The sequence below is a fragment of the Cellulosimicrobium sp. CpK407 genome, assembly GCF_051844275.1.
GTDB lineage: Bacteria > Actinomycetota > Actinomycetes > Actinomycetales > Cellulomonadaceae > Cellulosimicrobium > Cellulosimicrobium cellulans_G.
Genome location: NZ_JBGNYC010000005.1, coordinates 1 through 57671, shown reverse-complemented (window position 1 = coordinate 57671; position 57671 = coordinate 1). Strand labels below are relative to the sequence as shown.

Genomic DNA, 57671 nt, shown 5'->3' with positions numbered 1-57671 from the left:
TGGCCCTGATCGCCGTGGCGAACGGCGCGCTGCTGACGATGATCATGTCGAGCCGGCTCGCCTACGGCATGGCGGAACAGGGCCTGCTCCCGTCGGTCCTCGGCCGGGTGCTCCCGCACCGCCGCACCCCGTGGGTCGCGATCGTCGTGACGACGGCGGTCGCCATGGGGCTCGTCTTCACGGGCGACGTGGCCGGGCTCGCCGAGACCGTCGTGCTCCTCCTGCTGCTCGTCTTCGCCTCGACGAACGTCGCGGTCCTCGTGCTGCGGCGCGACCCGGTCGACGCGCCGCACTTCCGCGTCGCGACGGTCGTGCCGGTGCTGGGCGTGGCGTCGTGCGTCCTGCTGCTCACCCAGCAGGACGCCGTGACGTGGCTGCGCGCGGGCATCCTGCTCGCCGTCGGCGCGGTGCTGTACGTCGTCGTGCGCTGGACCCGACGGGCCGCGGACGCGCGCGCGGCATGACGATCCGCACGGAGGGGGAACCGTGGACCCGGTGTGCAGAGAACGGCACCTGGTCCGCGCCGCCTTGCTCCGTGCCGCCCGTGGACCGCTAGCCGCGGGCGCTGCGGTCGTGGTCTTCACCCCGCCGCTGGTCGCGACGTGAGGTACGACGGCGGAGAACCCCTCAGCGGTCGGCGGGCCGCGACACCGAGCCCCGCACGACGAGGTGCAGGGGCAGGACGGTGCGGGCGGGCGCCCCGGTCCGACGCTCGCCCGTCATCGACCGCTCGATCGCGTCCATCGCGGCGAGCGCGAGCGCCGCGACGGGCTGCTCGAGCGTCGTGAGCTTGGGGCGCAGCCACTGGCCGACGCGGATGCCGTCGCACCCGACGACCGAGAGGTCGTCGGGGATGGAGATGCCGTGCAGCTCGGCCGCGCCCAGCATCCCGACGGCGACGATGTCGCTGCCGACGAACACGGCCGTCGGCGCGTTCCCGGGCCGCGTGAGGTAGGGGAACGTCGAGGCGCCGAACTGCTCGGTGTACGGGCCGTGGCGCACGAGGTCCGGGTCGACGTCGAGGCCGGCGTCGTGCATCGCGTCGACGTAGCCGCGCAGGCGGTCCTGGGTCGTGGACAGCTCGGCCGGTCCGGCGACGTGCGCGATGCGCCGGTGCCCCTGCTGCACGAGATAGCTCGTGGCCTGGTAGGCACCGCCGTAGTTGTCGACGGTGATGGTCTCGACGGGCAGGTCGAGGTCGACCTCCTCGTCGATGACGACGACGGGCAGCCCGTCCGCGACGGCGCGCGCGAGCCGGTCGTCGGTGCGCGACATGCCCACGTACACGACGCCGCCGAGCGACCCGTCGCTCGCGAGGAGCTGCCCGAGGCCCGACTCCGCGTCGCCGTGCCGGGTCGACAGCGCGACGACGAGCGGGACCCGGCGGTCGCCCGCGAGGCGTGCGACCTCCTCCGCGAGCGCGGTGAAGAACGGGTTGACGAAGTCGGGCACGACGAGCGCGACGACCCCGGTGCGGCGCTCGTGCTCGCGCGCCGCCGGGCCGGGCGCGGGGACGACGTACCCCACCTCGCGCACCGCGGCGTCGATCCGCGCGGCCGTCTCCGGCTGGACGTTGAGCTGTCCGCGCAGGTAGCGCGAGGCGGTCGAGGCCGACACGCCGGCACGTTGCGCAACACGTGTGAGCGTCATGGCTCCCCTCCAACGGCTCGCGTCCCAGACTCCCTGCACCTTACCGGCACCGCGTCGGACAGGCGGTGTTGACAGGCCGACCACTCCCACCCTACGGTCTTGCGCAACGCCACACAACGTTGCGCAACGTCGTCGCCGACGCGCCGCGCGACCAGATTCGCAAGGAGGCCGGGATGAGCCGGGTTCTGCTCGCCGGGGAGTCGTGGATCAACGCGACCACCGACTACAAGGGGTACGACGCGTTCCCCCACGCCCAGCTCGAGGTCGGGTGCGCGCGCCTGCTCGAGGCGCTGGCCGCCGAGGGCCACGAGGTCACGCACCTCCCCTCGCACCTCGTCGCCGAGGACTTCCCCTCCACGCTCGACGAGCTCGACGCCTACGACGTCGTGATCCTGTCCGACATCGGCGCCAACTCGCTCCTGCTGCCGCCCGTCGTGTTCTCCCAGGGGCGCCCGTTCCCGAACCGGCTCAAGCTCCTCGCCGAGTGGGTCCGCCGCGGCGGCGGCCTCATGATGGCCGGCGGCTACCTCAGCTTCCAGGGCTTCCAGGCCAAGGCCAACTACCACGGCACCGCCGTCGAGGCCGTCCTGCCCGTCGACATCCTCCCGTACGACGACCGCGAGGAGACCCCCGAGGGCATCGGCGGCACCCTGACCGACGTCGAGCACCCCGTCACCGCGGGCCTCGACCGCGAGTGGCCGATCCTCCTCGGCTACCAGCGCCTCACCGCCAAGTCCGACGCGACCGTCCTGGCCACCATCGAGGGCCGCCCGCTCGTCGCCGTCCGCACCGAGGGCGAGGGGCGCACGCTCGCGTTCGCCTCCGACATCTCCCCGCACTGGGCCCCGCGCGAGTTCATGGACTGGGTCGGCTACGGCCCGCTGTTCGGCCAGGCCGTCACCTGGCTCGCGGGCTGATGACGCCCGAGGTGGTGGTCGTCGGCAGCCTGAACATGGACCTCAGGCTGACCGTCGACCGCCTGCCCCGCTCGGGCGAGACCATCTCCGCGACGGGCCTCGTCCGCTCCCCCGGCGGCAAGGGCGCCAACCAGGCGGTCGCCGCCGCCCGGCTCGGCCGGCGCGTCGCCATGGTCGGCGCCGTCGGCGACGACGACGACGGCCGCGCCATCCGCCGCCGCCTCGCCGTCGAGGGCCTCGTCCTCGACGGCCTCGCGACGGCGGACCGCCCCACCGGCGTCGCCGTCGTGCTGTGGGAGCAGCCCGAGTCGACGATCGTCATCGAGCCCGGCGCGAACGCCGTCGTCGACGAGGCGTTCGTCGCCGAGCGCGCCGACCTCGTCCGCGACGCGGCCGCCGTCCTGTGCCAGTGCGAGACGCCGCTCGGCGCCCTGCGCGCCGTCGCCGCCACCGCGACGGGCACCACGGTCCTCAACCCGGCGCCCGCCGTCCCGCTGCCCGCCCCCGTGCGCGCCGCGTTCCGCGTGCTCGTGCCCAACCGGTTCGAGCTCGCGACCCTCGTCGGCGCGACCACCGAGCCGGCCGGCGAGGACGAGGTGCTCGCCATGGTGCGCGCGCTCGACCACCCCGGGGACGTCGTCGTCACCCTCGGGGCCGACGGCGCGCTCGTCGTCCCCGCAGGAGGCGCACCAGTCGCCGTCCCGGCGGAGCGCGTCGACGCCGTCGACACGACCGCCGCCGGCGACTCGTTCTGCGCGGCGCTCGCGGACGGCCTCCTCCACGGCGGCGACCTCGTCGAGTCCGCCCGCTGGGCGGCGCACGTCGCCGCCTCGACCACCACCCGCCACGGCGCCGTCGACTCCCTGCCGCGCGCCGCCGACCTGGCCCCCGAGGGCACCAGGATTCCGCTCCACAGCTAAGTCCGACGTACCGTCGGAGGAAGGCACGGTCACGCAATGAAGCACACCACGCCGGCGACCACCGGTTCCCCGTCCGGCACTCAGGGAGGTGCTCTGAACTCGTCAGCCCGCCGCAGCAGGGTCAAGGACACCGCGACCGCCCTGCTCGTCGTCGCGACCGTCCTCGCGGGGGCCCTCGGCCCGATGCAGGCGGCCGTCAACGGCCAGCTCGGCAAGACGATCGGCGACGGGCACGCCGCCGCCCTCATCTCGTTCGGGACCGGCCTGGTCCTCATGTTCGTCGTCGTGTTCGCGCGCCCCGCCACCCGGCGCGAGGCGCTCGCGATCCCCGGCCTGATCCGCTCGCGCACCATCCCGTGGTGGAACTACCTCGCGGGCCTGTGCGGCGCCGTCATCGTCCTCTCCGAGGGCGTCACCGTCGGCGTCCTCGGTGTGGCCACGTTCCAGATCTCGCTCATCTCCGGCCTCGTGATCTCCGGCGTCATCTGCGACCGCCTCGGCGTCACGGCGTCGGTCAAGCAGCCGCTCACCGCGACGCGACTCCTGGGCGCCGCGCTCGCCATCGCGGCGACCGTCGTCGTCATCTCGCCGAGCTTCTCCGTGCCGCACACGATCGTCCTGGCGATCATGCCGTTCGTGGGCGGCCTGCTCGCGGGCTGGCAGCCGGCCGGGAACGCGGCCGTCGCCGACGTCACCGGGTCGATGCTCGTCTCGATCGGCTGGAACTTCCTCGTGGGCTTCACGGCCCTGCTGATCGCCTACCTGGTGCGGGCGGCCACGGGCGGCGTCGACTTCCAGCTCCCGAGCGAGTGGTGGATGTACCTGGGCGGGCCGCTCGGCCTGCTGTCCATCGCGCTCATGGCGCTCCTGGTGCGCGGCCTCGGCCTGCTGCTGCTGGGCCTCGCGTCGGTCGCGGGCCAGCTCGTCGGCTCGCTCGTCCTGGACGCCGCGATCCCGGCGCTCGGGCACACCGTCCACGTCGCGACCGTCGTCGGCACCGTCGTCGCGCTCGTGGCCGCCGGGATCGGCATGATCCCGTCGGGCAAGGCGGCCCACCCCGACGAGCCGGGCGACGGCGCGCACGAGGACGCCGTGGCCGCGGCGGTCGCGGGCGGCGAGCCGGGCGAGGCGAGCCGGCGATGAGCGTCACGCCCGCCGGCCACGTGCAGACGGTCACCGGCCGCGCCGCGGCCGCGGACCTCGGCCTCACGCTCCCCCACGAGCACCTCTTCAACGACCTGTCCGGGGTGCTCGACCCGCCGAGCTACCGCTTCTCCGCGGCGGTCGTCGAGGCCCCGGTCTCCGCGTCGGTCGCGTGGGCGCTGCGCCAGGACCCGTACTGCTGCGCGGACAACATCGCCGACAAGCCGGTCGCCGCGGTCGCCGCGGAGCTCGAGAGCTTCGCGGCGCTGGGCGGGCGCACGATCGTCGACGCGACGTCGAGCGCCGCGATCGGGCGCAACCCGGAGCGGCTCGCGGAGGTGGCCCGCCGGACGGGCCTGCACGTGGTCGCGGGCTGCGGCGCGTACCTCGAGAAGTTCGAGGGCGACCGCATCGCCGCGGCGGCCGTGGACGCGCAGGCGTCCGCGATCGTCGCGGAGCTCGCCGACGGGATCGGCGGGACCGGCGTGCGGCCCGGCATCATCGGCGAGATCGGCGTCTCGCCGTCGTTCACCGCGGGCGAGGCCGCGTCGCTGCGCGCGGCGGCCCTCGCGCAGCGCGAGCACCCGCACGTGGCGCTCCAGGTCCACCTGCCCGGCTGGCAGCGCCGCGCGCACGAGGTGCTCGACCTCGTGCTCGACGAGGTGGGCGTGCGCCCGGAGAAGGTCGTGCTGTGCCACATGGACCCGTCCGCCGACGACCCGGACTACCAGCGGTCCGTGGCCGAGCGCGGCGTCTGGCTCGAGTTCGACATGGTCGGCATGGACATCACCTTCCCGAAGGAGGGCGTGTCCCCCGACCCGCACACGACCGCGACCGCGGTGCAGCGCCTCGTCGAGGCCGGCCACGCGGGCCAGGTGCTGCTCAGCCACGACGTGTTCCTCAAGCAGATGTGGGTGCAGCACGGCGGCAACGGGTTCGCGTACGTCCCGACCGTCTTCACGGAGATGCTCGCGTCGCGCGGCGTGCCGCGCGACGTGCTCGCCCGGCTCACCCACGACAACCCGGTGGCGATGCTCACCGCGTGACGCGACGCCCTCCGCCACCCGCACGGCCGGGACCCGCACGGGTCCCGGCCGTCGGCGCGCCCGGGACCTCCGGCCCTGGTCAGGGCGTCGCGCTCTGAGAGGATCGGCGCATGAGACGACGTGCCCTCCCGACCCTCGTGGCCGCCGTGGCCGCCGTGGCCGCCACCGCCCTCGTGCTCGCCGGCTGCTCCGGCGGGTCCGGCGACTCCCCCGAACCCTCCGCGCTGGACGCGCTGCTCGACCGTCACGACCTCGCCGGGCTCAGCGGCCAGGAGGTGGTGGACCGGCTCGAAGGCCTCGAGACGGCCGACCGGCCGACCGACCTCGTCGCCTCGGTCCGCGCGGCGGAGCTCGTGCTCGCGGACGAGACGTACGAGACCACGGTCCCGCTGCCCGAGGACACGTTCTACCTCTCCGTCGCGCCCTTCGTGGACGAGACGCACGAGTGCTTCTACCACTCGCTGACGACGTGCCAGGGCGAGCTCGCGGACGAGCCCGTGTCCGTCACGGTCGTCGACGCGGCGACCGGCGAGGTCCTCGTCGAGGAGGACACGACGCTCGGCGCGAACGGGTTCGTCGGCCTCTGGCTCCCGCGCGACGTGGACGCCGAGCTGCGCGTGGAGCACGAGGGACGGGTCGGCACGACGACCGTCTCGACCGGCGCCGACGACCCCACCTGCCTCACGTCGTTGCAGCTCGTCTGACTCAGCCGACGACGGTGAAGCGCGTCGTGACGACGGGGCCGTGCTCCCCGGTCGCGGGGTCGACGACGCGCAGCCCGAGCGAGTGCTCGCCGAGCGAGAGCCCGGTCACCTGCCGGACCAGCGGCGCGTCGGCGAGCGTGTGGAGGTTGCCCGTCGGACGATCGTCGACGAAGGCCTCGACGACCAGCCCGGGGGTCCCGGCGATCTCGGCGTCGACCGCGTAGCCCGTGGGCTCCCACGGCAGGCCGGAAGGCCGTCCCGTGACCGTCGCCCCGGGGCCGGGCGAGAGCAGCACGGGCACGTCGAAGGCGAACGGCCCCAGCGGCACGGACGGCGCGGACGTGACGCCCTCGACCACCTGCACCACCCGGAGCCGGTGCTCGCCCGCGGCGCCGAGACCGTCGGCGACCGCCTCCCACGCGCCGTCGTGCCCGGCCTCTGCCGTCCCGACGACGGCGCCCGCCGCGTCCAGGACCCGGACCGTCGCGCCGGGGGCGCCGGTGCCGCGCAGCACCGGGAACACCGCGAGCGCACCGGGCGCCGGGGCCGACGCGACGACCGGGGCCGCCGGGGGCTGCGGCGCGGGCTCCTCCGTGCCCGGGTCCGTGCCGGGGTCCGGTTCCGGGGGCTCCGGCGCGGGCGGTGGGGCCGGGGTGGGAGGGATCCCGACCGCCGGGATCGACGGCCCTGTGACGGGGGGCGTCGCCCTCCCGGTGCTGGGTACCGGCCCGGGGTCGAGCGGGCCCGTCGTGGGCACGTCGGCGGGGCCCGGGGCGGCGTCCGGGGCGGCGTCGGGCGCCGTGCCGGGCTCGACGGCCGGCCCGTGCGCCTCGTCCTCGGGCGCGGCGGGGGCGGCCGGCACCTCGTCGGCCTGCACGCCCGGGGAGGCGAGCGCGCCCACGGCCTGGCCTGCTGCCGGCGTCGGTTCGCCGCCGCCCCACCACCCGGCGACGGCGCCGACGCCCACGACCGCCGCGACGACCGTCGCCGCCACGCCCCCGAGGACGAGGCCCGGGAGCGCGCCGGCAGCGCCGCCCGCGCCGGCGGAGGTCGCGACCGGGGTGGCCGCGGCGTGGGACGTGGCGGCCGGGGCGACCGGGGACGCGGCGGCCGTGGCGGCCGTGGGCGCGACCACCGTGCCCGCGGCCCCGAGGGCGGCCGGCACGCCGAGGACGAGCGGCAGCAGCACGAGGCGCAGGCGCGAGGCGACGTCGTCCACCTCCTCGGCGAGGATCGAGCACGCGAGGCACCCCGTCAGGTGGTCCTCGACGCGGTCGCGGGCGCTCGGCGAGAGCGTGCCGCGCGCATGGTCGCCCAGGCGCTCGGCCGTCCAGCGGCAATCCGGCGCGACGGCGTCGGTCTCGACGTGGGCCTGCAGCCACTCCCGGCGCAGCCCCTCGCGCGCCCGGTACGCGAGCGCGGCCGTGGCGGGCGCGGACAGGCCCAGGAGCGGCCCCGCCTCGCGCGGCTCCATCCCCTCGACCTCCGTGTACCAGAGCACGGACTGCCAGCGCTCGGGCAGACGTCGGAACGCCCGCACCGTGACCGACCGCTCAAGCACCTCGGTCGTGGCGTCCCGCGCGTCGGCGACCTCGGGGACCTCGTCGACGGGGAACGGGGCGGGCGTGCGCGACCACGACGCGGCGACCGCGCGCAGGGTCGTGTAGAGGTAGGGGCGGAACGGGCCCGTCGGGCCGGCCCCCGCCTGGAGGGCGTGCAGGATGCGCGCGAACGCTTCCTGGAGGAGGTCGTCGGGGTCGTAGGTCGCGGTGAGACGCCGCGCCGCGGCCCTCCCGGCCCCGGCGTGGCGCCCCCAGAGCTCCGCGTAGGCGTCGACGTCCCCCGCGCGCACGGCGTCGGCGAGCTCGACGTCGTCCCGCGCGGGAGCGGGCTCGACGTCGTGCTCGTCGTGCGAGACCGCGCCGGCCCGGGTGCCGACGGCTGCGGTCTGGTGGTGCGCGTGCATGGTCGCCTCTCGTCCGGGGCAGCGCGGTCGGCGCGACCCCTCTGGGGGAGAGACCGCCCCGGCGCACGATCATGACGCCGGGACGGCCTCGCGGTGACGAACGTCACCCCGCCCAGGTCCCTCAGGCCCGGGCGCGGCGCCGCGCGACGACGACCACCGCCCCGGTCGCGACGAGCAGGGCCGCGACGAGGGCCGCGACACCGAGGGTCGTGCCGGTGACCGCCAGGGCCCCGTTCGGGGCCGGCGTGCTGGGCTGCGTCCCGGGTGCCGGGGGCTCGGCGGTCTCCGCGGGGCCGCCGGGCTCGGCGGGCACGTCCGGGACGTCGGCCTCGTTCGTCAGGACGACCTCCGCCGTCGTGCCGTCGCCGGCCACGACGCGCGCCGCACCGTCCGCGAGCACCTCGACCCCCTCTCCGGAGAACGACGGCGCCCGCCACGCCACCCCGTCGAGCGCCGCGGGAGCGGCCTCGGCGAGCGTGACGACCGTGCCCGCGGGCAGGTCCGCGAGCGACGCCGTGGACCCGTCGGTGACGACCAGCTCCCCGGTCACCTCGCCCTCGGGACCCTCGTACGCGTAGGCGACGACGAACGTGGTCCCCTCGGCCACGGCGTCGGCGGCGGCCCCCGTCACGCGCTTGGTCACGGCGATCCCCCCGACGTGCGCGTCGAAGGTGTTCGTCGCGACGACGTCGATCGTCGCGGGCGAGGCCGCCGTGACCTCGATCGGGCCGGCGGGGGCGAAGGTCACGCGGTCGGCTCCGCCGTCGTCCGTCTCGGTCAGCCCGCACACGGCACCCACCGGCACGCCCGCGAACGTCGTCGTGCCCCCCGCGGAGAGCGTGGCGGCACGGGGGAACCCGGCCAGCGTCTCGCCGTCCGCGTCGGTGCAGACCAGCTCGAACCCGAACGGACCGGTCACGCCCTCCGCGGCGTCGCCGTCGAGCTGCTTGGTGAGCCGGATCGAGCGCACGCCCTCGCCCCGCCGGTCCCGCCGGCGCCCGCGTACTCCGCGGACGCCTCGACGTCGCCGACCGCGAGGCCGGTCACCGTGTTCTCGTACCGGTCGCCGTCGCGCGCGTCGTCGGGGACCGCGGTCGCGTACGTGAGCACGTAGACGTAGTCGGCTCCGTGGGCGTCGGGCACGCTGAACCGGAACTGGTTCGCGGCCGGTCCCGTCTCGACGACGTAGTCCGCAGGATCCATCCAGAAGCCCGCGTCCCAGAAGTCGCCGTCGTCCCAGCGGTCGACGGGCACCGCGAGCGCCCCGACGCTGCCCTCGACCAGGGTGAGGCGCGGGTCGAACGTGTCCGTGAGCACGACCGGGTCGCCGTCCGGGCCGGTGAGGTACTGGCCGGGCACGTACACGTCCCAGCGCACGACGTCGGCCGAGCGGTCGTACCACCCGCCCTTGACGGGGTAGGTGGGCGGCTGCCAGCCTCCGCCGCCCTCGCCCTCGCCGATGCCGCCGGGGACGTCGACGCGGATCTCGACGCCGCCGCCCGTGGTGAACACGAGCACGTCGGCGTCGGTCGTCTCGGTGACCTGGGCCCAGAAGAACAGCGTCCCCGCGACCCCCGTGTGCGTCGCGACGTAGTCGCCGAGCGTGCAGACGAACTGCGACTCGTCCACGGTGCACGATCCGACCACCGCCCCCGAGGGGTCGGCGAGGTCGAACGTGTCGGTGAACCCGACGATGCGGGGGCTCGTGGGGAGCGCGAGGCGGAACGTGTCGCCCGGGCGCGCGCCGTCGGGCACGGCCCAGGTGGCGTCGAGGCGGATCGAGTCCCACTGGTGGATCTCCCCGGTGGGTCGGGTGATCTCGACGCCGGTGATCGCGTCGAGCTCGGTGGCGCTCGCGGCCGTGGGGACGGCGGCGAGGCCCAGCAGGGCGAGCAGCAGCGCGACCGCGCCGGCGAGGGCGCGGCGCGCGGGCGAGGTGCTCGCGCGCGGGGGGCGGGCGGTGGGGGGCACGGCGGTTCTCCTTCACTTCTGGACGGTCGTCCAGGAGTGAGGACGCGACGCGAGGCGGATCATCACGCGGCGTGTCGCACGTCACACCGGCTCGACGGCGGAGCGGGGGCCCGGCCAGCCCGGCCCGGGGCGCCGTGGCCGTGCCGGGACGCACGACGGCGCCCGTCGCACGCAGGTGCGACGGGCGCCGTCGGGTGCGCGGAGCGACGCGTCAGGCCGTGCCGGCGTACGCGAGCACGATCTCCTCGGTGACGGTCTCGCCGTCGCGCTCGACGGTGGCCGTGACGGTCACCTCTCCGGCCGGGGCCTCGACGAGCCGGGTCGCGAACGCCTGGTAGGCGTTCTTCCCGGGCGCCACGTCGGCGTACTCCTTGCTGCCGTACGGCGTCGCGAGAGTGATGTCGACGGGGGCGTCGTCCTCGTTGAGCACGCGCACGGCGACGTACTGCTTGCCGCCCATGGTCCGCAGCTCGGCCTCGGCCGCGAGGTCGATCGCCGGGCCGTCGTCGACGAGCCCGGTCTGCCAGTCGACGAGGTCGTCGATCTTGGACGCGAGCAGGTCCCGGTCTCCCGCGGCCGCGGACAGGTGGTCGACGAGCGACCGCGCGCCGCCGAGCACCTGGACCGCGGTCGCGGGGTCGCCCGCCTCGGCCGCGGCGCGCGCGCTGCCGAGCAGCGAGCTGATCGCGCCCGCGATCACGCTGTCGCCCACCGCGGAGGTGTCCAGGCCGGCCACGACGCCGTCGACCTCGGGGAACGTCACGCAGTTGCCGCCGCCCTCGACGACGCCCGCGGTCCACTCGACGCCCTTGAGCACGTGCTCGCGGAAGAGGGGGTCCGTCCAGGACTCGTCGGTGTGCCCGGCGCCCTCGTACCAGGAGCGGCCGCCCTCGAAGTTCTGGCACCACGAGAGCGGGTGGTCCTCGCCCATCGCGCCGTTGCCGGGCGAGTACGTCGACTCGTCGAGCGTGACGAGCACGTGCACGTCCGCGCGAGGGTTGACCGAGTAGTTGTACCACTCGTCGAACCGCTCCCAGACGGCCGGCAGGTGCGCGGTCGAGGGGTGCGACGGGCTCTCGACGCGCATCGTCGCCGTCTGCTGCTGCGGGTGGCTGACGAACCGCGCGCCGCCGCCCGTCAGCTCGCTGTACCAGGGGACGGTGTGCATCGTGTCGGTCGCGGCGTGCAGCCCGACGAACCCGCCGCCGTCGTGGATGTAGCCCTGGAGCGCCGCGAGCTCGGTGTCGTCGAGCAGGCGCGGCGCCGCCGGGTCGAGCGAGTTGGTGTTGTCGACCGGCGAGACGAAGACCAGGGTCGCGTACTGCGACAGGTCCTCCGCGCTCGTGAACGGCGTCGAGTCGAGCGTGAGGTCGGGCTGGCCCGGCGAGCCGCTCCCCCACCAGCCCGCGGAGTCGTTCGGCGGGTCCCACACGTCGACCGTGAAACCGTTGTCCTCACCGAGCTCGATCAGCGCGCGCGTCGTGTCGTCGATGTGCGAGTGCCGGAACCCGAGCGTCTTGCCGACGACGAGGATCTTGTAGTCCTCCTCGTCGGCGGCCGCCGGCCCCGCGGCCACGAGCGTCGCCCCTCCCGCGAGGGGCAGCGCGACCGCGGCCGCCACCGCCCGCCTGACCGTCGTACCGCTGAACAAATCCATGCGTGCTTCTCCCTCGTCGTCGAGAGCGCTGGCCGGCGCCGGCCCCGGCCGACCGCCGGTCGATCTCCAGGGGACATCTCCAGGCCCGGCGGCGCGCACTCCTGCGTGCGTGGACGTCGGCTGCTGCCGATGCCGCGAGTTTTGACGGCGACCGATCAAAAGTCAAGGACTCAACGACCGTGGCGCACCGATCTCACCCGCTCCCACCCCGAGACGACCGCCCCCGTCGAGCAGGTGGTCGTGGCACGTCCGGCTGAGCGGACGCGCCACGACCACTCGCTCGACGCGCCGGGACCGCCTGGTCGGTGGTCAGCCCTTGACGCAGAGGAGCGTCGTGAGGCGGGCGACGACCTCGACGAGGTCGGACTGCGCGCGGACGACCTCGTCGAGGTCCTTGTACGCACCCGGGATCTCGTCGAGCACCCCGGCGTCCTTGCGGCACTCCACGCCGGCTGTCTGGGCGGCGAGGTCGTCGACCGTGAAGGTCTTCTTCGCCCTGGTGCGGGACATGCGACGGCCCGCGCCGTGCGACGCCGACCAGTAGGACTCCGGGTTCCCGAGCCCGCGCACGATGTACGAGCCGGTGCCCATGGACCCGGGGATGAGACCGAGGTCGCCCTTCCCGGCCCGGATCGCGCCCTTGCGGGTCACGACGAGCTCCTGCCCGTCGACGCGCTCGACCGCGACGTAGTTGTGGTGGACGTTCACGGCCTCGTCGAACGCGATCTCGCGACCGGGGAACGACGCGCGCACCGCGTCGGCCACGAGCGTCATCATGACCGCGCGCGACCGCGCCGCGTACTCCTGAGCCCACCACAGGTCGGCCAGGTACGCGTCCATCTCCGGCGTCCCGCCGAGGAACACCGCGAGCTCGCGGTCGACGAGCCCCCGGTTGTGCTCGAGGCGCTTCGCGACGGCGACGTGCTGCTCGGCGAGCGTCTTGCCGATGTTGCGCGACCCCGAGTGCAGCTGGAGCCACACAGAACCGGACTCATCCACACACAACTCAACAAAGTGGTTGCCTCCACCAAGCGTTCCGAGCTGGCGGCGCGCCCGACTCTCGATGTCCGAGACCCGTCCGTGCAGCCCGGAGAACCGCGACCAGAAGGCGTCCGCGCCGCGTGCGACCTCGGCCGGGCCACGCCCGGAGATCGAGCGCAGCCGGTGTGGGTCGACCGGCTCGTCGTGCGCGTGGAACCCGACGGGGATCGCCGCCTCGATGCGCGTACGGACCGGCCCGAGGTCGTCAGGGAGGTCCTCGGCCGTGAGCGACGTGCGGACGCCGATCATGCCGCAGCCGATGTCGACGCCGACCGCGTTGGGCGACACGGCGTCGCGCATGGCGATGACCGAGCCGACGGTCGCGCCCTTGCCCAGGTGGACGTCGGGCATGACGCGCACGCCCTCGACCCACGGCAGCGCCGCGATGTTGCGCAGCTGCTGCAGCGCGGCGGGCTCGACGGCGTGCTCGTGCGCCCACATGAGGGTGGGCGCCTTCGCACCGGAGAGCGGGACGGGGAACGCGTGGGCCTCGGTGCTCACGGTGCTGACCTCCTCGGGTCGTCCTGACGATCACGACGCCGCCCCGGAGGGGCGGCGCTGGTGCGCGCGGGAGGACTCGAACCCCCGCCGCCCGGCTCCGGAAGCCGGCGCTCTGTCCGCTGAGCTACGCGCGCTGGTGCTCCTTAACGTCGAGCAGACGGGACGCGAGGCGTCCAGGTGCCCTCGGAGGGAGTCGAACCCCCGTCTCCGCTTCCGTAGAGCGGCGTCGTGTCCGTTGGACCACGAAGGCAGTGCTCCTCTCCACAGGCGCACGACAAATGCGCACCGGCGGCGAAAAGAGCAGAATGGCAGCACGAGAAATACGCCCCGGCCGGGGCGCGTTCATGCACAAGAAAAAAGCCGTCCCGGCGATGTCCGGGACGGCCTGTCGTGCGACGCTGGGTCAGACGACAGGACCGCCGGAGTCGCCGGCGAGGAACGAGGACACGCCGAGATACACCGCGGGCAGCACGACGCGCGGCTGCTCGCAGGGCAGCACGGGACGTCGCCGGTCCTGCTGGACGGGTTCGCGCACGGCACTGCTCCTCTCGGTCATGTCGGGTGGCCCACGCACCGGAATGTCGTCGACCGAGGAAGACCGTACGCGCCTTTTCCGTTCGACACAACCTCATTTCCAGAATTCATCGGAAATGCGCTGCGAGCTCCGCCGTCCGGGGCCGGCCCGGCGGCCCCCTCCCGGGCTCGTCGGCGCTTGGCACACTTTTCCCCACCGGGACATCCGCGCCCTGACGGCCCTCCGGCGCTGTCGGCGGCACCCGGTAGGGTTCCGGACGTTCCGGACAACACCCCCCGACGCCGACGAACCACCCGGCCGGGCCGACGACAGGAGACCCGCCGCCATGATGGGCGCCCACCACGCCGCGACCGGAGCCGCCGCCTGGGTGGCGGTGACGTCCACCGCCCCGTTCGCGCTCGGTTGGCACCCCGTGTCGTCGGTCGGCGTCATGACGGGCGCCGTCGTGTGCGCCGGGGCCGCCCTCCTCCCGGACGCGGACCACCACAACGGCACGTTCGCGCACTCGCTCCCGCCCGTGAGCGAGTGGGTGTCCGACGCCGTCGAGACGGTCTCCGGCGGCCACCGGCAGGGCACGCACTCGTTCCTCGGCATCGCGGTGTTCACGGCGCTCGCGTGGCTCGTCGGGCTGGTCACGGTCGAGACGGAGAGCTTCGGCACGGTCTACGTGGGCGGCGGCCTCCTCGCGGTCCTGCTCGTCGCCCTCGCGCTCAAGGCGCTCAAGCTCACGCGGCGCGGCAAGCTCATGCCGTGGGTCACGTCGCTCACCGTCGCGGTGCTCGTCGCGCTCTTCTCCCCCGAGGAGTGGAACTGGCTCCCGGTCGCCGTCGGGATCGGCGTGACCGTGCACATCCTGGGCGACGTGCTCACGACCAACGGCGCGCCGCTGCTGTGGCCGGTGAAGATCCGCTCCCCACGCTGGGTGCGTCGGTCCCTCGTCGTCGACGACGTGTGGCGCCCCAGCGGCAGCTTCGCCCTGCCCCTGCTCGGCGACACCGGCTCCGTGCGCGAGTGGATCCTCGCGACGGCCGTCGGCCTCTACGCGACGGTCGGGTTCGTGTGGTCCGCGCTCGACCAGATGGGCTACGACACCTACGGGACGTACGAGCGCGTCGCGTCGGCGATCCAGGCGCTGACCACCGGCGCCGCGTGAGCCGTCCCGCCTGACGACCGACGACCGACGACCGACGGTAATTCGCTTGCCCCGGGCCGCGCCCGGGTGGGACGGTCACGGGACGTCGCCCGCGCCGTCGGGCACCGGAGGAAGGAGGAACGCCATGAGCTGGACGACCCACGCTCGCGTGTCCACCACCCCCGGGAGCACCGACCGCCGCTAGACGGTCCAGGGCCCGTCCCGTGAGACGGCCCGCGCCCGCCGCTCGCCCCCGAGGCGACGGCAGCGCCGTGCGCTCCCCGCCCGAAGGAGCCCACCCGTGCCCGAGCACGACCTGCTGTACCCCGACCCGTACCTCCCGCCGACGTTCGCGGGTGACCCCCGCACTCCCCCGCCCCGCCGCCTGCGGCGCCATGACGACGCCGCCGACCTCGACGACGCCGGTGCCGCCACGGGCGTCCTCGACGCCGCGCTCGGCGACGACCAGCGCTGGTCCACGTGGTCCGCCGTCGAGAAGGGGCAGCGCGGACCCGAGCCGCGCCCCGACTGGGTGGTCACCGCCGACGCGGCCGTCGACACCGAGCTGGGCGTGCTCAAGACCGGCAAGGAGGCGGACGTGTTCCTCGTCGAGCGCGCCGTCCCCGACGACGCCGCCCGGCGCTCGCTGCTCGCCGCCAAGCGCTACCGGGACCTCGACCACCGCGCGTTCCGGCGCGACACCGTCTACACCGAGGACCGCCGCGTGCGCCGCACGCGCGACCGGCGCGCGCTCGACCGCAAGTCTCGCTACGGCCGCCAGGTCGCGGCCGGGCAGTGGGCGGCGGCGGAGTTCGCCGCGCTCGGCGAGCTGTGGTCGGCCGGCGCCCCCGTGCCCTACCCGGTGCAGATCGACGGCAACGAGATCCTCATGGAGTTCGTCGGCACGTCGGACGGCGTCGCGCACGAGGCCGCGCCACGGCTCGCGCGCACGCGGCCCGACCCGGACCTCCTCGCGTCGTGGTGGGACCAGCTCCGCGACGGGATGGCGGTGCTGGCACGCCTCGGCTTCGCGCACGGCGACCTCTCCCCGTACAACGTCCTCGCGGACGGCGACCGGCTCGTCATCATCGACCTGCCGCAGGTGGTCGACCTCGTGGCCAACCCGTTCGGCACCGAGCTCCTGCTGCGCGACTGCCGCACGATGTCCGCGTGGTTCGCCGCGCGAGGTCTGGAGACCGACGCCGACGAGCTCTTCGCGCTCCTCCTCGCCGAGGCGTGGTGACCGCACCGCACCCTCCGCGCCGCGACCGCGCCGACGCCGGACGGACGCGGTAGAACGGGAGCATGGAACCCACCACCGAGTCCTTCGACGCCGACGACGTCCAGACGTTCCTCACGACCTACGGGGTCGCGCTCTCGACGGGTGACCTCGACACGATCGGCGAGAGCTACGCGTTCCCCGCGCTCGTCGTCGGAGCGACCGGGTCGGTGCTCCTCGCCGACCCGGAGTCCGTACGGGAGTCGACGGCCGAGCTCGCCCGCGGGTTCCGCGAGCGCGGGCTCGTGGGCGTCGTGGCCCACCTCGTCGGCGTCGAGGAGGTGGGCGACGCGCTCGTGTGGGCGCACGCGCGCTGGAGCTACCGCGACGAGTACGCCAACGAGCAGGAGGCGCAGGAGGTCCGCTACCTGCTGCGCCGCGCGCGCGACACGTTCGAGGTCTGCGTCACCGCGCCGGTCGCTCCGTAGCGTCGACCGGTCAGCGCGTCACGGGCCCAGGGATCCGTGGCGCGCCGACAGGTCGCCGGTCAGGACAGCCGGTTGTCGCGGTCCTCCCACGGGGTCGGGGTCGCCTCCTTGCGCGGGGAGTCGTCGGGCTGCAGCGCCCGGACCAGGAACGAGCCGGCGGCCAGCACGATGCCGCCGGTGAACACGACGTGCAGCAGCACGGAGGCGGCCTCGAGGACGCCCAGCGGCACGGGCACGCTGAACATCACGCGCGGGAGGAGGACGCTGCGGAACAGCTCGCCGACGACCGCGAGCGCCAGCCCGGTCCAGAGCATCGTGCGGGGAGTCAGACGGGGTGGCATCGCAGGGTCCTCTCGTCGGTGAGCCGGTGCGCGGGTGCCGACCCGTCGTCGCGCGCGGCGACGGGGCCTGCGTCCGGTCCGTTCCTACCACGGGACCGCGCTCCGGAGCGCAAGGACCCCGAGGTTCCGGAGCCGGGGCGTCGGACCGCACGCCCGGGCGCGGCGTCAGTGGAAGTCGCGCGACGTCGTCGCGACCTGGAGGGAGAGCGGGGCGAGGTGCTCCGCGACGAGGTTCGTGGCGCCGTCGGCCCGTTCGAGCCGCCCGCGCACGACGAGCGCCGCGGACCCGCGCGCGACCTTCCGGAACCGCTGCCACAGCCCCGGCGAGCACACGACGTTGAGGATCCCCGTCTCGTCCTCGAGCGACAGGAACGTCACGCCCCCGGCCGTCCCGGGTCGCTGACGGTGCGTGACGACGCCACCCACCGCGACGCGCGACGACGGGTGGGGGCGCGTCCCGGGCACCTCGCCCGCGGCGCGCTCCGCCTCGTCGACGCGTTCGATCTCGCGCGACACCGCGACCGCGCCCACGACGGTGAGCACCCCGGCCGCGGTGAGGCCGTCGCGCACGTACTGCGTCGGGTAGGAGTCGGCGGACACGCCCGTGGCCCACACGTCGGCGACGGCGGTCTCGACGTCGGTCATGCCGGGCAGCGCCGGCGCCTCGACGCCGACGCTCACGCCCGGCAGCGTCCCCGGACCCTCCTGCGCGAGAGCGCCGGCCGCCCACAGCGCCTCGCGCCGGGTCACGCCGAGGCAGTCCGTCGCACCGGCGGTCGCGAGCCCCTCGAGCTGGGCGGTCGTGAGGTCGACGCGCCGCACGAGGTCGCGCAGGTCGCTGAACGGCCGCCCCTCCCCCGGCGTCCCACGCGCCGCGACGACGCGCTCGGCCGCGTCCTTGCCGAGCCCGCGCACGCTCGCGAGCCCGAGCCGCACCGCGAGCGTCAGGTCGGGCTCCGGCCCGAACGCGGTGTCGACCCGCACCTCCCCGCCGAGCATGCGGCTGTCGCTCGTCCGGGCGCCAGGACGGTCGGTACCGTCGGCGGGCGCAGCCGCACGGTCGGCGGGCAGCCGCTCGACCGTCGCCTCGGCGTCGGACGCGTTGACGTCGGGGCGCAGCACGGTGACGCCGTGGCGGCGCGCGTCCGCCACGAGAGACTGCGGCGAGTAGAACCCCATGGGCTGCGCCGCGAGCAGTCCCGCGTAGAACGCGGCGGGGTGGTGCACCTTGAGCCACGAGCTCGCGTAGACGAGGAACGCGAACGAGTACGCGTGCGACTCGGGGAACCCGAAGTCGGCGAACGCCTTGAGCTTGTCGTAGATCTCCTCGCGCACGGCCGGGTCCGTGACGCCCTTCTTCCGCATCCCGTCCATGAGCCGCCCCCGCAGCTCCTCCATGCGCTCGACGGACCGCTTGGACCCCATCGCGCGCCGGAGCTGGTCGGACTCCTTCGGGGAGAAGCCCGCGACGTCGATCGCCATCTGCATGAGCTGCTCCTGGAACAGCGGCACGCCGAGCGTCTTGCCGAGCGACGGTCGCAGGAGGTCGTGCAGGAACGTCACCTCCTCCCGCCCCCGCGCGCGGTTGATGTACGGGTGCACGGACCCGCCCTGGATGGGCCCGGGGCGGATGAGCGCGACCTCGATGACGATGTCGTAGAACTTTCGGGGACGCAGCCGCGGCAGCGTCGCCATCTGCGCGCGCGACTCGACCTGGAACACGCCGACGGTGTCGGCCGCGCACAGCAGGTCGTACACCGCCGGGTCGTCCTCCGGCAGCGTGTGCAGCGCGAGGCGCGGGCCGCCCTCGTGCCGCTCGACCAGGTCGAACCCGATGCGCAGCGCCGTGAGCATCCCGAGTCCCAGGAGGTCGAACTTCACGAGCCCCGCGTCCGCGCAGTCCTCCTTGTCCCACTGCAGGACGGTGCGGCCCTCCATGCGCGCCCACTCGACGGGGCACACCTCGATGACGGGGCGGTCGCACATGACCATGCCGCCCGAGTGGATGCCCAGGTGCCGCGGGAGGCGCAGCATCCGGTCGGCGAGGTCGAGCACCGCGTCCGGGATCTCGCCCTCCTGCGCGGCCGACGGCGGCCGGTGCGCGGGCACGACGTCGTGCGTGTCGTCCGCGCGCAGGACGTCGCCCTCGTCCACCGCGAGCGGGTCGACGACGCGCGGTCGCCGCGCGCCCCGGCCGCTCAGGTCGGGCGACCAGTCGCCACGACGCCCGGTGTGCGGACGTTCGTCGCGAGAGGCGGCGGCGCGGGAGGTGCCGGTGCGCGACGACCCCGCCTCCCTCCCCGCCGAACCCACGTCGCGCGACCCCCACAGGCGAGCCTTCTCGGCGTCCTTCTCGGCGGTCTTCGTCGCGATGGCGACCTCCTTGGCCTTGCGGTCGGCCGCGGGCGACGACGGGTCGGGGCCGCGCAGCGACCCCCAGCGCTCGATGGACTTGCTCCACGCGTCGGCCTGCCCGACGTCGTACCCCAGCGCCCGGGCCGCGTCGCGCACCGCCGACTTGGGCCGGTAGGAGATGACGTTCGCGACCTGCGCGGCGTGCGTGCGGCCGAACGTCGCGTAGACGTGCTGGATGACCTCCTCGCGCCGCGCCGACTCGATGTCGATGTCGATGTCCGGCGGGCCGTCGCGCTCGGGCGCGAGGAAGCGCTCGAACAGCAGGCCGTGCTTCACCGCGTCGACGGCCGTGATGCCGAGCGCGTAGCAGACCGCGGAGTTCGCGGCCGAGCCGCGCCCCTGGGCGAGGATCCCGTTCCTGCGGCAGAACTCGACGAGGTCGTAGACCACGAGGAAGTACCCCGGGAAGTGCAGGTCCTCGATGACGCGCAGCTCGTGGTCGATCTGCGCCCACGCGCCCGTGATCTTCTCCTGGCCGCGCGGCCCGTACCGGTCCTCGCCGCCGCGCCGCACGAGCTCGCGCAGCCAGGTCGCCTCGGTGTGCCCGTCCGGCACCGGGTAGGGCGGCAGGTCGGGTGCGACGAGGTGCAGGTCGAACGCGCACTCGTCCCCCAGCGCGGCCGCGGTCGCGACGGCCTGCGGGTGCCGGGGGTGGCGCGCGAGCATCTCCGCCGCCGAGCGCAGGTGGGTCGTCGGGGCGCCGGGCAGCCACCCGTCGAGGTCGTCGAGCGACGAGCGCGCGCGCACCGCGGCGAGCGCCCCCGCGAGGTCGGCGTCGCGCGGGTGGGCGTAGTGCGCGGCGGTCGTCGCGACGAGCGGCAGCCGGGCGTCCGCGGCGAGGTCGGCGAGCGCCGCGTGCAGGTCGGCGTCGCGCGGGTCGTCGGTCGTGGTGATCTCGACGGCCACGTTGTCGGCGCCGAAGACGGCGACGAGCCGGTCGAGCTCGCGACGCGCCGCGGCACGTCCGGACGTGACGAGCGCGCGGCGCACCGAACCCTTGCGGCAGCCGGTGAGCACGAGCCACTGGCCCGCGGCCTCCTCGCCGAGCTGGTCGAGGCGGTAGTCGGCGGCCCCCTTGGTCCCGGTCGCGAGGTGCGCGGTCGCGATGGCGCGCGACAGGTTGCGGTAGCCCTGCGTGCCGCGCGCGAGCACGAGCAGGTGGGTCGAGCGCGGGTCGGGCACGCCGGTGGGCGGGTCGAGCACGGGCGCACCCGTGGCCGTGGGCGCCGGAAGGTGCAGCTCGGCCCCGAAGACCGTGGGGAGCCCGACCTTGCGCGCGGCCTCGGCGAAGCGCACGACGCCGTACAGGCCGTCGTGGTCGGTGATCGCGAGCGCCGACAGCCCGAGCCGCGCGCCCTCGGCGGCGAGCTCCTCGGGGTGGGACGCGCCGTCGAGGAAGCTGAACGCGGAGTGCGCGTGCAGCTCGGCGTAGCGGGGGCCGGTGGTCCGGTCAGTCATACAGGCCCTCCACGGTCCACCGCCCGCGCGCGCTCGCGAGGAGCAGGCCGCGGCCGTCGTCGAGCAGGACCTGCACGTGCACGCGGCGCCGGGGCGCGGGCGTCCACCAGCGCTCGGCGAGCGGCCACGGCCCGGCCCAGTCCACGACGGCGCGCGCGGACCCGGGCCCGGGCAGCGCCGTCTCGTCCCGGGGCGCCGCCGCACGGCGCGGGCCCTCCTCCGGCGCGGGGGCCGGCCACCGCACGGTCGCGGGCTCGCCGCTCATCGCGAGGCGCGCGTCGACGACGACGGGCCGCCCGGCGTCGTCGAGCACGACGACGTCCTGCGGCTCGACGGGCACGAGCGCGGGAGCGGGGCTCGGCAGCGCGCCGGGCCACGGCAGGGCCGGGTCGCGCGGGCGCACGACGTCCTCCCCGAACGGCACGAGGTGCACGCGGTCGGTCGCGTCGCGGCCGCCCTGGACCTGGACGCACAGGACCGCGTCGCCCCCGAGGATGCCCTGCACGCGCCCGAGCGCGCGGTGGGCGCGCGCGTCCTCGCCGCTCGACGCGCCCCACAGGCGCGGCTGCTCCGCCCCCGCGGGCACGACCTCCTCGGCCGTGAGGGACAGACGGGCCAGCGGCGCGACCCCCGGGACGACGTCGGCCCCGCCGGGCGAGCCGTGCTCGCCGCCTCGACGCCCGGCCCGGGCCGCGCGCCCGGCGCGGACGGACGTGGTGGTGAGCCAGCCCTCGAGCTGCCACCGGACCTTGTCCGTGAGGCGCGCCGGGCTCATCGCGCCCGGCCCGTCGAGCCGCCAGGTGCGCTCGAGGTCGTCGCCCTCGACGGTCCGCGCCGTGATGCGCAGGCGCCCGGCGACGAGCGAGCGCGCGACGAGCTGGTCGTGCAGGTCCTCGGAGAGCCGCCGCGCGGCGAAGGTCGCGACGTCGACGCGCTCGGCGGGCGGGTCGAGCTCGGCGCTCACCGCGACGTCGGGCTCGACGCGGCGCCGCGCGGGCGGGCGCAGGTCCTCGCCGCGCGCGAGCCGGTGCGCCCACGCGCCGAGGTCGCCGAAGCGCCCCTCGACGGTCGCGGGCGGCAGGGCCGCGAGCGCCCCGAGGGTGCGCACGCCGAGCCGGCCCAGGAGGTCGACGAGCTCGTCGACCGCGACGGCGGCGTCCGGCCGGGCGGTGACGTGCACGAGGTCGCGCGCGGGCCGGGGCGCGAGGAACGCGGCGGAGCGGCCGGGCGGGACGACGGCGGCGTCCCGCGCGGCGAGCACGGCGGCGAGGATGCCGTCGGCGACGCCCACCTGGCTCTCGTGCCCGGTGCGCTCGGCGACGCGCGCGACGAGCGCCTCCGCGAGCGCGGCGTCCGACCCGTGGTACCGGCTCGCCCCGGCGGCGGGCAGGAGCAGCAGGCCGGGCCGGGTGATCTCCAGCCCGGCGACGACGGTCTCGGCCGCGAGCGCCACGGGCTCGAACTCGCGGGCGTCGCGCGCGTCGTCGACGTCGAGCAGCTCGAGCTCGGGGCAGCACTCGCGGGCCCGACGGCGGCGCATGCCCCGGCGCACGCCCTGGGCGCGCGCGGTCGCGGAGACGGCGACGACGCGGCGGCCGTCGTGCGTCGCGGCGGGGACGTGCGCGGGGACGTCGCGCACCGCCATCGCCGCGAGCACCGGCCAGTCCGGCACCCACAGGGCCGCCGTGCGGGTCGGGCTCGTGGTCATCCGACGAGCCGGAGCCGGGAGGGCCGGTCGGGGTCGTCGGCCCGGACGGGGCCGGCGGCGGTCCCGTGAGCGGCCTCGTGGGCGGTCGCAGCGGTCTCGGCCACGGTGGCGCCGGCCCCGGCCGCGGGCCGGGTGCCGCGGACGTCCTCGGCGAGGAACGCGGGCCAGTCCTCGTGGACGAGCGGGAGCTCGACCTCGAGCCGCGCGGGGCGCGCGGCTCCCCCGCGGCCCGCGCGCTCGACGACGAGGGTGCGACGGCGCAGCCAGCCCGCCCCGCGGTCCGCCCCGGACCAGCCGCCGCCCGTCACGGTGAGCGCGACGTGCGCGCCCGGCCACGTCCCCGCGGCGACGAGCAGCGCCCCGCGCTCGCGCGCCCGCGCGGCCAGGCGCCGTCGGTCGGGGTCGGTGAGGGCGGCGTCGGGCCCGACGACCACGACGTCCAGGCCGTCGACGAGCGCCGAGATCGCGAGCGCCGCGTCCGGTCCAGGTCGCGGGACGAGCACGACGCGGTCGAGGTCCGCGCCGGCGTCGGCGGCCGCGAGCAGCCCGACGGCGGGGAACCCGACGGCGGCGGTCCACGCCCCGGCCCGCGACGGCCGCGCGACGAGCGCGAGCAGGAGGCTCGTCGAGCCGCGCACCGCCAGCACGGTGCCGCGCTGCAGGGCGCCGAGCGGGAGGAGCGGCGCGAGCGCGTCGTGCACCGGCCACACCCGCTCGTCCGGGATCGCGTCCCGGTTCGTGTCCCGCATCGCGACGCGGCGGCCGCGGGAGCGCGCCGGAGGGTCGGGCAGCGCGGGGGCGGGTCGCACGACCGGCGACACGGCGGCGTCCGCGAGCGGGGCGACCTCGGCGAGGAGAGCAGTCCCGGCGCGCGGGACGACGGCCGGTGCGGCGGAGGCGGTGCGCGGTCCCGGGGCTGCGGGGGCGACGACGGGACGGTGTCGGCGGACGCCCGTACGCTCCTCCGCACGGCGCAGGACGGCGCGGGCGCGCTCGGCCTTGTCGACGGCCGCAGCCGTCGGGCCTGGTGCCCCCGCCCGTTCGGCGGGGTCGGCGAGAAGGGTCATCTCGCCTCCCGGGATGCTGCTCGGACGGGACGCGCACCGCGCGTCGACTGCTGGGGGCGTCGTTCTGCACCCACCCTTCGTTCGAACAGACGTTCGAACACTTCCAGTGAACGACCGACGCTGCGGGGTGTCAACTCCGCAGGTGAGAGCCGTCGGCTTCGTCCCGGATGCCCGGCAAACCTTCGACCTCTCCTCGAAGGTTCGCCCCGACCTTCGACCTCTACCTGAACCTGATCCGGCGGGCGTGCCACGGTGCGGCCGGTTCGGCACGATGGGTCCATGGCCGACGTGAACCTCGACTCCCGACCCCAGGCCCCCGACCCCTACTCCCTCCTGCCCGCCGTGCCGTCCTTCGCGCTGACGAGCACCGACCTCTCCGACGGCGAGCCGCTCCCCCGGGCGTTCGCCGCCGAGGGCGAGAACCGGTCCCCGGCTCTCGCGTGGTCGGGCTTCCCGGAGAGCACGCGCTCGTTCGTCGTGAGCTGCTTCGACCCCGACGCCCCGACGCCCGCGGGGTTCTGGCACTGGACCGTCGCCGACGTCCCCTCGTCCGTGACGTCGCTGCCCACGGGCGCCGGGGCGGCGGACGGCTCCGGGCTGCCCACCGGCGCGTTCCACGTCCGGCACGACGGCGGCGCCCCCGGCTACACGGGCGCCGCACCGCCCGCCGGGGACCGCCCGCACCGGTACGTGTTCGCCGTGCACGCGCTCGACGTCGGCTCCCTCGCCGACGCCGCCGGTCTCGGCCCGGACGCGACGCCGACCGCCGTCGCCTTCAACGCCTTGTTCCGCACGCTGGCCCGTGCGACGCTCACGGTCACGTACCGCGCCGCGGACTGACCCGGACCACCCGCTCGCCACCCGCCCGACAGCCGAAGGACCCATGGACGCCCCGACGACCCTGCCCACGCTCGGCTCTCTCACCTGGGAGCCGGCCCTCGACCACCTCGACCTCGTCGCCCCCGTGACCGCCGACGCGCTGCGCCGGTGGGCCGACGCCGACCCGGACGTCGCGACGCTCGTCGCCGTGACGGAGATCGACCCCGACCTCGCCGACACCGCGACGCTCAACGCCGCGTTCGACCTGCCCGTCGAGGCGTCGGCGAACTGCGTCGTCGTCGGCGGCGCGCGGGCGGGCGACGAGCGCGTCGCCGCCGCCGTGGTGCGCGCGCACACGCGCGCCGACGTCAACACGCGCATCCGCAAGCTGCTCGACGTGCGCAAGGCGTCGTTCCTGCCGACCGACCGCGCGACGGCCGAGTCCGGCATGGAGTACGGCGGCATCACGCCCGTCGGGCTGCCCGCCGGGTGGCGCGTGCTCGTGGACTCGCGCGTCGTGACCGACGGGGCGCTCGCCCTGGTCGGCAGCGGCGTGCGGCGCTCGAAGCTGCTGCTCCCCGGCGACCTGCTGGGCCGCCTGCCCGGCGTCGAGGTCGTCGAGGACCTGGCCGTCCCGGTCGCCTGACCCACCCAACCCGCCGAGCACGACATGGAGGTCGCCATCGGCTCCTTGGCGACCTCCATGTCGTGTTCGGCGGGAGATCGTCAGCGATCCAGGACGACGAGCCGCTGCGTCGCGCGCGTCATCGCGACATAGCGGTCGACCGCGCCCTCGACGCCGTCGCCGAACGCCTGCGGGTCCACGAGGACGACGAGGTCGAACTCGAGGCCCTTCGCCGTCTCGGGCGTGAGCACCCGCACGCGCGACGCCCCGTCCTCGCCGAGCCGCGCCGCGACCGACTCGGTCGACGCCGCGACGGACCCCGCGCCGCCGATCACGCAGGCCGTGCCTTCGGCGTGCTCGGCGAGCCACGCGTCGAGGATCCCGTCGAGGTCCGCGACCGCCCCGTGGGCGACCGGCACGCCCGTGCTGCGCACCGACGTCGGGACGTTGGCGTCCGGGAGCGCCGCCCGGATGACGGGCTCCGCCGCCGCCATGACCTCCTGCGGCGTGCGGTAGTTGACGCTCAGCGACGCCTCCGCGACCCGGTCGAACCCGACACGCCCGAGCCGCTCGCGCCATCCCTCCGCGAACCCGTGGCGGGCCTGCGCCCGGTCCCCGACCACCGTGACGCTGCGCGACGGGCAGCGGCTGAGCACCATCTGCCACTCGGCGTCGGTGAGCTCCTGCGCCTCGTCGACGACGACGTGCGCGAACGGACCGGCGAGCCGGTCGGGCGGGGCCGTGACCATCGCCCCCTCGTCGACGAGCGCGTCGCGCAGGTCCTGACCCTTGAGCATCGTCATGACCAGGAGCTCGCTGTCGTCGGACGCGACGAGGTGGTCGACGACGTCGTCCATGCGGGCCCGCTCCGCCGCCGCGGCGGCCTCGTTGCGGCGCCGGCGGCGCGACGCCTCCGGGTCGCCCAGGCGCTGCCGCGCGGCGTCGAGCAGCGGCAGGTCCGCCGTCGTCCAGGCGTGCGCGTCCGCGCGCTGGAGCGCGCGCACCTCCTCGGGCGTGAGCGACGGCGCGCACAGCCGCAGATAGGCGGGCACCGACCACAGGTCGGCCACGAGGTCGGTGGCCTCGACGAGCGGCCACGCGCGGTCGAACGCGGCGCCGAGCCCGCGCTGGCTCCGCAGCGCGCGGCGCACGTCGTCGGCGTCGAGGTCCGGGACCTCGCCCACCGCCTTGTCGACGAGGATCTCCACGAGCGCGCCCCAGACGTCGTCGCGCGCCTCGTTGTGCGGGGTGCCGGGGTCCACGGACTCGAACGCCTCCGCCCAGTCGGCGGTGGAGAGCCAGACGTCGGCCCACGGCGTCTCGACCTCCATGCCCTCGGTGGGCGGCCGCTCGGAGAAGCGCACGGCCGGCTCGATCGCCGCGACGAGCGCGGCGGACGCCTTGAGCCGGGCCACCTCGGGGTCGGTCTCCTCGCGCGCCGTCGCGCCCTCGGGGACGAGGTCGCGCAGCGTGCACGTCTGGACGCCCTCCTCGCCGAGGCCGGGCAGCACGTCGGCGACGTAGGAGAGGTACGGGCGGCTCGGCCCGACGACGAGCACGCCCCCGTGCCCGCCGCCCACCTGGGGGTCGGCGTAGAGCAGGTAGGCGGCGCGGTGCAGCGCCACGACCGTCTTGCCCGTGCCGGGGCCACCGTCGACGACGAGCGCTCCCCGCGACCCCGCGCGCACGATCGCGTCCTGGTCGGCCTGGATCGTGCCGAGCACGTCGCGCATGCGCGGCGAGCGGCTCGCGCCGAGGCTCGCGACGAACGCCGACTGGTCGTCGAGCGCCGCGCCCGACCCCGCGCCGTCGGGCACGAGCTCCTCGTCCCAGTAGTCCGTCACGCGACCGCGGGTCCACCGGTAGCGGCGCCGCGCCGCGAGGCCGAGCGGGTGCGCGGGCGTCGCGGCGAAGTACGGCTCCGCGGCGGGCGAGCGCCAGTCCACGAGCAGCCGCTCCCCCGCCGGGTCCGTGAGGCCCACGCGCCCGACGTAGACCGGGGCGGAGCCGTCGGCGAACGTCATCCGGCCCAGGCACAGGTCGACGCCGTAGCGCTGGAGCAGCCGGAGCCGGCCGCTGAGGCGGTGGATCTCCTGGTCGCGCTCGAGCGCCTCGGTCCCGCTCCCGCCGGGCGCGCGGCGCGCCGTGTCGAGGCGCTGCGCGAGGTCTGCGACGGCGTGCTCGAGGCTCGCCGCGATCGCGGCGAAGTGCCGCTCGTCGGCGGCGACGAGCGCGGGGTCGGCCTTCGCGGCGAGCCGCTCGGGGAGATCGAAGGTCTGGGCGGCGCCCGGGTTCGGACGTGCGGTCGGGTCGGTCGTGCGGTCGGCGGTCACGGGGGCGTCGGGCAACGTCATCAGCTCCGGTCCGAGGTCGAGCGGGACGGCGCGGACCGACGACGGCCCACGCACGAACGGAGATTCTGCGCCTCCACGGGGGCCTTGCCGCAAGACCCCCGTGCGCTATACCTTGGAAAGGGAGGCCGCTGGGCCTCCTTTTCCGTTCCCCGCCGTCGACGGGCGGTGGCCCGGCCCGTGCGGCCACGACCACCGGCCGAGATGTGAGAAGTGGCCCCTCACCGCGCTCGGTGAGAGGCCACTTCTCGCGTCTCGTGGAGCGCGTCAGCTCTCGGCGCGGCCCTCGCGCCAGTAGCCCATGAACGCGACGGCGCGGCGGTCGACGCCGAGGTCGGTCACGAGGTGGCGGCGCAGGGTCTTGATCGCGCTCGCCTCGCCCGCGAGCCACGCGTACAGGACCGTGTCCTCCTCGAGCAGGCCGGGGACCTCCCAGAGGATCGACGCGTCGACGTCGACGTCCTCGAGGTCCTCGGCGGTGCGGCACTGGGCGGGCGGGTCGGTGCCGAGGACGCCCGCGCCGAGGATGCGCGCGGCGGCCTCCTGGACGGCGGGCACGAGGCGCGCGCCGTGCGCGTCGTGCGCACCGCCGGGGACGTCGTCGCGCGCGAGGAACGTCACGCGCACCCCGGGCGGCGTGACGAGGTCGCGCGCGTCGCCCCCGTGCGGCACCTCGACGTAGACCTCGCCCCACGCGTCGGCGGGCAGGTCCTCGCAGATCGCGGCGATCGCGGGCAGCGCGGTCTCGTCGCCCGCGAGCAGGAGCGCGTGGGGGCGCGTCGGCGGGCGGAACTCGATGCCGCCGGCGGGGCCGTCGAACGTCGCGTCCGGGCCGAGCAGGACGAGCGGCGTGCCGACCTCGGCGGCGAGCGCCCAGCGCGAGGCGGGACCGGCGTCGCCGTGCAGCACGACGTCGACGTCGACCTCGCGCGCCTCGGGGCGCACTGCGACGGTCGTGTAGGTGCGCAGCGGGTTGCGGCGCTCCTCGGGCTGGTCGCGCCACGCGGCGTACCAGGACTCGGCGTCGCGCACGAGGTGCTCGTAGCCGCCGTCGGGCGCGGGAAGGACGAACTTGATCCGCACGTCGAGGCCGGGATCGCCGAAGAGGTCGAGCTCCGGGCCGGTGAACGTGAACCGGCGGAAGCTGGGCGAGACCTGCTCGACGCGGGCCACCTCGACGTCGAAGAAGCGCCACGGCGCGGTCGCCCGGGCGACGGGGCGACGGGCTCGGGTGCGGGGTGCGACGACGGTCTGGCTCACACAGGTGAGGCTAACCTACGCACCCTCGCCGGGGTCAACCCGTCCGAGCCTCGGATCCCGCCCCCGCAGGGTGAGACGCGTCACGCTCCCCGGCCGCGGCTGCGCCACAGCAGGTAGACGAAGTACGGCGCGCCCAGGAGCGCCGTCCCGAGGCCCGCGGGGATCTGCTCGGGGGCGATGACGACGCGCCCGAGCGTGTCCGCGACGGACACGAGGAGGGCGCCGAGCAGCATCGCGACGGGGACGACCCGACCGTGCCGCGCACCGACCAGCGCCCGCGCGGCGTGCGGCGCGACGAGGCCCACGAACGCGAGCGCCCCGATGGCGCACACGGCGGCCGCCGTGAGCAGCGCGGCGGCCGCGAGCAGGAGCAGGCGCGTGCGGTCGAGCGCGACGCCGAGGACGCGCGGGGTGTCGTCGTCGAGCGCCAGGACGTCGAGGTCGCGGCGGTAGACCGCCGTGAGCGGCGTGAGCACGAGCAGCGCGAGCGCGACCGGGATGAGCTGCTCGAGCGTGCGCCCGTACGTCGAGCCCGAGAGCCACGTGAGCGCGAGGTTCACGTCCCACGGCGCGACGACGACCACGAGCAGCGTGATGAGCGCCATGACCCCGGCCTGGGCGCCGATGCCGATGAGCACGAGCCGGTCCGAGCTGAGCCCGCCGCGGTAGGACAGCCCGTAGACGAGGCCGAACACCGCGAACGCCCCGATCGCCGCGGCGGCGGACATGGGCCAGATCCCGACGCCGGGGACGAGGAGGATCATCGTCACGGCACCGAGCCCGGCGCCCGACGTGACGCCGAGCAGGCTCGGCTCGGCGAGCGGGTTGCGGCACACGGCCTGCACGATCGTGCCGGCGAGCGCGAGCGCCGCGCCGGCCAGGAGCGCGGCGAGGACGCGCGGGAAGCGCTGGTCGAGGACGAACGTCACGTGGCGCCCGGAGAGGCCGTTCCACCAGTTCGCCACGTCGCCCAGCAGCACCACCCGGTCCCCGAGCAGCATGCCTGCGACGGCGGCCGCGGCGACGGCGAGCGCCAGCACGGCGACGACCACGAGCACGGCCCGCCGCGAGCGCGGGCGGCTCAGCGCGCCGTGCGCACCGCGCGACGACGCCGGCCCGGAGTCGCGCAGGCGCCGCGCGAGCCAGATGAGCAGGACCGCGCCGAGGACGGTCGTGACGATGCCGGTCGGCACGGCGATGGACAGCATGCCCGGCAGCAGCAGGCGGAGCAGGACGTCGGCGCCGAGGACCACGATCACGCCGACGATCGCCGCGAACGGCAGGAGCAGCACGTGCCGGCCGAGCCCCGGCACGCGACGCGCGACGAGCCGCGCGACGACGGGCGCCGCGAGACCGACGAAGCCGACCGGCCCGGCGACGGTGACCGCGATCGAGGCGAGGAGCACCGCGACGAGGACGGACAGGACGCGTGTGCGGCGCACGTCGACGCCGAGCACGGTCGCGGCGTCGTCCCCGAGCCCGAGGAGGTCGAGACGGCGCGAGAGGAGCAGGGCGGCGAGCACGCCCACCACGACGACGGGCGTCGCCAGCGAGACCGTGCGCGTGCCCGACTGGACGATGGACCCGCTCCCCCACGCGAACAGGCCCATCGTCTCCTGCTCGAACAGCACGAGGAGGACCATCGTCAGCGAGTGCAGCGCGAGCATGATCGCCGACCCGGCGAGCACGAGGCGCGTCGGGCCGTCGGCGCCGCCGCGCGCGAGGACGAGCACGAGCCCGGCCGCGGCGAGCCCGCCGAGGAACGCGAGGCCGCCCTGGAGGTAGAACGGGATCGAGATGCCGAACGCGGCGACGACCACGACCGTCAGGTACGCGCCCGCGTTGACCGCGAGCGTGTCGGGCGACGCGAGGGGGTTGCGCGCGACCGACTGGAGCACGGCGCCGGCGACGCCGAGCGCGACGCCCAGCAGCAGTCCTGCGAGGAGCCGCGGCACGCGCGAGGCGACGAGGACGGCGACCGTCTGGTCGACGCCGTCGCCCCCGGTCGCCAGGCGCAGCAGGTCCAGCGGGCCGACGTCGGCCGTTCCCTGGGTGAGGTGCACGGCGGCGAGCACCGCCGCGACCACGACCGCGACGACGAACACCCCCACGATCCCGAGGCGCGACGTCCGCACGCGGGGCGCGGTCACCGTCGGGACCGCGGGCGCGCCGTCCCCCGCGCCCGCGTCGCCGGCGCCGTCCGGCCCGGGGACGACGGCCGGAGCCGGGTCCTCCAGGAGGAGGGTGTCCGGCTCCGCCGTCGTGCGCTGCTCCGGCCGCGTCACGATGTCCTCGTCAGCACTGTGGTTCTCGTCAGCCTTCTCGTCGTCCCGGGCGCGACCGCGCCCGGTGGTGGTGCGGACCGGTGTCAGGCCGCGGTGAGCGCCTCGACGACCGCGTCGGCGTAGGCCGCCGCGGACAGCGGGCCGCCGAACATCCAGATGCCGTCGGGCAGGCGGTGCACGTTCCCGGCCGTGACGAACGGGAGCTGCTCCCACACCGCGTTGCCGGCGAGGCCGTCCGTGAACGGGTCGGCCTCGGAGTCGCTCGCGACGTAGAGGAACTGCACGTCACCGAGCTGGGTGAGGCCCTCGACGTCGGTCTGCGCGAGGCCGTAGTCGGGGTCCCCGCCCTCGGTCCACGCGTTGACGAGCCCGATCTCCTCGCCGATCGCGCCGAAGAACGAGCCCGGCGTGTACATGCGGACGGAGACGGCACCGTTGGTGACCCAGCCGTCCGCCATCGTGAAGTCGGCGCCGGCGAGCCCGGCCTCGTCGAGCGCCGCCGTGGCGTCGGCGATCTTCGCGTCGTAGGTCTCGAGCGCGGCGGCCGCCTCGTCCTCGCGACCGGTCACGGTGCCGAGCGTCTCCACCGTGGAGCGCATGTAGCCGATCGGGTCCTCGCCGTCGGAGCCGCGCAGCGCGAGCACCGGCGCGACCTCCTCGATCTGCGCGATGACGTTCTCCGGCAGGTCGGTCGTCGTCACGACGAGGTCCGGCTCGAGCGCGGAGATCGCGTCGAGGCTGGGCTCGCCGCGCGTGCCGACGTCGGGCGTGCTCGCGTCGATCGGCGCGACGGTGTCCCACGTGTTGTAGCCCTCGACGTCCGCCTGCCCGACGGGCTCGATGCCGAGCGCGACGAGGTTCTCCGTGAGACCCCACTCGAGCGAGACGATGTCGGTCGCCGGGGCGTCGAGCGTGACCTCGCCGCGCTCGTCGGTGACGGTGACGGGGCCGGACGCGGCGTCCGTCGTCGCGTCGGCGTCGCCGTCGGCGGCCGCGGGGTCCTCGGTCGTGCCGCACGCGGTGAGCGCGAGCGCCGTGGCGAGCGCGAGGGCGCCCGCGGCGAGGGAACGGGTGGTCGAGCGCATGGGTGTCCTTCGGGGTCGGTCGGTGCCCGGTCCGTGCTCCGTCGGGCGGGCCGGTGGGCGCGCGTCGGGGCCGGGCGGTGGGTCGGTGCGGGGTTCGTCGTGGGGTGGTGCGTCGGGATGGTGCGGAGGTCAGACGAGGACGGCCGCGTCGAGCCGCGCGGCGTGCCGCCCGAGCGGCTCGCAGCACGTGCGCCCCGTGAGGGGGTGCGTGTAGACGTCGACGTGGATGCCGTAGACCTCGGTGAGGAGCTCGGACGTGAGGACCTCGTCGGCGGGCCCGGTGGCACGCACGACGCCCGAGTGGAGCAGGACGACGCGGTCGGCGACCGCGGCCGCCTGGTTGAGGTCGTGCAGCACGACGCCGACGGCCACGCCGTGCTCGGTCGCGAGGTCGCGCACGAGGTCGAGCAGCTCGACCTGGTAGCGCAGGTCGAGGTACGTCGTCGGCTCGTCGAGCAGGAGCACCCGCGTGTCCTGCGCGAGGCACGTCGCGAGCCACACGCGCTGCAGCTCGCCGCCGGAGAGCTCGTCGACGCCGCGGTCGGCCATCGTCGTGATGCCCGTGACGTCCATGGCGTGCGCGATCGCGCGCGGGCCGTCGGGGTCGTTGGCGCGGAACCGGCCGCGGTAGGGGTGGCGCCCGTACGCGACGACGTCGCGCACGCTCACGCCCGACGGCGTGGGCCGACTCTGGGACAGGAGCGTCACCCGCCGCGCGAAGTCCTTGGGGTGCAGCGCGAGCGCGTCGGGCGCGTCGTCGAGCGCGACCGTCCCGGCGTCGGGGCGGTGCAGGCGCGCGAGCGAGCGCAGGAGCGTCGACTTGCCCGAGCCGTTGGGACCGATCAGCGCCGTGACGGCTCCGGGCGCGAGCTCGAGCGCGGCGCCGTGGACCACCGTGCGCGCGTCGTAGGACAGCCGCAGGTCGTGCCCGGCGAGGGCCGGGGCGCCGGGCGCTCCGGCCGGGCTCGGGACAACTGAGGTTCCACTCACATAGGTGAGGCTAATCTATGCCGCCGGGTCCGAACCAGACCCTGCCGCCCGTGTGACGCGGTTCACGAGGGACCGCGCGTCAGCCCTCGGCCGTCGGTGCGGCGGTACCGGTCCCCCGCACCCGCCGTCGGGGGCGCATGGTCCTCGTCCGCCGCGTGCGATCTCGTCGGGGAGGCGTGGTGCTCCCCGCCCAGAGCCACGGGGACGACCAGCGCACGGTGGTCGGACAGGCCCGTGTCGACCGCCACCGCGGGCTCCGTCGCGCGGACCGCCCCGTGGGCGAGCACGTGGTCGAGCTGACGCGCGGGCTCGCCGACCGGGAACGTCGCGGCCGACGCCAGCGGGCGCCACCCGCTCGTCCGGGCCGCCTGGGGCGCGTCGACGTTGAGGTCGCCGAGCAGCACGACCGGTTCGCCGTCGGGGGCCTCGGCGACGAGCGACCGGGTCAGCCGCACGAGCTGGGTCAGGTTGCGCCCGGGGACGAAGGTCAGGTGCGTGCACGCGACGGTCAGGGGACCGCCGGGGGCCTCGACCCGTGCCACGAGCGCCGCGCGCGGCTCGTCGCGCACGAGCGTCGGCAGCCGGCTCCCGGGGAACCGGACCGGGACGCGCGTGCGAGGAGCGGGCAGGAGGACGGTGCGCCAGCCGGTGACGGGGTACCTGCTCACGACGGCGATCCCGTAGGCGGCCCGGCCCGGCTGGTGCTCGCCGGTCGGCGCGGTCCACACGCCCGGCTCGCCGACCAGCGTGGCGACGAACCGGTGCTCGACGGCGCCCGCCGCCTCCGCCGCGACCGCCGTGAAGTCCGCGCGGTGCGAGCGCGGCTGGTCCCGGTCCACCTCCTGGAGCGCGAGGACGTCGGCGTCGAGGTCGCGGACGGCGCCGGCGAAGCGGTCGACGTCGACCCGGTCGTCGACGAGCGACCGTCCGTGCAGGATGTTGAACGTCGCGAGGCGCACCCTCCCGATTCTGGGTACGCCTGCTCCGGGTCGCACGCGCACCGGCGCCCCTCGCCCGACCGGGCACGCGCGGTGACGTGCCAGCGCACCGGGGGTGGTGTAGACCCTGGGCATGGTGGACGACAGGGACGCGCTGCACGACGGCCTCCGCATGACCGCCGCGGCGCTCGCCGAGGCCGACATCCCCCACGCCCTCGTCGGCGGGTACGCCGCGTGGGCGCGCGGCGCGCCGGAGCCGAGCCACGACGCCGACTTCGCGATCCGCGAGGTCGACGTGGACCGCGCTCGCGAGGTGCTGCGGGCCGCAGGGCTCGAGATCACGGAGCCGACGGAGAACTGGCTCTTCAAGGCCCACCACGGCGGGGAGCTCATCGACGTCCTCTACCGGATGGTCGGAGAGCCGATCGACGACGACCTGCTCGCGCGCACCGATGAGATCGAGGTGCTCGCGGTCCGCATGCCCGTGCTGTCCGCGACCGAGATCATGACGTCGAAGCTGCGCGTCGTGGGCGAGCACTACTGCGACTTCTCGCGCCTCCTGCCGGTCGCGCGCGCGATGCGCGAGCAGATCGACTGGCCGGAGGTCCGCGCACGGGTCGACGACAACCCGTACGCGCGCGCGTTCCTCTTCCTCCTCGACGAGCTCGGCGTCGTGGAGGCGGAGCAGATGCAGGACGACGCGCTCGGGTCGCGGGCCGCGCCGGCCGAGCCCGCGTCGGGCGACCCGTCGAGCCCGCTCGAGTGACCCTCCCGGCGAGGGATACCGCGCGCGACCCCGGCCGGGCCCGCATGCTGGTGCGATGACCGCGCGCGCCTCGTCCCGGACGACGCCCGACGCCGCCGAGGTGCGCTTCGTGGTCGGCGGCCTGCGGGCGACGGCGCACGTGTCGGGCGAGCCCGCTCCGACGCTCGCCGTGGTGCTCGTCCACGGCGTCGGGTCGTCCGCGCGAGCGTTCGACCCCGTGCGACGCGCGCTCCTGCGTCCCGGGCCGGGCCCGGGCGTCGCCGTGCACGCGATCGACCTGCCGGGCTTCGGCGCCGCCCCGCGCGCGCGACGCGACGTGCCGATCGAGGAGCACGCGGCCGTCGTCGCGGGCTACGTGCGCCGGTTCGTCCTCGACGCCCCGGCCGGTCCGCCGTCCGCCGTCGTGCTCGTCGGCCACTCGATGGGCGCCCAGGTCGTGGGCCAGGCGATGGCCGACCACCCGCTCGAGGCGCCCGCCGGGGTGCTGATCGGCCCGACGGCGGACCGGCGGGCTCGGACCGTGCCACGCCAGGCGCTGCGGCTCGCCCGCGACGCGGTCGGCGAGCGTCCGCGCGCGCTCGCGACGCTCGCGGTCGACTACGTGCTGCGCTGCTCGCTGCCGTACTACGCGCGGCAGGTGCGGAGCATGCTGCGGCACCGCCTCGAGGAGGTCCTCCCGCAGGTGCCGGGTCGGGTCGTCGTGCTGCGCGGCGCGCACGACCCGGTCACCCCCCGCGCGTGGGTCCGCGAGCTCGCGGCCGCCGCGCCGCACGGCACGTCTGGCGAGGTCCGCGGGCGGCACCACGCGATGGACGCCGACCCGGAAGCGGTCGTCGCGGCCGTCCTCGACGCCGGCGGCCTCGCGTGAGCACGCCGCGGCGGGCAGGGAGGCTGCGGCTGCGTGACCGCGCGGCGGACTACGCGTACGTCGCGGCGCGCCAGGTCGCGGGCGCCCTGCAGCCACGGCGCCCCGTCCCGGACGGCCCGGGCGGGCGCGATCCCGTCGTGCTGCTGCCCGGCGTCTACGAGACGTGGCAGCTCCTCGCGCCCGTCGCGACGGCGCTGGTGCGGGCCGGGCACCCGGTGCACGCCGTGCCGGGGCTCGGGTACAACCGGCGCCCCTTCGCCGACGCCGCCGACCGCACCGCGGCGTTCCTCGCGGAGGCCGACCTGCACGGCGTCGTCCTCGTCGCGCACAGCAAGGGCGGGCTCGTGGGCAAGAGCGTCATGCTGTCCCCCGCCGGCTCGCGCGTCGTCGGCATGGTGGCGGTCGCGACGCCGTTCAACGGCTCGACGTACGCGCGATACCTCCTGGGCCGCACGCTGCGGGCCTTCTCGCCGCGGGACGCAGCGCTGCTCGCGCTCGCCGCGGAGCGCCGCGTGGACGCGCGGATCACTGCCGTCTACCCGCGCTTCGACCCGCACATCCCCGAGACGGGGCGGCTCGAGGGCGGGCGCAACGTCGAGCTGCCCCTCGCGGGCCACTTCCTCCCGCTCGGCGACCCGACGCTCGTCGACGTCGTGGTGCGGGAGGTCGACCGGCTCGCCCGGCCGACCTCCCCCACCTGAGGCGGGAGCGTCAGCCGGTCCCGGACGGCGCGCCCACGCTGACGCGCGCGAGCTCCTGCGTGCACCGGGTCATCGCGACGTACAGGCCGTTCCCGCCGCGCGGCTCGGCGGCGATGCCGTCGGGGTCGACGACGACGACCGCGTCCCACTCGAGCCCCTTCGCCTCCGAGGTGCTGAGGACGGGAACCCCGCTCACGGCGGCGCCCAGGCGGCCGAGCCGGTCGCGCGGCGCCACGACGCCGACGGAGCCGCCGTCGTACCGCTCCGCGAGACGCGCGACCTCGGCCGCGACCGCCGCACCCAGCGTCGCGTCCGACGCGTCGGCGGGCACGACGACGTCGCGCGGCGCGACCCCCGCGTCGCGCACCGCGCGGGGCGGCGCGTTGCGGCTGCCCGCCGCGCGCAGCACGGGCCCGACGAGCTCCATGACCTCGCGGGGCGTGCGGTAGCAGATCGTCAGGTCCGCGCGGTGCCAGCGCTGCCCGAAGACCGGGCCGACGACGTCCGCCCAGTCCGTGTGACGGTGCGGCGCCTCGGTCTGGTCGACGTCCCCGACGGCGGTCACCGAACGCGTCGGGCAGCGGCGCAGCACCATGTGCCACTGCATGGGCGAGAGCTCCTGCGCCTCGTCGACCACGACGTGCCCGTAGACCCAGTCGCGGCGCGTCGTCGCGCGCTGCGCGAGGAACTCGCCCTGCTCGCCGGGCGCGTCCGGGGTGCCCAGCGCGTCGGCGAGCGCGTCGAGGAGCGGGACGTCGCTCGGTGCGAGACCGACGGGCTCGCCCACCACGAGGCCGACCTCCGCGGCCGAGAGCTCGGGCGCGTGCCGCGCGAGCAGCGCGGCGTCACCCAGCAGGTCCGCGAGCGCCGTGCGCGCGTCCGTGACGGGCCACCAGGCGTCGACGGCGGTCGTGAACCCGGGCTCGCCCGCGAGGTCGTCGCGCAGCCGGTCCAGGTCGTCGTCCGTGAGCTCGCCGTCGACGTCGCCGCCGCGCGCGCCGGTGGTCGGGGCGCGGTCGTCGCGCGCGGCGAGCCCGGCGTCGAGCTTCCCGAGCACGTCCTCGAACCCCTCCTCGACGCGTTCGAGCAGCTCGGCGTGCCGTGCCGCGGCCTCGTCGACGAGCGCGTCGAGCAGGAGGTCGACGGCCCGGCGGCGCGCGGCCAGCACGCTGCGGCCGCCCGCGCGGGCCGCGCGCAGGACCTGTCCGACCCGCGCCGCGTCGAGCGTCAGCGGCTCGCCGTCGAGCCGCACCGTGAGCGCTCGCGCGTCCGGGACCAGGGAGTCGGCGTAGCGCGCCACGACGTCCTGCCACAGCGCGCGGCCCTTGAGCTCGGCGATCTCCCGCGACTCGTCGCGCTCGGGCGCGGCGCCGGGCACGAGCGTGTCGCACGTGGCGGACACGACCGCCGTCTCCCCCAGCGCGGGCAGCACCTGGGCCACGTACTCGAGGAACCGCGACGACGGGCCGAGCAGGAGGACGCCGCGCTCCGCGAGGTGCGGGTGCGTGAACAGCAGGTACGCCACGCGGTGCAGCGCGACGACCGTCTTGCCCGTCCCCGGTCCGCCCTGCACGACGAGCGTCTGCTCGGCCGGGGCGCGCACGATCGCGTCCTGCTCGGCCTGGAGGGTCGCGACCGCGGTGCCCATGCGGCCGGTACGCCGCTCGGACAGGGCGGCGAGCAGCGCGCCCTCGCCGACGAGGCCGTCCTCGTCGTCCGGCCCGGTCGCCGAGCCGTCGAGCGGCTCGTCGTCCACGCCGGTGACGCGGTCGCCCGCGGTCCGCACGTGCCGGCGCCGCGCGAGGCCCTGCGGCTCGCGCGCGGTCGCGGTGTAGAAGGCGCGGGCGCCGTCGGCGCGCCAGTCGAGCACGAGCGGGTCGGCGCCGTCGTCGGGCGCGGCGATCCCGACCCGCCCGACGTGGCGCGTCACGCCCTCGACGGTGTCGACGCGGCCGAACACGAGCCCGCTCTCCGCTCGCTCGAGCTCGGTGCGCCGACGGCGCAGCCCCGCGCGCCGCGAGCGCTCGACGACGTCCTCGGCGCCGGGCCGGTCCGGGTCGACCGGCACGGCGAGCTGGGCGTCCAGCTCGGCGAGGAGCCGGGTGCGGCGCGCGAGCGCGGCGTCGAGGTGCTGCTGCTCCTCCGCGACGGCGTGCGCGGCGGGATCGCGGTGGTCGCGGTGGTCGCGGTGGGTGGTGGCAGACGGGGACGGGGAGGGCTGGACCGGCACGGAACCTCTTCTCGTACGACGTACGGACACGGGCCCAACGCGCCGTCCCGCCCGATTGTTCCCGGAGACCGGGCGCTGTCTCCGGGGCAGCGCGCGCCGCGGTCAGGGCACGCGGGTCGCCCAGAACGCGACCGCCGACGCCGCGGCGACGTTGAGCGAGTCCACTCCCCCGGCCATGGGGATCGTGACGACCCGGTCCGCCGCCGCGATCGCGCCGCGCGACAGCCCGTCGCCCTCCGTGCCGAGCACGAGCGCGAGCCGCTCGGGCGGGTCCGCGACGACGTCGTCGAGGCTCACCGCGTCGTCGGCCAGAGCGAGCGCGGCGACGGTGAAGCCCTCCTCCCGCAGCAGGTCGAGCCCGCCCGGCCAGGTCTCGAAGCGCGTCCACGGGACCTGGAACACCGTGCCCATGCTCACGCGTACCGAGCGGCGGTAGAGCGGGTCCGCGCACCGCGGCGAGACGAGCACGGCGTCCACGCCCAGCGCGGCGGCGGAGCGGAAGATCGCGCCGACGTTCGTGTGGTCGACGATGTCCTCCAGCACGGCGACGCGCCGGGCCCCCGTGCCGCCCCGGGCCTTCGAGAGCAGGTCGGGGACGGACTCCAGCGGCGGGCGGTGCATCGCCGCGAGCGCCCCCCGGTGCAGGTGGAACCCGGTGATCGCCTCGAGGACGTCGGGCGCGCCCACGTACACCGGGACCGGCTCGCCCGTGCCCCCGTGCGCGTCGTCGACCGGCAGGGCGGCGATGTCGTCGGCCAGGTCGTCGAGCCAGCGCGCGGCCATGAGGAACGACCGCGGCCGGTGTCCCGCGGCGAGCGCACGCCGGATGACGGTCGAGCTCTCCGCGATGTAGAGGCCCTTCTCCGGCTCGTGCTTGGACCGCAGCGCGACGTCGGTCAGGCGGTTGTAGTCCGCGAGGCGGTCGTCGGCGGGGTCGGTGACGTGCACGACCCGCAGGTCGGCCCGGGTGCTGGTGTCGCTCACGCGTCGATTCTCCCAGGCGCACCATGCGCGCCGACTCCGGGGTCGCTCCCCACGACCCGACCGTCCTGAGGAACGATCCCGGGTTCGGCACGCCTCGTGCCCGACCGACCACGAGGGCGTGGCGCGGCTCACGGTCCTTCGTCCCTCGCGCGATCCGGGCATCGGGGGTCGAATAGGCACATGGGATCCGCGCCGGACGCTGCACCGACCCCCGCCACCACGGTCTCGTCGACCTCCGCGGGCGCCGGCGAGCCCCCGCTCGCCGCGCCGTGGTCGCGCCCGCCCGACGAGGTCCTGGCCGAGCTCGACACGGACGCGGGCGGCCTCTCGGACGCCGACGCCGCGGCGCGGCTCGCGGAGGTGGGGCCCAACCGGCTGCCCCCGCCGCAGCGCGACCCGCTGTGGAAGCGGATCCTCGTCCATTTCGACGACGTCCTCATCTACATCCTGCTCGTCTCCGCGGTGCTCAAGGCGATCCTCGGCGACTGGGTCGACTTCACGGTCATCCTCGCCGTCGCGGTCATCAACGCGGCGATCGGGTTCATCCAGGAGGGGCGCGCGGAGAGCGCGCTGGAGGGCATCCGCAACATGCTGTCGGTCCACGCGGAGGTCCGGCGCGACGGCGCGTGGGCGCGCGTGGACGCGGACGACGTCGTGCCGGGCGACGTCGTGCGCGTGCGCTCGGGCGACCGCGTGCCCGCGGACGTCCGGCTGATCCAGGCGACGAACCTGCGCGTCGAGGAGTCGGCGCTCACGGGCGAGTCCGTCGCGGCGGCCAAGACGGTCGACGCCGTCGGTGCGGACGCGGGCGTGGGCGACCGGTCGAGCATGCTCTTCTCGAGCACGCTCGTGGCCGCGGGCCAGGGCGTCGGGGTCGTCACCGCGACAGGGACGGCGACCGAGATCGGCCGGATCCAGACCATGATCTCCGAGGTCCGCAGCCTCGCGACGCCGCTCACGCGCCAGCTCGACCGGTTCGGCAAGCTCCTCGCGGTCCTCATCCTCGCGATGGCCGTCGTCATGGTCGTCATCGGCCGGGTCGTGCACGACTTCTCGGTCCCGGAGCTGATCTCGGCGTCGATCGGCTTCGCGGTCGCCGCGGTGCCGGAGGGCCTGCCCGCGCTCGTGACGATCACGCTCGCGCTCGGCGTGCAGCAGATGGCCCGCCGCCGCGCGATCACGCGCAAGCTGCCCGCGGTCGAGACCCTCGGGTCGGTCACGACGATCTGCTCGGACAAGACCGGGACGCTCACCAAGAACGAGATGACGGCGCGCACGGTCCGCACGAGCGGGCGGACGTTCACGGTCGCGGGCGCGGGGTACGCGCCCGTCGGGGACGTGACCGTGCCCGACGACGCGCCCCGCCCGGGGCCGACCGGCGCACCCGGCGCGGCCGGAGACCCGGGCGACGGACCGGCGTCGGGCACGCGGCACGCGGACCTCGCGGACGACCGGGACCTCGCGGCCCTGGCGACCGTCATGATGCTCTGCAACGACGCACGGATCGTGCCCGACGCGTCGGACGCCGACGGCTGGCGGCTCGTGGGCGAGCCGACCGAGGGAGCGCTGCGCACGCTGGGCATGAAGGCCGGCGTCGACCCCACGGGGTGGCGGCGCGTCGCCGTCGTGCCGTTCGAGTCCGAGAACAAGTTCATGGCGACGCTCGACGCGGATCCCGACGGCGGGCTGCACGTGCACGTCAAGGGCGCGCCGGACCGCGTGCTCGACCGGTGCACGACCCAGGTCGGCGCGGACGGCGGCACCGAGCCGCTCGACCGCGCGTTCTGGGACGCGCAGATCGACGCGCTCGGCGGGCGCGGGCTTCGGGTGCTCGCGGCCGCCCGCCGGACCGCCGCGGATGGTACGGAGGACCTCGACGTCGCCGACGTCGCGGACGGCCTCGAGCTGTGCGGGCTCGTCGGCATCGTCGACCCGCCGCGGCCGGAGGCGATCGAGGCCATCGCCGAGTGCCGCGACGCGGGCATCCGCGTGAAGATGATCACGGGCGACCACGCGGGCACGGCCCTCGCGATCGGCCGCGAGATGGGCATCGTGGACGCTCACGACGGGACCGGCGAGAACGTCGCGCCCGCCGTGCTCACCGGCCCCGAGCTCGAGGAGATGAGCACGGAGAAGCTGCGCCAGGTGGTGCGCGACGTCGACGTGTACGCGCGCACGAGCCCCGAGCACAAGATCCGGATCGTCTCCGCGCTGCAGTCGCACGGCGAGGTCGTCGCCATGACGGGCGACGGCGTGAACGACGCCCCCGCCCTCACCCAGGCGGACGTCGGCGTCGCGATGGGCATCAAGGGCACGGAGGCGACCAAGGAGGCCGCGGAGGTCGTGCTCGCCGACGACAACTTCGCGACCATCGAACGGGCCGTGAAGGAGGGGCGGCGGATCTACGACAACATCCGCAAGTCCGTGCTCTTCCTCCTGCCGACCAACGGCGCGCAGTCGCTCGTCATCCTCGTCGCGGTCCTGTTCGGCCTCACGCTGCCGCTCCAGCCGGTCCAGGTCCTGTGGATCAACATGATCACCGCGGTCACGCTGTCGCTCGCGCTCGCGTACGAGAAGGCGGAGCCCGACGTCATGCGCCGGGCCCCGCGCGACCCCAAGGCGTCGATCCTCGACGGCGCGTACGTGCGGCGCATCCTGCTCGTCTCGCTCCTCATCGGCGGCGCGACGATCCTGCTGTTCTACGTCGAGCGGGCCCAGGGCGTCCCGATCGCCGAGGCGCAGACGACCGCCGTGACGATGCTCGCGCTCGGCCAGCTCGCGTACCTGTTCAACTGCCGGTTCCTCGACCGGTCGAGCCTCACGCTCGACGTGCTGCGCGGCAACCGGGTGATCTGGATCTCGGCCGTGACGCTCCTCGCCCTCCAGGCCGTGTTCGTCTACGCGCCGTTCATGCACTCCTGGTTCGACTCGGCCCCCATCGACGTCGTCGAGTGGGGCAAGACGCTCGGGCTCGCGCTCGTCGTCTTCCTGCTCGTCGAGGTCATCAAGTGGGTCGGCCGGCGCTGGACCGCGCGCGACCACGTGCCCGCGCTCGTCGAGCGCCACGACGCCGGTGAGCGCGCCGTCCAGGGGTGAGGCGAGCGAACACGACCCTCCGCTGCACCTCGTAGCTCGTCGCGAAGAGGGCCGCGTCGGTGCCGACCTTCGCCGCGAGGAGCGGCACGCCGAGCCCGGTCAGCAGCGCGAGCAGCCCGTAGCTCGCCGCGAGCAGCACGACCGCGAGCGCCCCGTACCGCACGACGGCGGCGCGCAGCGGGACGTCACGCCCGCCCGCGAACACGAGGCGACGGTTGACGGCGAAGTTCACGCCCGCGCTGAGCAGGCGCGCGCCCACCACGGCCGCGAGGAGCGACCCGGTGAGCGCGTGCAGCACGAGCAGCGCGACGACGTCGACCGCGGCCGACCCCAGCGACGACGCGGCGAACCGCAGCAGCGGTGCCCACACGCGCAGCGAGTCGGCGACGGGCCGGAAGTGGGAGGACGCGTTGTCGTCGAGGTAGACCGTCGCGACGTCCACCTCGACGATCCGGCGGCCCGCGCGGGTCGCGTCGAGGAGCGCGCGCAGCTCGTACTCGTACCGGTCGCCGCGCACGGCGAGCAGGTCGTCGAGCAGGCCCGGCCCGTAGGCGCGCAGCCCGGTCTGGGTGTCGCGCACGCGGGTCCCCGTCGCGGCCGTGAACGCCCAGCGCGTCGCGGCGTTGCCCACGCGGCTGCGCAGCGGGACGTCCCCTGCGAAGCGTCGTGCGCCGAGCACGACGGCGTCGGGCTCGCTCTGCGACCGTGCCGCCACGCGGAGCACGTCGAGGACCGTGTGCTGCCCGTCCGCGTCGGCGCACACGACGCCGTGCCCGGGCAACCGGTCACGCACCCACCGGATCCCAGCGCGCAGGGCGTGGCCCTTCCCGCGGTTCACCGGCACCGCGAGCACGACGGCGCCCAGCGCCCGCACCGCGCGGAACACTCCCCCGCACCGCCGGTCGCTGCCGTCGTCGACCACCACGACCGGCAGCCCGGGGACCGCGGCGCGCAGCGCGTCGACGAGGGCGACGAGGCGCGCGTCCGGCTGGTACGCGGGGACGACGACGGCGGTCCGCGCGGCGTCGGCGCCGAGCGCGGTCGCCGTCGCGTGCGTGGTCGCTGCGGCCATCACGCACCGTCCGCGACGTAGAGCACGTCGGACGTGCCGCGCTCGCGACCCTGCGACGGGCTGTTGACGACCTCGCCGTCGAAGTACAGGGTCGAGGAACCGCCGCCGTCGATGTTGTACGCGGTCGTCGCGCCGAGGCCCTGCAGGATCCCGGCGAGCTCCGTCATGGTCACGCCGCGGGAGTAGCCCTCCTGACGGCCGTCCACGACGACGAGGACGAGGTGGTTCGCGTCGACCACCCCGACGGCCGTGCGCGGCTGCTCCCCCTGGATCGAGTGGTTCCCGACGTTCGTGTCGACCTCGACGTCGTCGATCCCGGCCACGACCTCGCCGTCCTCCACGAGCGCGGGCCCGAACGACAGCGTGTTCCACACCCCGGCGTCGACGAGGCTCTGCGCGTCGGTCGTCGTCTCGTCGTAGACCTCGACGTGGCCGTCGCGGTAGAGCGCGAGGCCCTCGCGCGCGCCCTCGTCCCGGTACACGACGCCGTTGCGGATGACGATGCCGGTGTCGCGGAACCCGTAGTAGTCGCCGTTGATCGCGAGGACGGCGTCGTGGTCGGCGGCGATGTCGGACGTCGTCTCCGTGATGTTCGTGCCGAACGCGTCCTGGGCGAACGCGGAGCGCAGGTCCGTCATGTCGGAGAGCATGACGTCCGCCACGTAGTACGTCACGGTGTCGTCGCCCGAGCCGGTGGTCACCCGGGAGACCGTGATGCTCGTGCCGTCGGACGTGTAGGTGTCGCCGTCGACGGTCGCAGCGCCCGTGGTGGTCTCGGCCGAGGCGCCCGCGCTGTCGTCCGCCGTGGTGCCGTGGTCCGACGTCCCGTCCGCGTCGGCGCTCTGCGACGCCTCGTACGCCGTCACGTCGGCGATCTCGACGTGCTCGACGACGAACCGGTCCAGCGCCCATGCCGTGGCGCCTCCCAGCGGGAGCAGCACGGCGAGCGTCGCGACGAGCGCGGCACGCCATCGTCGTCGGCGCGGGCGCCGGACGGCGGACGGGTCGTGCGGGGTCGGTGCCGGGTCCTGGGTGCTCATGGTCCGTGTCTACGGAACGGGCGTGTGCCGCCCAGGTGGCGCGGCTGTTCGTCGGCTGTGAGGGGTCCGCCCACCGACCGGGCACGTCCCGTGACGGACCTCTCAGCCCGTCGGCTTGCGCCGATCAATACCCCCGGGGGTATTGTCGAGCCATGATCCCCTCGACTCCCGGCTCGACGACCCACCCGTCCGACACCGACGGCCCGCGCCGCATCGTCGTCGTCGGGGGCGTCGCGGGCGGCATGAGCGCCGCCGCGCGCGCCCGTCGCCTCGACGAGCACGCGTCGATCGTGGTGCTCGAGCAGTCCGACCACGTCTCGTTCGCGGGCTGCGGCCTCCCGTACCAGGTGGCGGGCGAGATCGCCGAGCGCGACGCCCTCCTGCTGCACACGCCCGTCTCGCTCCGCGCGAGCCTCGACCTCGACGTGCGGACGCGTCACCGCGTCACCGCGGTCGACCGCGCGGCGCGCACGGTCACCGTCGCCGCCGAGGGCGGGACGTACGAGCTCGACTACGACGCGCTCCTCCTCGCGCCGGGCGCGACCACCGTGCTCCCGCCGGTCGACGGTCTCGACCACCCGGCCGTGCACACGCTGCGGACGGTCGGAGACCTCGACGCGCTCGCCGAGCGGCTCACGGGCCTCGAGGCCGAGGTCGCCGCGGGGCGCACAGCCCCGGTGCGGGCCGTCGTCGTGGGCGCGGGATTCATCGGCCTGGAGGCCGTGGAGGCGCTCGTCGCCCGCGGGCTCGCGGTCGACGTCGTCGAGCGCGCCGACCAGGTGCTGCCGCCGCTCGAGCCGGACCTCGCCCCGCTGCTCGCGGACGAGCTGCGCGACCACGGCGTCGGGCTGCACCTCGGCACCTCCGCGACGGCCGTCGTGCCGCAGCCGACCGGCGCGACCCACGCCGTCGCGATCGAGCTCGCGGACGGCACGACGCTCGACGCGGACGTCGTGCTCGTGAGCGTCGGCGTCCGGCCCGCGAGCGACCTCGCCGCGGCCGCCGGTCTGGCGCTCGGCGAGCGCGGCGCGATCCGCGTCGACGCCGACCAGCGCACGTCCGACCCGCACGTGTGGGCCGTCGGCGACGCCGTCGAGGTGGTGCACGCGGTGACCGGCGCGACGGGTCCCGTCCCGCTCGCCGGCCCGGCCAACCGCCAGGGCCGGCGCGCCGCGGACTCGATGCTGGGCCACCGGACGACGCCGCAGGCGCCCGTGCTCGGCACCGCGATCGTGCGGGTGTTCGGCCTCACCGCCGCGGTCACCGGGCCGAGCCACGCGACGCTGACGTCCGCAGGCGTCGCGCACGAGCAGGTCCGCGTCCACGCGACCCACCACGCGGGCTGGTTCCCCGGGGCGGAGCCCGTGCACCTGACGGCGAGCTTCGCGCCCGACGGCCGCCTGCTCGGCGCCCAGGCCGTGGGCCGTGCCGGGGTGGACAAGCGCATCGACGTCCTCGCGACGGCGCTGCGCGCCGGGCTCGCCGCGGACGACCTCGCCGAGCTCGAGCTCGCGTACGCGCCGCCGTTCGGCGCGGCCAAGGACGTCGTGAACATGCTCGGCTTCGTCGCGCAGAACGTGCTCGACGGCACCATGCCGCAGTGGCACGCGGCCGACCTCGACGAGGTCGTCGCGACGTCGCTCGTGCTCGACGTCCGGTCACGCGCCGAGCACGCCGGCGGACACCTCGACGGCGCCCTCAACGTGCCGCACACCGAGCTGCGCGAGCGGCTCGACGAGGTGCGCGCCGCCGCGGCCGGGCGACCCGTCGCCGTGCACTGCGCGAGCGGCGTGCGCTCCTACCTCGCCACCCGCGTCCTGCTCGCCGCCGGGCTCGACGCGCGCAACCTATCCGGCGGCTGGCTCACCCTGACCACCACGCCGCGCGCCGCGCGCACCCTCGAAGGAGTCCCCGCATGATCGACCGCCTCCGCCGCCTCTTCTCCCGCTCGACCGACGACGGCGCCCTGCGGCCGACCGTCGACGCCACCACGGCGGTGCAGCTCGTCCGGGACGGCGCGACGCTCCTGGACGTGCGCGAGCGCGACGAGTGGCGCGCCGGGCACGCACCCCAGGCCGTGCACGTGCCGCTCGCCGACCTCCCGTCCGCCGCGCCCCGTCGCCTCAGGGACGGCGCGATCGTCGTCGTCGTGTGCGCGTCCGGGATGCGCTCGCGCACCGCGGCCCGGCAGCTCCGCTCGCTCGGCTACGCCGCGACGAGCCTGTCCGGCGGGCTCGGCGCGTGGCAGGCCGCGGGCGGAGCCGTGCGACGCTGATCCTGCACCACCCGACCGCCCCGCCTCGACCGAACCCCGAACCCCCGAACCCCCGAACCCCCGAACCGAGGAGAACACCATGTGCAGTCCCGCCCTGTGCCGCACCTGCGGCAAGACCACCTGGACCGGCTGCGGCATGCACGCCGACGAGGTCATGGCCGAGGTGCCGCCCGAGCAGCGCTGCACCTGCGCCTGACGGCGGCCCTGCCCGGAGCCCGGCAGACCGGGCACCGCGGCAGGCGGCTGCCGAACCTCCCGAGACGAACCACCCCGACGAACGCAGGAGAACGACCGTGGAGCTCGACCGCACCGACATGGACAAGGTCGTCAACCGGCTCAAGCGCGCCCAGGGCCAGCTCGCCGCCGTCGTGCGCATGATCGACGAGGGGCGGGAGTGCGAGGACGTCGTCACGCAGCTCTCGGCCGTGTCGCGCGCGCTCGACCGCGCGGGCTTCGCGATCATCGCGTCCGGCATGCGCCAGTGCCTCACCGAGCCGGCTGAGGACGGCGAGGACCCGACGCTCGACGTCGCGAAGCTCGAGAAGCTGTTCCTCTCGCTCGCCTGAGGGCCCGGGCGGATCACCACCCGGTCGCCGGCCCTCGTCGTCCTCCCAAACCGGCCCGCGCCGGTCCACCCGAGGGTGGCCGGCGCGGGCCGAGCCATGTCAGGCGCCGGCCGGCCGGCCCGCGGGGGCCGCGGCGGCGTCCACCGCGTCGTCCTGCGCCTCGGCGCCGACCGGCGCCGCGAACTGGCTCTCGTACAGTCGCGCGTACGCACCGCCCGCCGCGAGCAGCTCGTCGTGCGAGCCCTGCTCGACGATCGAGCCGTGCTCCATGACGAGGATGGTGTCGGCGTCGCGGATCGTCGACAGACGGTGCGCGATGACGAACGACGTGCGGCCCTCGCGCAGCGCGTTCATCGCCTGCTGCACGAGCACCTCCGTGCGCGTGTCGACCGAGCTCGTCGCCTCGTCGAGGACGAGGATCGCCGGGTCGGCGAGGAAGGCGCGCGCGATGGTGAGGAGCTGCTTCTCCCCCGCGCTCACGCTCGACCCCTCGTCGTCGATCACCGTCGCGTACCCGTCGGGCAGCGTGCGCACGAACGGGTCGACGTGCGTCGCGCGCGTCGCCGCGAGGAACTCCTCCTCGCTCACCTCGCGCCCGTCGCGCACGCCGTACCGCAGGTTCTCCTCGATCGTGCCCTGGAACAGCCACGTGTCCTGGAGCACCATCCCGATGTCGGAGCGCAGGTCGTCGCGCGTCATGTCGCGCGTGTCCACGCCGTCGAGCGTGATCCGGCCCGAGTCCACGTCGTAGAACCGCATGAGCAGGTTGACGAGCGTGGTCTTGCCCGCGCCCGTCGGCCCGACGATCGCGATCGTCTGGCCCGGCTCCACGACGAGGTCGAGGTGCTCGATGAGCGGGGTGTCCGGGCTGTAGGAGAACGACACGTCGTCGAACGCGACGCGACCGCGCACCGGGTCGACCGTCTGCGCCGGCGACGGGTCCGGCGTCTGCTCCTCGGCGTCGAGCAGGTCGTAGACCCGCTCGGCCGACGCGACGCCCGACTGGAGCAGGTTCATCATCGACGCGATCTGCGTGATGGGCTGCGTGAACTGGCGCGAGTACTGGATGAACGCCTGCACGTCGCCGAGCGTCATGGTGCCCGACGCGACGCGCAGACCGCCGACCACGGCGACGATCACGTAGTTGAGGTTCGCGATGAAGCCCATCGCCGGCTGGATGGTGCCGGAGATGAACTGCGCCTTGAAGCTCGCGTCGTACAGGTCGCCGTTCTCGCGCTCGAAGTCGTCGATCGCGGCCTGCTGGTGGCCGTAGACCTTGACCAGCGTGTGCCCGGTGTACATCTCCTCGATGTGAGCGTTGAGGCGCCCCGTGGCAGCCCACTGCTGGATGAACTGCGGCTGCGAGCGCTTGGCGATCTGGGCCGTGACGATCACGGACAGCGGCACCGTCACGAGCGCGACGACCGCGAGCAGCGGCGAGATCCAGAACATCACGCCGAGCACGCCGACCACGGTGAGGACCGACGTCACGAGCTGCGAGAGCGTCTGCGTGAGCGTCTGGGAGATGTTGTCGATGTCGTTCGTAACGCGCGAGAGGATCTCGCCGCGCGCGTTGCGGTCGAAGTACGACAGCGGGAGGCGCCCGAGCTTGGCCTGCACCTCCCCGCGCAGCCGGTAGACGGTGCGCTGCACGACGATCGCCGTGATGCGCCCCTGCAGCCAGCCGAACAGGAACGAGCCGACGTAGACCGCGAGCACCCACGCGAGCACGGTCGCGAGCGCCGTGAAGTCGATGCCCTCGCCCGGGACGAGCCCGGGGACGCCCGAGACGAGGTCCGCGATCTGGTCCTGCCCCTGGGCGCGCAGCGCGTCGACGGCCTGCGCCTGCGTCACGCCCGCGGGGAGCTGGGACCCGACGACGCCCGCGAAGATGATGTTCGTCGCGTTGCCCAGCAGCTTGGGGCCGGCGACCGCGAGCGCCACCGAGACGACGCCGAGGATCACGACGGCGACGATCGGCACGCGCTCGGGCCGCAGCGACGCGGCGAACCGGCGCAGCGAACCCTTGAAGTCGAGCGCCTTCTCGCCGGGCACGCCCATGCCGCCCATGGGGCCGTGCCCACCGCCGCCGCGGGGACGCCCGGCGAGCCGGGTGCGGGCGACGTCGCCGCCCTTCGCGGGAGCGTCGGAACCGGGCGCGGGGGTGTCCCCGCCCGACGGCGCGGGCGTGCGCGAGGCGTCCTGCTCGCCGCTCATGCTGCCTCCTCGATCGAGAGCTGGGAGTAGACGATCTCCTGGTACGTCTCGTTGGACTCGAGGAGCTCGGCGTGCGTGCCGCGGCCGACGATGCGGCCGTGGTCGAGCACGAGGATCTGGTCGGCGCCGCGGATCGTCGCGACGCGCTGCGCGACGACGATCACCGTGGACCGGCGGGTGCGGGGCGCGAGGGCCGCGCGCAGGCGCGCGTCGGTCGCGTAGTCGAGCGCGGAGAACGAGTCGTCGAACAGGTAGACCGCGGGGTCGCGCACGATCGCGCGGGCGATCGCGAGCCGCTGGCGCTGTCCGCCCGAGAAGTTCGTCCCGCCCTGCGCGACGGGCGCGTCGAGCCCGCCGTCCAGCGCCTCGACGAACTCGCGGGCCTGGGCGACGTCGAGCGCCTCCCACATCTGCTCCTCCGTCGCGTCGGGGCGGCCGTACCGGAGGTTGTCCGCGACGGTGCCGGAGAACAGGTACGCCTTCTGCGGCACGAGGCCGAGGAGCGACCCGAGGTCCGCGCCCGTGAGGTCGCGCACGTCGGTCCCGTCGATGCGCACCGACCCGCCCGTGACGTCGAACAGCCGCGGCACGAGGTTGAGCAGCGTCGTCTTGCCGGCGCCGGTCGAGCCGATGATCGCGGTCGTCTGCCCGGGCTCGGCCACGAACGAGACGTCGTGCAGCACCGGGTCCTCCGCTCCCGGGTAGCGGAACTCGACGCCGTCGAGCTCGACGCGCCCGGTCCGCGACGTGAGCGCCACGGGCCGCTCCGGCTCGACGACCGTGGCCGTCGTGCGCAGGACGTCGGTGATGCGCTCGGCGGAGACCGCGGCGCGCGGCACCATCATGAACATCATCGTCGACATCATCACGGCCATGAGGATGTACATGAGGTAGGACAGGAACGCGGTGAGCGCACCGACCTCCATGTCGCCCGCGTCGATCTGGCGCCCGCCGAACCACAGCACCGCGATGCTCGACGCGTTCATGACGAGCATGACGGTCGGGAACATGAGCGCCATGAGCTTGCCCGCCTTGAGCGAGACGTCGAACAGCGCGTCGTTCGCGACGTCGAACCGCTCGGCCTCGTGCCGCTCGCGCACGAACGCGCGGATCACGCGGATGCCCGTGATCTGCTCGCGCAGGACGGCGTTGATGCCGTCGATCTTCTTCTGCATCTGCCGGAAGTACGGGACCATCCGCCAGATGATCAGACCCACGCTCACGCCGAGCACCGGCACGATGACGAGGAGCAGGCCGGAGAGCTCGACGTTCTCCTGCAGGGCCATGACCACGCCGCCGACGAGCATGATCGGCGCCATGACCATGATCGTCAGGGACAGCAGCACGAGCATCTGCACCTGCTGCACGTCGTTCGTCGTACGCGTGATGAGGGACGGCGCGCCGAACTGGCCCATCTCCTGGGCGGAGAAGCGCTGCACGTTGGTGAACAGGCCGGCGCGCACGTCGCGGCCGAACGACATCGCGACCCGCGCACCGAAGTACACGGCCCCGACCGCGCACACGACCTGCCCGAGGCTCACGAGGAGCATCAGGCCGCCGGTGCGCATGATGTAGGCGGTGTCGCCCTGCGTGACGCCCTGGTCGATGATGTCGGCGTTGAGGCTCGGGAGGTACAGCGACGCGAGCGTCGCCACGAGCTGGAGCCCGAGGAGGATGAGGATGGGTGTCAGGTAAGGACGCAACCGCGTCTTCAAGAGGCTGACGAGCATGGGTTTCCTGTCCGGGTGGGGGGCTACGGGACGGAGGGTCGGGCCGGTGGACGCTCCCGGGCGCACCGGGGGCTCGAACCGTGCGGCGGGCCGGGCGAGGGCCGCCGCAGGGCGCGGGCGGCGCGCCCCTCAGGGCGAGGGGTCGGTGGTGACGTCCGCTCCGATGCCGCCCAGGATCAGGTCGGCGAGCTGCACGGCGTCGAGCCTGTCACCGCCGGACAGGTGCGGCAAGGCGTTTCCGAAGACGAGGGAGAAGACGGCGCGCGCCGCGAGCCCCGGGTCCACGCGCAGCTCCGCGCGGTGGGCGACGAGCGTGCGCTCGATCGCCCCGACGATCTCGCGCGCGGAGCGTTCGCGCGCGTCGAACCCCGCCCGTCGCGCGTCCGGGCCGTGCCCGGCATGCATCCGCCGCACGGTGTCAGCCCGGTCCTGCCGCTCGGTCCGCGGGTCGCCGGCCCCGGCCCCGTGCGCGCCGCCACGGTGGGGGTCGAGCACCTGGTGGGCCGCGGCGAAGATCCGCATCCCGACGCGCTGCGCCTCGAGCAGGAACTCGACGATGCTCACCACGAGCGGGCGCAGACCGTCGTCGTCGGGGAGCCCGGTGATCGCGGCGACCGCGGGCGCCGGGTCGAGCGAGCGCACGACGGCGGCGTGCAGGATCTCGTCCTTGTCGGCGAACGCGCGGAACAGCGTCCCCTCGGCCACCCCGGCGGCGTCCGCGATCTGCCGGGTCGTCACGGCGGCGCCGTGCTGGACGAGCAGCGGGATCGTCGCGGCCGCGATCGCGTCGCGCCGCTCCTCGCGCGAGAGCGGGCGGGCACGCGTGCGCTCCGGAGCGGGCGCGTCGGGCGACGCGTCGGGCGACGCGTCGGGCGTCGCGTCGGGCGACGTGCCGGGGGGCGCGTCCGACGGGGAAGGGAGCGGTGTCACAAGGGCGACGCTAACTGAGTGAGCACTCACTCGCAATGCCGTCCGCTCACGGCGGAACCCCGTACCGACGACACGCCCCTGCTGCGACGCGCGAGAGCCCCGCACCGGGAAGGTGCGGGGCTCTGCGGTACGGACCCAGCGTCCGCCGGGGGTCACCCGCAGGGTGCCGACGACGCGGGCGTCAGCGTCGCGGTGCCGTCGGCGACGGCGTCACCGTGCGACGTCGACCCCGGAGGTCAGCGGTGCGGCGGGAACGACGGCGGCTGGTCGCCGGACGGCGGCTCGTCCGCCCCGGGCGCGTCCTCCACGGGCGGCGGCGGGGGTGGCGCGTACTGCGCGGGGCCCCCGAGCGGGCGCGGCGTCGCGGCACCCGGCTCCGGCGGGCCCGCGCGGTGCTCGCCGGCGCCGCCCGGGTGCTGGCCGCGCTCGGTCTGCGGGTCGAACGGGAGACCGGAGCGCGTGCCTGCGCTCGTGGCGTCCGCGGTGGCCGCCTCGGCCTGACGACGTGCCTCGGCCAGCGCCTCCGACGGGTCGGTGAGGGACGGCACGCCGAACTTCACACGGTCGCGCTCGCGCTCGCGGCGCGCCTCGGCGCTCGCCTCGGCCGCCTCCGCGTCCTCGGCGGGCGTCGCGCTCGGCACTCCCCCGCCGTCGATCCCGGGCACGCCGCCGAAGCCCTTGGCGATGGACCCGAGCGCGGCCGTGAACTCCGTCGGCACGACCCACAGCTTGCTCGCGCTGCCGTTCGCGATCTGCGGGAGCATCTGGAGGTACTGGTACGCGAGCAGCTTGGGGTCGGCGTCGCCCTCGTGGATGGCGTCGAACACCTGGAGGATCGCGCGCGCCTCGCCCTCGGCCGTGAGGATCTTCGACTGCGCGTCACCCTCGGCCCGGAGGATCGCCGCCTGCTTCTCGCCCTCGGCCGTGAGGATCTGCGACTGCTTGACACCCTCCGCGGTGAGGATCGCCGCACGACGGTCACGCTCGGCGCGCATCTGTTGCTCCATCGAGCCCTGCACGCTCGGCGGCGGGTCGATCGACTTGAGCTCGACGCGGTTGACGCGGATGCCCCAACGCCCGGTGGCCTCGTCGAGCACGCCGCGGAGCTGGCCGTTGATCTGGTCGCGGCTCGTGAGCGTCTGCTCGAGGTCCATCGAACCGATGACGTTGCGCAGGGTCGTGACGGTGAGCTGCTCGATCGCCGTGATGTAGTTCGCGATCTCGTAGACCGCCGACTTGGGCTCCGTGACCTGGAAGTAGATCACCGTGTCGATGCTGACCACGAGGTTGTCCGAGGTGATCACGGGCTGCGGCGGGAACGAGACGACCTGCTCGCGCAGGTCGACCGAGGCGCGCACGCGGTCGATGAACGGCACCAGCAGGTGCAGGCCCGGCTCGAGCGTGCGCGAGTACCGGCCCAGGCGCTCGACGATGATCGCGACCGCCTGCGGCACGATGCGCACCGCCTTGACAAGCGCGACGACCACGAAGATCAGGATCAGCGCGAGGACGACGTACGCGAGGATCGTTCCGGGACTGGGGTCGTTCATCGACTACCTCCTGGTCGGCGGCGCGACCGGTCGCCCGGCGGCGCGGTGCGGGTCGTGCCGGTCGGTCACGACCCGGTCGGGTGCTGGGCGGGCAGCGGCGCGACGACGGCCGTCGCGCCGTCGATCCGGACGACGCGCACCTCCGTCCCCACCGGGATCTGGGGGGCGTCGGGCTCGGTCCGCGCGGTCCAGACCTCGCCGACGAGCTTCACGCGGCCGCCGAACTCGCTCACGCGGTCGACGGCGAGCGCCGTCCGGCCGACGTGGGCGGCGACGTTCGTCTCCGTGAGCGGCACCCGCGAGCGCAGGTGGCGCAGGAGCCACGGCCGCAGCGTGAGCAGCAGGATGGCGCTCACGACCGCGAACGCCACGATCTGCAGCCACAACGGCCCGCCGGCAGCGTTGACGCCGGCCGCGGCGAGCGAGCCGCCGGCCAGCATGATGAGCACCAGGTCGAGCGAGATGATCTCCACGAGAGCGAGGAGAAGCGCCGCTCCGACCCACCACAGCCAGTCCATCTCGACCCCCGTTCCCACGTGCGCGCTTTACGTGTACTTTACCGAACTTCCGCCCGCCGTGCACGCGTCCCCGCGCAGGTGCGCGACGCGTGCGTCACACCCGTGCGGCGCGCGCCATCCAGCGCCCACCCCCGTGCGCGACGAGGAGCGGCAGGCCGAACGCGTCGCTGAGGTTCTCGGCCGTGAGGACCTCCTCGACCGGGCCGGCCGTGTGCACGACACCGTCCTTGAGCAGCAGCAGGTGCGTGAACCCGGGCGGGATCTCCTCGACGTGGTGCGTGACGAGCACGAGCACGGGAGACGCCGGGTCGCCTGCGAGCTCGGACAGCGCGCCGACCAGCTCCTCGCGCCCGCCGAGGTCGAGCCCGGCGGCCGGCTCGTCGAGGAGCAGGAGCTCGGGGTCGGTCATGAGCGACCGCGCGATCTGGGTGCGCTTGCGCTCGCCCTCCGAGAGGGTGCCGAACAGGCGGTCCGCCAGGTGGTCGACGCCGAACGCCGCGAGCAGGTCGCTCGCGCGCTCCGCGTCGAACTCCTCGTACTCCTCGCGCCAGCGGCCGGTGACGCCGTACGCGGCCGTCAGGACGACGTCGCGCACCGTCTCGTCGCCCGGGATCCGCTCGGCCAGCGCCGCGGAGGCGAGGCCGATGCGCGGGCGCAGCTCGAAGACGTCGACGCGGCCGAGCCGCTCGCCGAGGATGTCCGCCGTGCCCGCGGTGGGGTGCATGCGCGCGGACGCGATCTGCAGCAGGGTCGTCTTGCCGGCGCCGTTGCGGCCCAGCACGACCCACCGCTCGCCCTCGTTCACCTGCCAGTCCACCGCGTCGAGGATGGTCTTGGTGTCACGGCGGACCGTGACGCCCTTCAGGTCGAGAACCGCGCTCATGGTCACCGACCCTATAGGTTGGCCGACGTGGTCTCACACTCGTCCGAGGGCCCGCACGACGCGACCGGCCCGGGTTCCGGTCCCGGCTCCGCGTCCAGCACCGGCGCCCTCCCCCGCAGCGCGCTCCTCGCGCTCTGGCTGCGCGCGGCGCGCCTGGGCGACGACGACGGGCTGGCCCGCCTGCTCCGCGCCGTGCAGCGCGACGACGAGCCGCACGTCGTGTCCGGGGCGCTGGGCGACCTCCGCCTGGAGGACCTGGCCGGGGCGTGGGCCGGCGACGCGCGCGAGGTCGTCGCGCTGGCTCCGGTCCCCGGCGACGTCGCCGGCGTCCCGCCGGAGGCCGCCGCGCGCGCGACCGACGCCGGAGAGTGCGTCGTGGTCACCACGTCGTCCGGCTCGTGGGCGCTCGTCCCGGAGGTCACCGAGTTCGGCAGCGACCTCGAGCCGGGCCACCTCGTGACGTGGCACGTGACGTCGGTGGGACCGTGGAGCACGCGCGCCCTCGGCGCGCTCGGCTCGCTCGCGGAGGCCGAGCGCGACCTGCGCACCGCGCTGCTCCTCGCGACCCGCGCGCTCGACGAGCTCGACGTCGCGCGCTGGCGCGACGACGCCGCCGGCGCCCTCGCGGACCTGCGCGCGGGCGGCGTCCCCGCCTGGCAGCTCCCCGCGTCCGTCCCGCCGCGCGCCGTCCAGGTGCTCACCCAGGCCGCCCGCCTGCGCGCCATCGTCGACCTGGCCACCGCCGACGACGGCGGGTCCGTCAACCTCTGGCAGGCCGACCAGCGCTCCACCGCCCTGCGCGAGGTCGACCGCGCCTCCCGCCACGCCCTCGGCGCCGCCACCCTCTGGATCGCCGCCTCCTGACGCTCCGCGAGATCGACCCGTGCGTTGTGAGATCGACCCCCAGAGGGTCGATCTCGAACGTTGGGGTCGATCTCACGAGGGTGCGGCGCCCGGGCACGCAGGCCCAGGGTGCGTTGATCGATGTGGTGCTGCGGGGCTGAAAGTCGTTGCGGTCCATCCCGATAGAGTTGAGGGCGTGCGCGAGGAGCATCTGTTCGGTATCCACCTCTACCCGGCGACGGTGAGAACGGACGTCGTTTCCGGGGCTCGCGAGATCGGCAGTGTCCACGACGGAGAGTTTCTGGTCATGGAGGACAGCGACGGGACGACATCGGTGTGCGATGTCGCGACAGGCGAGTGTTCCCCGCTCAACCGCGACCGAAGGGCCACCGAGGGCTTCCTGGAGGCCTTCGCGGAGTATCTCGGCTCCGGGCCGCCTGCCCCGACACCGGTGACGATGACGGCTGAACAGGCCGCGGAGCGTCTTCGTGCATTCCAGGAGGGGCAGGTTCCTCCTCGCGTCCTCCCAGCACGCAACGGCCTCTCTCACCGCACACGGCTGAGGAAGCTCCGAAAGCGGCTGCACGCGATCGATCGCACCGCGACCGGGCCGGACTCATGGTGGAGCGGCCCCATCGAAGAGGCGGAGAACGACCTGCTCTGAGGTGCGTCACAGTGAGATGGTGCGTCGCCAGGTCGAGGTGGCGGCGAGGGCGATCGCGGCACGGCGGTTGCGGGCGGGCCCGTCGGTTCGCATCGCATGCCGGGCCACCGCTTGAGCTCGTTGACGTAGCGCTCGACGACGTTCCGGTCGCGGTAGCGGACCTGCTGCTGGCGCCGACGTCGATCGGCCGTCCGGGCCTCTGCGATGGGGCCGCGGGTGGGTGGCCGCGTCAGTCGGGCAGGTCGTCGGTGACGAGGCGGGAGCGGGCCTCGTAGACGCGCAGCGGGTCGGCGGTGCTGGTGGTGGTCGCGGTGCCGGTGACGTCGGTCCAGGTGGTGGTGCCGGTGATGCGGAACTGCCCGGACCAGGTCGTGGTGAGCGTGATCTGGACCTGCTCGGCGGGTTGGTCGTAGGTGTGCGCGACGGTGTGGTGCGGGTAGGCGGCGCCGGGGTCGGTCGTGGAGACCGGGGTGGTGCCGTCGCCGTAGTCCCAGGCGTACGAGCGC

At 75.2% G+C, this 57671-nt stretch carries 47 protein-coding genes, 2 tRNA genes and 1 pseudogene (1 of these 50 running past the window's edge); 20 read left to right on the top strand and 30 right to left on the bottom strand.

The features are described 5' to 3' along the window. Positions 1-464, top strand: the 3' end of a protein-coding gene (locus tag ABWU78_RS03800; RefSeq protein WP_439157591.1) for an APC family permease. Its footprint begins 877 nt before the window's first position; only the last 464 of its 1341 coding nucleotides appear in the window; the start codon falls outside the window, past its left edge; the stop codon is at positions 462-464. Positions 465-627: 163 nt separating this feature from the next. Here ABWU78_RS03800 and ABWU78_RS03795 read toward each other — a convergent pair whose 3' ends face one another. After that, a complete protein-coding gene (locus ABWU78_RS03795; RefSeq protein WP_290444590.1) occupies positions 628-1650 on the bottom strand; it encodes a LacI family DNA-binding transcriptional regulator in 1023 nt (340 codons plus the stop codon). A gap of 173 nt (positions 1651-1823) precedes the next feature. Between ABWU78_RS03795 and ABWU78_RS03790 the strand changes: the two genes are divergently transcribed. The 5 genes from ABWU78_RS03790 to ABWU78_RS03770 all read left to right on the top strand — a co-directional run bounded on the left by ABWU78_RS03790 (position 1824) and on the right by ABWU78_RS03770 (position 6380). Beyond that, the gene (locus ABWU78_RS03790; RefSeq protein ID WP_439157590.1) at positions 1824-2567 is read left to right on the top strand and encodes a glutamine amidotransferase; all 744 of its coding nucleotides are present in this window, start codon (positions 1824-1826) and stop codon (positions 2565-2567) included. Further along, complete coding sequence (locus ABWU78_RS03785; protein ID WP_439157589.1) at positions 2567-3487, top strand: ribokinase; 921 nt, start codon at positions 2567-2569, stop codon at positions 3485-3487. Before ABWU78_RS03790 ends, ABWU78_RS03785 begins: the two co-directional genes overlap by 1 nt. A gap of 36 nt (positions 3488-3523) precedes the next feature. Beyond that, positions 3524-4630 (top strand): DMT family transporter, encoded by a 1107-nt coding sequence (locus ABWU78_RS03780; RefSeq protein ID WP_439157588.1) that lies wholly within the window; start codon positions 3524-3526, stop codon positions 4628-4630. Further along, positions 4627-5676, top strand: a complete 1050-nt coding sequence (locus ABWU78_RS03775; RefSeq protein ID WP_439157587.1) for a phosphotriesterase family protein — start codon at positions 4627-4629, stop codon at positions 5674-5676. Before ABWU78_RS03780 ends, ABWU78_RS03775 begins: the two co-directional genes overlap by 4 nt. 110 nt (positions 5677-5786) lie before the next feature. Beyond that, positions 5787-6380: a CueP family metal-binding protein gene (locus ABWU78_RS03770; protein ID WP_439157586.1), complete on the top strand. Its 594-nt coding sequence runs from the start codon at positions 5787-5789 to the stop codon at positions 6378-6380. Between the two features lies 1 nt (position 6381). On the opposite strand, the gene ABWU78_RS03765 is transcribed toward ABWU78_RS03770, so the two are convergent. The 8 genes from ABWU78_RS03765 to ABWU78_RS03730 form a co-directional block, all read right to left on the bottom strand. After that, positions 6382-8346, bottom strand: a complete 1965-nt coding sequence (locus tag ABWU78_RS03765) for a zf-HC2 domain-containing protein (protein WP_439157585.1) — start codon at positions 8344-8346, stop codon at positions 6382-6384. A 121-nt stretch (positions 8347-8467) separates the two neighbouring features. Further along, positions 8468-9316, bottom strand: coding sequence for a DUF5979 domain-containing protein (locus ABWU78_RS03760; protein ID WP_439157584.1), 849 nt, complete (start codon positions 9314-9316; stop codon positions 8468-8470). Continuing rightward, positions 9262-10317, bottom strand: coding sequence for an Ig-like domain-containing protein (locus ABWU78_RS03755; protein WP_439157583.1), 1056 nt, complete (start codon positions 10315-10317; stop codon positions 9262-9264). Before ABWU78_RS03755 ends, ABWU78_RS03760 begins: the two co-directional genes overlap by 55 nt. Before the next feature lie 211 nt (positions 10318-10528). Continuing rightward, entirely contained in the window at positions 10529-11974 is a 1446-nt protein-coding gene (locus ABWU78_RS03750; protein WP_353709123.1) for a ThuA domain-containing protein, read from the bottom strand. Between the two features lie 309 nt (positions 11975-12283). Then, the gene (locus tag ABWU78_RS03745; RefSeq protein ID WP_439157646.1) at positions 12284-13456 is read right to left on the bottom strand and encodes an RtcB family protein; all 1173 of its coding nucleotides are present in this window, start codon (positions 13454-13456) and stop codon (positions 12284-12286) included. Positions 13457-13574: 118 nt separating this feature from the next. Further along, positions 13575-13650, bottom strand: a tRNA-Arg gene (locus tag ABWU78_RS03740). Positions 13651-13694: 44 nt separating this feature from the next. Next, positions 13695-13766 (bottom strand) — tRNA-Arg (locus ABWU78_RS03735). A 153-nt stretch (positions 13767-13919) separates the two neighbouring features. Continuing rightward, the gene (locus ABWU78_RS03730; protein ID WP_290444594.1) at positions 13920-14051 is read right to left on the bottom strand and encodes a hypothetical protein; all 132 of its coding nucleotides are present in this window, start codon (positions 14049-14051) and stop codon (positions 13920-13922) included. A 325-nt stretch (positions 14052-14376) separates the two neighbouring features. Between ABWU78_RS03730 and ABWU78_RS03725 the strand changes: the two genes are divergently transcribed. The 3 genes from ABWU78_RS03725 to ABWU78_RS03715 all read left to right on the top strand — a co-directional run bounded on the left by ABWU78_RS03725 (position 14377) and on the right by ABWU78_RS03715 (position 16890). After that, positions 14377-15204 (top strand): metal-dependent hydrolase, encoded by an 828-nt coding sequence (locus tag ABWU78_RS03725; RefSeq protein ID WP_439157582.1) that lies wholly within the window; start codon positions 14377-14379, stop codon positions 15202-15204. Positions 15205-15484: 280 nt separating this feature from the next. Next, a complete protein-coding gene (locus ABWU78_RS03720) occupies positions 15485-16426 on the top strand; it encodes a serine protein kinase RIO (protein WP_439157581.1) in 942 nt (313 codons plus the stop codon). A 62-nt stretch (positions 16427-16488) separates the two neighbouring features. Further along, the gene (locus ABWU78_RS03715; RefSeq protein WP_253049885.1) at positions 16489-16890 is read left to right on the top strand and encodes a hypothetical protein; all 402 of its coding nucleotides are present in this window, start codon (positions 16489-16491) and stop codon (positions 16888-16890) included. A 59-nt stretch (positions 16891-16949) separates the two neighbouring features. On the opposite strand, the gene ABWU78_RS03710 is transcribed toward ABWU78_RS03715, so the two are convergent. The 4 genes from ABWU78_RS03710 to ABWU78_RS03695 all read right to left on the bottom strand — a co-directional run bounded on the left by ABWU78_RS03710 (position 16950) and on the right by ABWU78_RS03695 (position 23879). Next, positions 16950-17231 (bottom strand): NDUFA4 family protein, encoded by a 282-nt coding sequence (locus ABWU78_RS03710; protein WP_253049887.1) that lies wholly within the window; start codon positions 17229-17231, stop codon positions 16950-16952. Between the two features lie 165 nt (positions 17232-17396). Beyond that, positions 17397-21104 (bottom strand): error-prone DNA polymerase, encoded by a 3708-nt coding sequence (locus tag ABWU78_RS03705; RefSeq protein ID WP_439157580.1) that lies wholly within the window; start codon positions 21102-21104, stop codon positions 17397-17399. Then, the gene (locus ABWU78_RS03700) at positions 21097-22812 is read right to left on the bottom strand and encodes a DNA polymerase Y family protein (protein ID WP_439157579.1); all 1716 of its coding nucleotides are present in this window, start codon (positions 22810-22812) and stop codon (positions 21097-21099) included. Before ABWU78_RS03700 ends, ABWU78_RS03705 begins: the two co-directional genes overlap by 8 nt. Further along, positions 22809-23879 (bottom strand): hypothetical protein, encoded by a 1071-nt coding sequence (locus ABWU78_RS03695; RefSeq protein ID WP_439157578.1) that lies wholly within the window; start codon positions 23877-23879, stop codon positions 22809-22811. Before ABWU78_RS03695 ends, ABWU78_RS03700 begins: the two co-directional genes overlap by 4 nt. Before the next feature lie 279 nt (positions 23880-24158). Between ABWU78_RS03695 and ABWU78_RS03690 the strand changes: the two genes are divergently transcribed. Then, a complete protein-coding gene (locus tag ABWU78_RS03690; protein ID WP_439157577.1) occupies positions 24159-24719 on the top strand; it encodes a YbhB/YbcL family Raf kinase inhibitor-like protein in 561 nt (186 codons plus the stop codon). A 43-nt stretch (positions 24720-24762) separates the two neighbouring features. Continuing rightward, positions 24763-25344 carry a YbaK/EbsC family protein gene (locus tag ABWU78_RS03685; RefSeq protein ID WP_439157576.1) on the top strand — a complete coding sequence of 194 codons (582 nt, stop codon included), beginning with the start codon at positions 24763-24765 and terminating at the stop codon, positions 25342-25344. Between the two features lie 80 nt (positions 25345-25424). Here the strand turns inward: ABWU78_RS03685 and helR are convergent, their stop codons facing one another. The 6 genes from helR to ABWU78_RS03655 all read right to left on the bottom strand — a co-directional run bounded on the left by helR (position 25425) and on the right by ABWU78_RS03655 (position 34253). Beyond that, the gene (helR, locus tag ABWU78_RS03680; RefSeq protein WP_439157645.1) at positions 25425-27677 is read right to left on the bottom strand and encodes an RNA polymerase recycling motor ATPase HelR; all 2253 of its coding nucleotides are present in this window, start codon (positions 27675-27677) and stop codon (positions 25425-25427) included. A gap of 264 nt (positions 27678-27941) precedes the next feature. Then, on the bottom strand, positions 27942-28934 hold the full coding sequence (locus ABWU78_RS03675; RefSeq protein ID WP_439157575.1) for a siderophore-interacting protein: 993 nt from the start codon (positions 28932-28934) through the stop codon (positions 27942-27944). Between the two features lie 80 nt (positions 28935-29014). Next, on the bottom strand, positions 29015-31084 hold the full coding sequence (locus tag ABWU78_RS03670) for an iron ABC transporter permease (RefSeq protein ID WP_439157644.1): 2070 nt from the start codon (positions 31082-31084) through the stop codon (positions 29015-29017). A gap of 218 nt (positions 31085-31302) precedes the next feature. Beyond that, positions 31303-32304 (bottom strand): ABC transporter substrate-binding protein, encoded by a 1002-nt coding sequence (locus ABWU78_RS03665; protein WP_253049906.1) that lies wholly within the window; start codon positions 32302-32304, stop codon positions 31303-31305. A 129-nt stretch (positions 32305-32433) separates the two neighbouring features. Then, positions 32434-33294, bottom strand: coding sequence for an ABC transporter ATP-binding protein (locus ABWU78_RS03660; protein WP_308202249.1), 861 nt, complete (start codon positions 33292-33294; stop codon positions 32434-32436). Positions 33295-33356: 62 nt separating this feature from the next. After that, on the bottom strand, positions 33357-34253 hold the full coding sequence (locus ABWU78_RS03655; protein ID WP_439157574.1) for an endonuclease/exonuclease/phosphatase family protein: 897 nt from the start codon (positions 34251-34253) through the stop codon (positions 33357-33359). Between the two features lie 112 nt (positions 34254-34365). Here ABWU78_RS03655 and ABWU78_RS03650 point away from each other — a divergent pair, with 112 nt between their 5' ends. The 3 genes from ABWU78_RS03650 to ABWU78_RS03640 are packed head-to-tail and all read left to right on the top strand — an operon-like array spanning position 34366 to position 36567. Then, complete coding sequence (locus ABWU78_RS03650; RefSeq protein WP_253049910.1) at positions 34366-34998, top strand: nucleotidyltransferase family protein; 633 nt, start codon at positions 34366-34368, stop codon at positions 34996-34998. Positions 34999-35053: 55 nt separating this feature from the next. Beyond that, positions 35054-35866, top strand: coding sequence for an alpha/beta fold hydrolase (locus ABWU78_RS03645; RefSeq protein WP_253049912.1), 813 nt, complete (start codon positions 35054-35056; stop codon positions 35864-35866). Next, entirely contained in the window at positions 35863-36567 is a 705-nt protein-coding gene (locus ABWU78_RS03640; RefSeq protein WP_439157573.1) for an esterase/lipase family protein, read from the top strand. Before ABWU78_RS03645 ends, ABWU78_RS03640 begins: the two co-directional genes overlap by 4 nt. A 10-nt stretch (positions 36568-36577) precedes the next feature. Here ABWU78_RS03640 and ABWU78_RS03635 read toward each other — a convergent pair whose 3' ends face one another. Continuing rightward, on the bottom strand, positions 36578-38797 hold the full coding sequence (locus tag ABWU78_RS03635) for a HelD family protein (RefSeq protein WP_439157572.1): 2220 nt from the start codon (positions 38795-38797) through the stop codon (positions 36578-36580). Between the two features lie 102 nt (positions 38798-38899). Continuing rightward, entirely contained in the window at positions 38900-39781 is an 882-nt protein-coding gene (locus tag ABWU78_RS03630) for a TrmH family RNA methyltransferase (protein ID WP_439157571.1), read from the bottom strand. A gap of 180 nt (positions 39782-39961) precedes the next feature. Between ABWU78_RS03630 and ABWU78_RS03625 the strand changes: the two genes are divergently transcribed. Then, entirely contained in the window at positions 39962-42877 is a 2916-nt protein-coding gene (locus ABWU78_RS03625; protein WP_439157570.1) for a cation-translocating P-type ATPase, read from the top strand. On the opposite strand, the gene ABWU78_RS03620 is transcribed toward ABWU78_RS03625, so the two are convergent. Continuing rightward, complete coding sequence (locus ABWU78_RS03620) at positions 42786-43949, bottom strand: glycosyltransferase (protein ID WP_253049928.1); 1164 nt, start codon at positions 43947-43949, stop codon at positions 42786-42788. The two genes, ABWU78_RS03625 and ABWU78_RS03620, sit on opposite strands and share 92 nt — an antisense overlap. Next, positions 43949-44989, bottom strand: a complete 1041-nt coding sequence (locus ABWU78_RS03615) for a phosphodiester glycosidase family protein (protein WP_439157569.1) — start codon at positions 44987-44989, stop codon at positions 43949-43951. The genes ABWU78_RS03620 and ABWU78_RS03615 overlap by 1 nt, the downstream gene beginning before the upstream one ends. Positions 44990-45141: 152 nt before the next feature. Between ABWU78_RS03615 and ABWU78_RS03610 the strand changes: the two genes are divergently transcribed. The 3 genes from ABWU78_RS03610 to ABWU78_RS03600 all read left to right on the top strand — a co-directional run bounded on the left by ABWU78_RS03610 (position 45142) and on the right by ABWU78_RS03600 (position 47830). Next, the gene (locus ABWU78_RS03610) at positions 45142-46908 is read left to right on the top strand and encodes an FAD-dependent oxidoreductase (protein WP_439157568.1); all 1767 of its coding nucleotides are present in this window, start codon (positions 45142-45144) and stop codon (positions 46906-46908) included. Continuing rightward, complete coding sequence (locus tag ABWU78_RS03605; protein WP_439157567.1) at positions 46905-47264, top strand: rhodanese-like domain-containing protein; 360 nt, start codon at positions 46905-46907, stop codon at positions 47262-47264. Before ABWU78_RS03610 ends, ABWU78_RS03605 begins: the two co-directional genes overlap by 4 nt. A 293-nt stretch (positions 47265-47557) precedes the next feature. Further along, the gene (locus ABWU78_RS03600; RefSeq protein WP_253049936.1) at positions 47558-47830 is read left to right on the top strand and encodes a metal-sensitive transcriptional regulator; all 273 of its coding nucleotides are present in this window, start codon (positions 47558-47560) and stop codon (positions 47828-47830) included. Positions 47831-47929: 99 nt separating this feature from the next. On the opposite strand, the gene ABWU78_RS03595 is transcribed toward ABWU78_RS03600, so the two are convergent. The 6 genes from ABWU78_RS03595 to ABWU78_RS03570 form a co-directional block, all read right to left on the bottom strand. After that, positions 47930-50047 carry an ABC transporter ATP-binding protein gene (locus tag ABWU78_RS03595; protein ID WP_439157566.1) on the bottom strand — a complete coding sequence of 706 codons (2118 nt, stop codon included), beginning with the start codon at positions 50045-50047 and terminating at the stop codon, positions 47930-47932. Beyond that, the gene (locus tag ABWU78_RS03590; protein ID WP_439157565.1) at positions 50044-51777 is read right to left on the bottom strand and encodes an ABC transporter ATP-binding protein; all 1734 of its coding nucleotides are present in this window, start codon (positions 51775-51777) and stop codon (positions 50044-50046) included. The genes ABWU78_RS03595 and ABWU78_RS03590 overlap by 4 nt, the downstream gene beginning before the upstream one ends. A gap of 129 nt (positions 51778-51906) precedes the next feature. Further along, positions 51907-52707 (bottom strand): TetR/AcrR family transcriptional regulator, encoded by an 801-nt coding sequence (locus ABWU78_RS03585; protein ID WP_439157564.1) that lies wholly within the window; start codon positions 52705-52707, stop codon positions 51907-51909. Between the two features lie 236 nt (positions 52708-52943). Then, complete coding sequence (locus ABWU78_RS03580) at positions 52944-54257, bottom strand: SPFH domain-containing protein (protein ID WP_439157563.1); 1314 nt, start codon at positions 54255-54257, stop codon at positions 52944-52946. 65 nt (positions 54258-54322) lie between these two features. Then, positions 54323-54793 (bottom strand): NfeD family protein, encoded by a 471-nt coding sequence (locus ABWU78_RS03575; RefSeq protein ID WP_375824889.1) that lies wholly within the window; start codon positions 54791-54793, stop codon positions 54323-54325. Positions 54794-54869: 76 nt separating this feature from the next. Further along, positions 54870-55658 (bottom strand): ABC transporter ATP-binding protein, encoded by a 789-nt coding sequence (locus ABWU78_RS03570; RefSeq protein WP_253049946.1) that lies wholly within the window; start codon positions 55656-55658, stop codon positions 54870-54872. A gap of 27 nt (positions 55659-55685) precedes the next feature. On the opposite strand from ABWU78_RS03570, the gene ABWU78_RS03565 reads away from it, so the two are divergent. Both ABWU78_RS03565 and ABWU78_RS03560 read left to right on the top strand, forming a co-directional pair. Further along, positions 55686-56522 (top strand): hypothetical protein, encoded by an 837-nt coding sequence (locus tag ABWU78_RS03565; protein ID WP_439157562.1) that lies wholly within the window; start codon positions 55686-55688, stop codon positions 56520-56522. A 175-nt stretch (positions 56523-56697) separates the two neighbouring features. Beyond that, complete coding sequence (locus ABWU78_RS03560) at positions 56698-57165, top strand: hypothetical protein (protein ID WP_253049950.1); 468 nt, start codon at positions 56698-56700, stop codon at positions 57163-57165. Between the two features lie 229 nt (positions 57166-57394). Here ABWU78_RS03560 and ABWU78_RS03555 read toward each other — a convergent pair. Then, positions 57395-57671: pseudogene (locus ABWU78_RS03555) on the bottom strand (PKD domain-containing protein); the annotation flags it as partial.

What these genes read in the sequence shown, in the direction of transcription:
- ABWU78_RS03615 (WP_439157569.1), bottom strand. Translation starts at nt 44,989, where the DNA reads ATGAGCACCCAGGACCCGGCACCGACCCCGCACGACCCGTCCGCCGTC.
- ABWU78_RS03770 (WP_439157586.1), top strand. Translation starts at nt 5,787, where the DNA reads ATGAGACGACGTGCCCTCCCGACCCTCGTGGCCGCCGTGGCCGCCGTG.
- ABWU78_RS03780 (WP_439157588.1), top strand. Translation starts at nt 3,524, where the DNA reads ATGAAGCACACCACGCCGGCGACCACCGGTTCCCCGTCCGGCACTCAG.
- ABWU78_RS03790 (WP_439157590.1), top strand. Translation starts at nt 1,824, where the DNA reads ATGAGCCGGGTTCTGCTCGCCGGGGAGTCGTGGATCAACGCGACCACC.
- ABWU78_RS03685 (WP_439157576.1), top strand. Translation starts at nt 24,763, where the DNA reads ATGGACGCCCCGACGACCCTGCCCACGCTCGGCTCTCTCACCTGGGAG.
- ABWU78_RS03745 (WP_439157646.1), bottom strand. Translation starts at nt 13,456, where the DNA reads ATGTGGGCGCACGAGCACGCCGTCGAGCCCGCCGCGCTGCAGCAGCTG.
- ABWU78_RS03625 (WP_439157570.1), top strand. Translation starts at nt 39,962, where the DNA reads ATGGGATCCGCGCCGGACGCTGCACCGACCCCCGCCACCACGGTCTCG.
- ABWU78_RS03610 (WP_439157568.1), top strand. Translation starts at nt 45,142, where the DNA reads ATGATCCCCTCGACTCCCGGCTCGACGACCCACCCGTCCGACACCGAC.
- ABWU78_RS03700 (WP_439157579.1), bottom strand. Translation starts at nt 22,812, where the DNA reads ATGACCACGAGCCCGACCCGCACGGCGGCCCTGTGGGTGCCGGACTGG.
- ABWU78_RS03705 (WP_439157580.1), bottom strand. Translation starts at nt 21,104, where the DNA reads ATGACTGACCGGACCACCGGCCCCCGCTACGCCGAGCTGCACGCGCAC.
- ABWU78_RS03620 (WP_253049928.1), bottom strand. Translation starts at nt 43,949, where the DNA reads ATGGCCGCAGCGACCACGCACGCGACGGCGACCGCGCTCGGCGCCGAC.
- ABWU78_RS03710 (WP_253049887.1), bottom strand. Translation starts at nt 17,231, where the DNA reads ATGCCACCCCGTCTGACTCCCCGCACGATGCTCTGGACCGGGCTGGCG.
- ABWU78_RS03665 (WP_253049906.1), bottom strand. Translation starts at nt 32,304, where the DNA reads ATGCGCTCGACCACCCGTTCCCTCGCCGCGGGCGCCCTCGCGCTCGCC.
- ABWU78_RS03775 (WP_439157587.1), top strand. Translation starts at nt 4,627, where the DNA reads ATGAGCGTCACGCCCGCCGGCCACGTGCAGACGGTCACCGGCCGCGCC.
- ABWU78_RS03725 (WP_439157582.1), top strand. Translation starts at nt 14,377, where the DNA reads ATGATGGGCGCCCACCACGCCGCGACCGGAGCCGCCGCCTGGGTGGCG.
- ABWU78_RS03650 (WP_253049910.1), top strand. Translation starts at nt 34,366, where the DNA reads ATGGTGGACGACAGGGACGCGCTGCACGACGGCCTCCGCATGACCGCC.
- ABWU78_RS03645 (WP_253049912.1), top strand. Translation starts at nt 35,054, where the DNA reads ATGACCGCGCGCGCCTCGTCCCGGACGACGCCCGACGCCGCCGAGGTG.
- ABWU78_RS03750 (WP_353709123.1), bottom strand. Translation starts at nt 11,974, where the DNA reads ATGGATTTGTTCAGCGGTACGACGGTCAGGCGGGCGGTGGCGGCCGCG.
- ABWU78_RS03690 (WP_439157577.1), top strand. Translation starts at nt 24,159, where the DNA reads ATGGCCGACGTGAACCTCGACTCCCGACCCCAGGCCCCCGACCCCTAC.
- helR (WP_439157645.1), bottom strand. Translation starts at nt 27,677, where the DNA reads ATGACGTTGCCCGACGCCCCCGTGACCGCCGACCGCACGACCGACCCG.
- ABWU78_RS03785 (WP_439157589.1), top strand. Translation starts at nt 2,567, where the DNA reads ATGACGCCCGAGGTGGTGGTCGTCGGCAGCCTGAACATGGACCTCAGG.
- ABWU78_RS03715 (WP_253049885.1), top strand. Translation starts at nt 16,489, where the DNA reads ATGGAACCCACCACCGAGTCCTTCGACGCCGACGACGTCCAGACGTTC.
- ABWU78_RS03605 (WP_439157567.1), top strand. Translation starts at nt 46,905, where the DNA reads ATGATCGACCGCCTCCGCCGCCTCTTCTCCCGCTCGACCGACGACGGC.
- ABWU78_RS03570 (WP_253049946.1), bottom strand. Translation starts at nt 55,658, where the DNA reads ATGAGCGCGGTTCTCGACCTGAAGGGCGTCACGGTCCGCCGTGACACC.
- ABWU78_RS03595 (WP_439157566.1), bottom strand. Translation starts at nt 50,047, where the DNA reads ATGAGCGGCGAGCAGGACGCCTCGCGCACGCCCGCGCCGTCGGGCGGG.
- ABWU78_RS03795 (WP_290444590.1), bottom strand. Translation starts at nt 1,650, where the DNA reads ATGACGCTCACACGTGTTGCGCAACGTGCCGGCGTGTCGGCCTCGACC.
- ABWU78_RS03590 (WP_439157565.1), bottom strand. Translation starts at nt 51,777, where the DNA reads ATGCTCGTCAGCCTCTTGAAGACGCGGTTGCGTCCTTACCTGACACCC.
- ABWU78_RS03765 (WP_439157585.1), bottom strand. Translation starts at nt 8,346, where the DNA reads ATGCACGCGCACCACCAGACCGCAGCCGTCGGCACCCGGGCCGGCGCG.
- ABWU78_RS03580 (WP_439157563.1), bottom strand. Translation starts at nt 54,257, where the DNA reads ATGAACGACCCCAGTCCCGGAACGATCCTCGCGTACGTCGTCCTCGCG.
- ABWU78_RS03695 (WP_439157578.1), bottom strand. Translation starts at nt 23,879, where the DNA reads ATGACCCTTCTCGCCGACCCCGCCGAACGGGCGGGGGCACCAGGCCCG.